Source organism: Achromobacter sp. 46006 (assembly GCF_059761975.1).
Genome location: NZ_JCBANN010000019.1, coordinates 1 through 54,453 on the forward strand (window position 1 = coordinate 1; position 54,453 = coordinate 54,453).

Below are 54,453 nucleotides of genomic sequence, written 5' to 3' on the forward strand. Positions count from 1 at the left end.
GCCGCACACCTTTCGGGTGTGCGGCTTTTTTGTCGAACGCCGAATGGCGCCGGCCAGGCGGCGTGGTGAAGCACGGCGTCGGCGCCCACCGGCGCCGCGGCGCGCGGGCTCAGGCGTGCTGGTGTCGGTATTCCTGCGTTTTGCCGCCGTAGCCATAGGCCGCCGCGCGCGCATCGATGACGTGCACGTATGAGCATTCGTGCAGCTCGCCCAGGATTTCGCCGAAAGACGCGTGGATCTCCTGGATGAAACGAGCCTTCTCGGCCTTGGTATTGGTCTCGTCGGTCACGCTGATGTCCAGGTGGAAGGCGTTCTTGCCCAGTTCCGACAGGGGGCGCGCGCCGATGAACCACTGGTCGTGGGGGATATGCTGCAGCGTGATGGCGATGACCGGCAGCTTCTTGCCGAGCACGGATTGGGTCAGGCTGGCGACCGAATCGACGATGCGGCGGTTGCGGGCGGCGTCGGGCTGGCCGGAAACGTGGACGACGATGTGGGGCATGACGGGATCCTTGGGTGAGGGGAATGGAGCCAGTTTAGGGATCGCGTTGACATCGGAAAAGCGGGAATTTACGATTTCAACCATCGCATAAGCCGTTGGATGGGGCATGTCCGGATTCGATCTCGATCAGTTGCGCACCCTGGTGGCGGTGCTGGACGCGGGCAGCCTGACGGCGGCCGCGCCCAAGGTGTTCCTGTCGCAGTCGTCGGTCAGCGAGCAGATGCGCAAGCTTGAGGATCGGGCTGGCCAGCCGCTGCTGATCCGCGGCAAGGCGGGCGTCATCGCCACCCCCGCCGGCGAGCGACTGCTGGCGCATGCGCGCGCCATCCTGGCTTTGAGCGACGAGGCCTATCGTGACCTGCGCGGCGTGGCGCTGCGCGGCGAGCTGCGCTTGTGCATCACCGATTATTTCCGCCCTGGCGACGTGGCGCGGCTGCTGCGGCGGCTGAACGAGCAGTATCCGCAGGTGCGCATGCACGTCACGATCATGAAGAGCGGCGCGATCGAAGCGGCCTACGAACGCGGCGAGATCGATGTCGGCATTTCGATGGTGATCCAGGAGCGCGGCGCGTCGAAAGGGCGGGCGCAGGGGGCGTTGCTGCGCCGCGAATCGCTGCTGTGGATGACGGCGGACGGTGCGCCGGCGCCGTCGGGACCGCTGCCGTTGCTGGCACTGCCAGAGACCTGCGCGTTGCGGCAGTACGCCGAGCGACTGCTGGCGCGGCGTGCGGTGCCGTACGCGGTGGCGCATGTGGCCTCGGGCGTGGCGGGCCTGCAACTGGCGATCGCGGCCGGGTTGGGCGTGGCCTGCCTGAACGAATCGGCGCTGATGCCCGGTATCGGCCGCCTGCAGGCGCCGGGCCTGCCGCCATTGCCCGATGTCGAATTCCGCCTGTTGCCGCCGCGGACGGGCGAGGACGCCTTCATCGGTCAGGCGCGCGAGGCGATCGAGCGGGCGCTGCGTTGAGCCGGCCTCGGCGCGGCGGCTAGCGGGCCAACTGGTCCGGGGCGCGCATCAGCCAGTGCAGGAATTCGCGGCCCGGGCCGGCTTCGCCGACGATGGCTCCGATGGGCTGGAACGCGCCCGGCGATTCGATCCGCAGGCGCTGGAAATGGCCGTGCCGCAGATACCAGTCGGCCAGCGTCAGGGGCACCATGGCAAGCGCCTGCTGCGCCCGCATGACCGCTATCAGCAGCGGCATGGGCGGCGCGGCGCTGGCCAGGCGGCACAGGCGCGGCACCACGCCGGCGCGCTCGAAGAAGGCAGTGAAGACGGCGTGGATCGCCAGTTCTGGCCGTGGCTGTATCCACAGTTGGGAAGTCACCTGCGCCAGGGTGGGCGCGGCGTTGCTGGACACCAGCGGATGGCCCGGCGTGGCGACGATGACGGCGGCATCCTGTTGCAGCGGCACGAATTCCAGGCCGGCGGGTACCGCTTCCGGACGTCGGCACAGCAGCAGGTCCAGGTTGCCGGCGGCCGCCAGCGGCAGCAGCAACTCGCGGCTGCCCTCCTGAAACTCCACCTGCAGGTCGGGATGGGTGCGCATGTAGGCTGGCAGGCGGTCGGCCAGCAGGCCGCTGCTGGCCGCAGGGATGGCGCCCAGGCGCAGGCTGCCCGAGGCGCCGCCGCGCAGGGCTGCCACCGAATCCGTCGAGGTGCGCAGCGTGGCGAGCATGCCGCGCGCGCAATCGGCCATCAGTTGCCCACTGCGGGTGGCGCGCATGCCGCGCGCGTGGCGCTCGAACAGCGCCACGCCCAGCAGGGATTCGATGTCGGCCAGCGCGTGGGTGGCGGCCGGCTGGCTCATGCCGATCTGGGCGGCGGCCTGCTGCAGGCTGCCCAGTTCGGCCACGCCGGCCAGCAGTTGCAGGTGACGCAGGCGGCCCTTGGCCAGCAGGCGGGCAAGCAGGGTGGCGGGGGCGACGTCCATGGGGAGCGCTTAGATATTCAAAATATGAATATATTGATTGATAAATGTATTTGAAATAAGGATATGCCCTGTCCAGAATGGCGAGAGCAGGCTGCCGGTTTCCACTTGCGCGTTTGTCGTTCCATCGGGTCTGGGGTTGTCGCCTCCGGCGGCCAATCGCAAAATCATTGAAACGGCCGCCATCGAGCTCGACGAATGACGTTTTGCCGCCACGGCCGACTTTAGCGCGGCCGGCGCCTGTAGATCCCTGTAGACCGCCACTGGAGACACGATGGGAGCCATCGACATTCTTGCCCCGTTCATCGACGCGCGCAGCGACCGCTACGCCGAGCTGAGCGATCGCATCTGGAGCCTGGCCGAACTGCGCTATGACGAACACAAGTCGGCCGAACTGCACATCGCCATGCTGGAAGAGGCGGGTTTTCGCGTCACCCGCGACGCCGCCGGCATTCCCACGGCCTTCGTCGCCGAGGCGGGCGCGGGCGGTCCGGTGATCGGCATCCTGGGCGAATATGACGCCCTGTCGGGGCTGAGCCAGGAAAGCGGCGCCTACGCTTGCCAGCCCTCGCCGGAAACTGCCAACGGCAATGGCCACGGCTGCGGCCATCACCTGCTGGGCACGGCGGCGCATTTCGCGGCGGTGGCGGTCAAGGAATTCCTCGAACGCAATGATCTGCCGGGACGCATCCGCTTCTATGGCTGTCCGGCCGAGGAGGGCGGATCGGGCAAGACCTTCATGGCGCGGGCCGGTCTGTTCGACGACCTGGACGCGGCGCTGACCTGGCATCCGGCTTCCCACACCGGCATCTTCCATCAATCGTCGCTGGCCAATATCCAGGCCTATTTCCGCTTTCGCGGCGTGGCCGCGCACGCGGCCAATTCGCCGCATCTGGGGCGCAGCGCGCTGGACGCGGTGGAGCTGATGAACGTGGGCGTGAACTACCTGCGCGAGCACATGGTGCCGGACGCGCGAGTGCACTACGCCGTGACCAACAGCGGCGGCATTTCGCCCAATGTGGTGCAGGCCCGCGCCGAGGTGCTGTACCTGGTGCGCGCGCCGATCAATTCGCAGGCCGCCGAGCTATATGAGCGGGTAAAGAACGTGGCGCGGGGCGCGGCGCTGATGACGGGCTGCGAACTGGAGATCGTGTTCGACAAGGCCTGTTCGAACTACATCCCCAACAGCGTGCTCAACCAGGTCATGTACGCCAACATGCAGGCGCTGCAAGGACCCGCCTATACCGAGGGCGAACAACAGGCCGCGCGCCGCATGTGGGACGCGATTTCGGCCGATGACATCGACAACGCCGGCAAGAACCTGGGCGCGGTGCTGCGCAACCCGACGCCGCTGTTCAGCGGGGTGGCGCCATACGAGCCCGGCAAGCACGAGATCAGCTATGGTTCCACCGACGTCGGCGACGTCAGTTGGGTGACGCCCACGGCGCAGTGCTGGGGCGCCTGCTATGCCTACGGCACGCCGTTTCATTCGTGGCAGATGGTGGCGCAGGGCAAGCTGTCGCTGGCGCACAAGGGCATGGTGCATGCGGCCAAGATCATCGCGGCGACCGCGGCCGATCTGTATGGCCAGCCCGAGGCGCTGGCGCGCGCCAGGCAAGAGCTGCTGGAGATGCGTCGCGGCCAGCCGTACGTCTGCCCGATTCCGGCGGACGTGGTGCCGTCGTTCATGCGCAAGTAGGAGCGGGCGGGGCGGCCGCGATTCGGGGCCGCCCGGCGTATGCCGGTCCACGCCGCGGGTCGGCGTGTGTCATGCCGGCAGGGATGGCGCGTATTGCGCTTCGGTGCTGACTTTCTGGTGGAATTCGACCACCTTGCGCACGACCTTGCGCGGATCATCCTCGATGATGAACAGATCCAGGTCGTGCGCCCCGATCATGCCATTGCCCAACACCTGGCCGCCGAGCCATTCGACCAGGCCGGACCAGTATTCGCTGCCCACCAGCACGATGGGCGCGGGCGGGACCTTGCCGGTCTGGATCAGCGTCAGGGCCTCGAAGAGCTCGTCCAGGGTGCCGAAGCCGCCCGGCATCGCCACGTAGGCGAAGCTGTGCATGAAGAACGTGGCCTTGCGGGAGAAAAAGTACTCGAACGACAGGCTGATGGTTTGATATTCGTTGTTGTGGGCTTCGTGCGGCAGGCTGATGTTCAGCCCGATGCTGGTGCCGCCGGTTTCGAAAGCGCCCTTGTTGGCCGCTTCCATGATGCCCGGGCCGCCGCCCGCGATGACCGCGAACCCCGCCTCGGCCAGGGCGGCCGAGATGGCCACGGTGGTTTCGTAGTGGGGGGAGTTGCGGCTGACGCGCGCGCTGCCGAAGACACTGACCGCGGGCCCGATATGCGCGAGCTTTTCCGCCGCCGTCCGTATCTCTGACATAATCAGCGGAATTTGTTTTTCGGCGGGGGTAGCCGCAGTTGTTGCCGCAGTTGTTGCCATATCTGCCTTTGTAACCATGAAAAAAACCTTATTGCTGGTCGACGGTTCAAGCTACTTGTACCGCGCTTTCCACGCTATGCCTGATTTGCGCAATGCGCAAGGCGAACCTACGGGTGCGCTGTACGGCGTAGTCAATATGTTGCGCAAGCTTGTATCCGACTATAAGGCAGAGTATGCCGCATGTATTTTCGATGCGCGCGGCAAGACCTTCCGGGATGACCTGTACCCGGAATACAAGTCGCACCGCCCGCCCATGCCGGAAGACCTGGCGGCCCAGATCGAGCCCATCCACCGCGCCGTGCGCGCCCTGGGCTGGCCGGTGCTGGCCATCGAGGGCGTCGAGGCCGATGACGTGATCGGCACGCTGGCCCGCCACGCCACCGAGCGCGGCGTGCACACGGTGGTGTCCACCGGCGACAAGGATCTGGCGCAACTGGTCAACAGCCACGTCACGCTGGTCAACACCATGAGCGGCGAGGTGCTGGACGAGGCCGGCGTGGTCAACAAGTTCGGCGTGGCGCCGGATCGCATCGTCGACTACCTGATGCTGGTGGGCGATACCGTCGACAACGTGCCGGGCGTGACCAAGGTCGGGCCCAAGACGGCCGCCAAGTGGATCTCCGAATTCGGTTCGATCGACAAACTGGTCGAGGGCGCCGAGGGCATCAAGGGCGTGGCAGGCAACAACCTGCGTGAAGCCATTCCCAATTTCCCGCTGACGCGCCAGTTGCTGACGGTCAAGTGCGATTGCGACCTGACTGGCCACGTCGACAGCGTCGACGACCTGACGCCGCGCGGCCGCGACGAGGCCACGCTGACCGAGCTATACGAACGCTACGGTTTCCGCACCTGGCTGCGCGACCTGACCGGCGACGCCGAGCGCGTGCCGACGGGCGACGCCCGCGTGGCGGCCGAGGTGCCTGCCGCGCCAGCGGAACACGATTACCGCATCATTGACGACTGGGCTGCGTTCGATGCCTGGATGGAATTGGTGGACAAGGCGTCCCTGGTGGCGCTGGATACCGAGACTACCTCGCTGGACGAGATGCAGGCCAAATTGGTCGGCCTGTCGATGGCGGTGGCGCCGGGCGTGGCCTGCTACATCCCGGTGGCGCACCGTGGCCCCGACGGCGCGACCCAGTTGCCCAAGGCCGAGGTGCTGGAACGCCTGCGTCCGTGGCTGCAGGATGCCTCGCGCGCCAAGTTGCTGCATCACGCCAAGTACGACACGCATGTGTTCGCCAACGAAGGCGTCAGGTTGGCCGGCATTGCCGAAGACACCATGCTGCAGGCCTACGTGCTGGAGTCGCATCGCGGCGTCGGCCTGAACGACCTGGCGCAGCGCTACCTGGGCCGCAGCGGTGTTTCGTACGAAGACCTGTGCGGCAAGGGCGCCAAGCAGATTGGCTTCGACGAAGTGGCGGTGGACAAGGCCGGCCACTATGCCGCCGAGGATGCCGACTTCACGCTGCAACTGCATCACGTGCTGCGCCCGCAGGTGGCGGCCAACGCCGGGCTGGAGCGCATCTACCGGCTGGAAATGCAGGTGTCGGCGGTGTTGACCACGATCGAGCGCAATGGCGTCAAGGTCGATGCCGCCGAACTCGGCCGCCAAAGCCACAAGCTGGGCCAGGAGATGCTGCAACTGGAGCAGAAAGCCTATGAACTGGCCGGGCAGCCGTTCAATCTGAATTCACCCAAGCAGCTCGGCGAGATCCTGTTCGGCCGCATGCAACTGCCGGTGGTGCGCAAGACGGCCGGCGGCGCGCCGTCGACCGACGAGGAAGTGCTGAGCAAGCTGGCGCAGGACTACCCGTTGCCGCAGGTGCTGCTGGAGTACCGCGGGCTGTCCAAACTGAAGTCCACCTACACGGACAAGCTGCCGCGCATGATCAACCCTGATACCGGCCGCGTGCACACGCACTATTCGCAAGCCGCTGTAATCACCGGCCGGCTGGCCTCGTCCGATCCCAACCTGCAGAACATCCCGGTGCGCACCGAAGCCGGACGCCGCGTGCGCGAGGCCTTCATTGCCGAGCAGGGCATGCTGCTGTCAGCCGACTATTCGCAGATCGAGCTGCGCATCATGGCGCACGTGTCGGATGACGCCAACCTGCAGCGCGCCTTCGCGGCCGGCGAGGACATCCACCGCGCCACGGCGTCGGAAGTTTTCGGCGTGGCGCTGGCGGACGTGTCGGCCGAGCAGCGGCGCGCGGCCAAGGCGATCAACTTCGGCCTGATCTATGGCATGGGCGTGTTCGGCCTGGCATCGAACCTGGGCATCACGCGCGACGCGGCGCAGGCGTACATCGACCGCTACTTCGCCCGCTATCCCGGCGTGGCGATGTACATGGAGAACACGCGCCGCTTGGCGCGCGAGCAGGGCTACGTCGAAACCGTGTTCGGGCGCCGGTTGCAATTGCCGGAGATCCGTGGGGCCTCCGGGCCGCGGCGCCAGGGAGCCGAGCGCGCGGCGATCAATGCGCCGATGCAGGGCACCGCGGCCGACCTCATCAAGATGGCGATGGTGGCGGTGCAGGACTGGCTCGAAGCCGAAAAGCTGCAGACCCGCATGATCATGCAGGTGCATGACGAATTGGTGCTGGAGGCGCCGGACGCCGAGCTGGACCTGGTCAAGGAAGCCTTGCCGCGGCTGATGTGCAACGTGGCCGAGTTGCGCGTGCCGCTGGTGGCGGAAGTGGGCATGGGCAAGAACTGGGAACAAGCGCACTGATGCCTCGCCGGCGGGCCGCCGCCATGCCGCGATGGGCCGCTCAGGGGCGGCCCATTTCCGCTTTTGGAGCTGCAACAATATAATGTTGCGCTTCATCCCTCCCAAGAATACGTCCCCAAATGTTGCTGCTCTGGGTTCTGCTCGCCACCGTTACCGGCGGCCTCATCGCCGTGCTTGTCGCCAGTTGGCTGGCCTACAAGGTGTTTGCCCATTACCTGCATCATATGGTCAGCCTGTCAGTGGGGGTGCTGCTGTCGGTGGCACTGCTGCACCTGCTGCCGGAGGCATTCGAGAGCGGGGCGGCCGATGCCCACGTGCTGTTCGGGTTGATGCTGGCGTCGCTGATCGGCTTTTTCGTGCTGGAGAAGATCGCCCTGCTGCGCCACAGCCATCATCACGAGGGCGACGGGCATCATCACCATCATGGCCATGACCGGCATGAAGCGGGGCGCGGGGGCGTGCTGATCCTGATTGGCAGCTCGCTGCACAATCTGTGCGACGGGGTGCTGGTGGCGGCGGCTTTCCTGACCGATCCGCTGCTGGGTGTGCTGACGGCCGCCTCGATCATCGTGCACGAGGTGCCGCACAAGCTGGGCGACTTCGTGGTGCTGCTGAACGCCGGGCTGGCGCGCCGCCGCGCCTTCGCGCTGATCCTGTTCACCAGCTTGTGTTCAGCCGTGGGCGGCATAATAGGATTTTTCGTGCTGCAGCAGGCTCAGGACTGGGTGCCGTACGTATTGGTGGTTGCCGCCAGCAGCTTCCTCTACATCTCGGTGGCCGACCTGATGCCGCAGATGCACGAACGGGTATCGCTGGCCGATGCGGTGCCGCAACTGCTGCTGGTGGGCGTGGGCGTGGCGCTGATCTACAGCGTGACGACGCTGATGCATCATGGGCACGAGCATGACGCGGACGCTGGCCACGGCGCGGTGCGCACGGAGCACGTGCACACGCATTGAAGTGCGCGCCCTCGGTACCCGGCCTGGCTTCGAATCTGGCCGGTCCTGTCGCGGATGCCCTGGTGGCGATTCGGCCGGGCGCCGGTTCCGCATTGGTCCATAAAGGAGTTCGCCATGAGTTTTTCCGCCGCTGCCGGCAACGTCGCCCCCACCGTGATCCACACCGATCCCCAGGGGCTGGTCCACGGGGACTTCCAGCTACCCGTGGCAGATGGGGCCATCAGCGCCTATTACGCCGCCCCCGAAGGCAAGCGTGATCTGCCGGTCGTGCTGGTGATCCAGGAAATCTTCGGCGTGCACGAGCACATCAAGGATCTGTGCCGTCGGATCGCCAAGGCGGGTTATCTGGCCGTGGCCGCCAATCTGTACGAGCGCCAGGGCGATGCCTCGACCTACACCGAGATTCCCAAGCTGATCGCCGAGATCGTCAGCAAGGTGCCCGATGAACAGGTGTTCGCGGACCTGGACGCCAGCGTGGCCTGGGCCGCGCTGCATGGCGGCGATCCCAAGCGGGTGGCGGTGACGGGCTTCTGCTGGGGCGGGCGCCTGACGTGGATGTATGCGGCGCACAATCCGGACGTGAAGGTGGGCGTGGCGTGGTATGGGCGCCTCAGCTCGGGGCACGGGCCGTTGATCAAGCGCGTCGCGTTCGATGTGGTGAATGAACTGCATGCGCCGGTGCTGGGGCTGTATGGCGCCAAGGATGCCAGCATTCCGGTGTCCGATATCGAGATCATGAAGACGAAGCTGGCGGCCGGCAATGAACATGCCCGGCGTTCGGAGTTCGTGGTGTATCCACAGGCCGATCATGCGTTTCTGGCGGATTACCGCATGAGTTACCAGGCTGAGGCTGCGCAGGATGGTTGGGGGCGGATGCTTGAATGGTTCAAGCGCTACCTCTGAGGCGGGGCTTTCCCTTGGCGTGATGAAGCCGCTGCGCGTTTGCGTGGCGGTTTTTTTTGTTCGTTGTTTGTGAGACGTCGTAGGCCGCCCGGCCGCCCGAAGGCGGGCCCGCCCCCTCGGGGGGCAGCAAGCGCGCGGAGGGTGCGCGTGGCGTGGGGGCCGGCCCGCCGCCCGGCCGCCCGAAGGCGGGGCAGCCCCCTCGGGGGGCAGCAAGCGCGCAAAGCGCGCGTGGCGTGGGGGCCGGCCCGCCGCCCGGCCGCCCGAAGGCGGGGCAGCCCCCTCGGGGGGCAGCAAGCGCGAAGCGCGCCGCGTGGGGGCCCTAATTCCCCGCTTCGCGCAGGCGGCTGGGGAGAAGTTCGCCGTGGCGGGCCAGCAGGGGGTAGGCGGCGGCGCCCACCAGGTGGGAGTTGATGCCCTTCATGTCGCGCAGGATGTCGAGATAGAGGGCGCCGACTTCCGCGGCGTCCACCTGGCCGGCCTTGATCTTTTGCAAATGGGTGTCGGCAGCCTGCGCTTCTATGGTGCGGAAACGCGATTTTTCGCCGGCCAGGGCGCGCGCCTGGCGCAGATCATCGTTGACGAACAGGGCGGCGGCCTGGCGTTGGTTGGCGATCAGTTCGCCCAGGGTGTCGTCGAGGCTGGCGCGTTGTTCGGGCGAGAAGACCCAGCCTTGCTTGCGCAGCTTGGCGATATGGCTGAGCAGGCCGTGGTGGGCGATGTCGCCGGCATGGCCGATGTTGCTGATGAAGGCGAGGATGTCGTCCATGCGTTGCAGGTCGTCGCGCGTCATGTTTTCCTGGTCCAGGGTGGCCAGGTAGGTGGTGATGGCGCTTTCGAGCTTGTCCAGGGCGGCGTCGAGCTGGCGCGCCTGCACCATGCGATGGCGGTTGTCGCGCTTGAAGCCGGCCCGGGCATAGAGCAGCAAGGTCTGCAGCATGTCGGCCATGCGCAGCGCTTCGCGGGCGGCGTTGCCCAATGCGACGGCGGGCACATCGTGGGCCCATTCGTCCAGGTATTGGGGGCGGGCCGGATCATTGGGGTCGGCCCGCTTGGGCAGCCAGCGGGTGAGGAGGGCGGCGTAAGGGGCCAGCAGCGGCAGGAACACCAGGGCGATGACAGCGTTGAACAGGGTGTGGAAGTTGGCGACGGCGCGGGCCGGGTCGCTGGACATGTCGCTCATCAGCGGTTGCAGCCAGGGCAGCAGCATCAGGCCGGCCAGCACGCCGATAATGCGGGTCAGCAGGTTGCCCAGGGGCAGGCGGCGGGCGGCGGGATCGTCGCCGGTGACGCCTTCGATCATGGGGTTGATGGCGGTGCCGAGGTTGGCGCCCAGCACCAGCGCGAAGGCGACGTGCGGGGCCACCATGTGATGGCTGGCCAGCGACATGACCAGCACCACCACCGCAACGCTGGAATGGGCCGCCCAGGTGAAGGCGGCCGACAGCAGCACGGCGGCCACCGGCTGGGTGGCCAGCGCGTCCAGAACCATGCCCAGCATGGGCGCGGTCTGGAAGGGTTCGAACAGTTCCACCAGCTGATGCAGGGAAAGCAGCAGCAGGCCCAGGCCGATGAAGACCCGGCCCAGGTCGCGGGTACGGCCCGGCGGGTAGCGGCGGAACATCCAGACGCCTGCCAGGATCAGGATCGGCGCCAGCGAGGTCAGGTCGAACGACAGCAGTTGCACGATCAGCGTGGTGCCGACGTTGGCGCCCAGCATCGCGGCCAGGGCCGGCACCAGGCCAACCACGCCGCCGGCGGCAAAGCCGGTGATCATCAGGCCGGTGGCGGTACTGCTTTGCAATGCGGCGGTGATGCCCAGGCCTGCGGCAAAGGCCCGCAGGCGGGTCCCGAGGGCCCGGCCCAGGGCCGCGCCGAGGGCGGCGCCGAAGGCGCGCTGCACGCCGGTTTGCACCATGTGCACGCCCCAGAGCAACAGGGCGACATAGCCGGCGAAGTCGAGCAGGGTGATGAGTCCGGACATCCTAGGGTCGTTCCGTTCTTTTTATGACAAGAAATAATTCTGTAATGATCGCATGCCGGGACGGGCGGGGAAACCCGTATCTGGCATACAGCATACGCCCCGCGCGGTAGTGTGCGCGGTCTCGGACCTTCCGCGTATCATTGCCGGATATTTCTTGGATGCAGGGGAGTTCCGGTGGCCGTTTCCGTTTTCGATCTATTCAAAATAGGCATAGGTCCGTCGAGTTCCCATACTGTCGGCCCGATGCGGGCCGCGCTGCTGTTTGTCCAGGGCCTGGAGCGCGACGGCCTGTTGCCACGCGTGGCCAACGTGCGCGCCGAGCTGTACGGCTCGCTGGGCGCGACCGGCAAGGGTCACGGCACCGACAAGGGGGTGTTGCTGGGCCTGATGGGGGAGGCGCCGGATTCGGTCGACCCGTCCGCCATCGCCGGCATGATCGCGTCGGTGCGGGCCAGTCGCCAGTTGCCGCTGCTGGGACGCCACGCGGTGCCGTTCGTGGAAAAGGAACACATGTTGTTCTACCGCCGTGAGGCCATGGCCGAGCATCCCAATGGTATGAAATTCCATGCCTTCGATGCCGAGGGCGTGTCACTGCGCGAGGCGCGTTACCTGTCGGTTGGGGGCGGGTTCGTGGTGACGGCGGGGGCCTCCAACAGCCAGGTCATCGCGGCGCACGACCAGTTGCCGTATCCCTTCCGCACCGGTCGCGAACTGCTGGCGATGTGCCGCGAAAGCGGCTTGAGCGTGGCGCAACTGATGTTGAAGAACGAGCTGACATGGCGCGAGGCCGGCGACGTCGCCGCCGGACTGGATCGGATCTGGCAGGTGATGCAGGACTGTGTCTCGCGCGGCTGTGGCATCAACTATCCGGAGGCCGATGGCGAACTGCCGGGGCCGTTACGGGTGCGCCGCCGCGCGCCCGAACTGTACCGCAACCTGACGCAACGTGCCGAGCGCACGCTATCCGATCCGCTGTCGGTGATGGACTGGGTCAATCTTTATGCCATGGCGGTCAACGAGGAAAATGCCGCCGGCGGCCGGGTGGTGACGGCGCCAACCAACGGCGCGGCGGGCATCATTCCGGCCGTGCTGCACTATTACGACCGCTTTGTCCCCGGCTCCAACCGCGAGGGCGTGCGCGATTTCCTGCTGACCGCGGCCGCCGTGGGGCTGCTGTACAAGTACAACGCCTCGCTGTCCGGCGCCGAGGTCGGCTGCCAGGGCGAGGTCGGCGTGGCCTGTTCGATGGCGGCGGGCGGCCTGGCCGCGGCGCTGGGGGGCTCGGTCGAGCAGGTCGAGAACGCCGCCGAAATCGGCATGGAGCACAACCTGGGCCTGACCTGCGATCCGGTCGGCGGATTGGTGCAGATTCCCTGTATCGAGCGCAACGCGATGGCGTCGATCAAGGCCGTCAACGCGGCCCGCATGGCGCTGCGCGGCGACGGCCAGCATTATGTGTCGCTGGATTCGGTGATCAAGACCATGCGCGAGACCGGCGCCGACATGAAGACCAAGTACAAGGAAACGGCGCGCGGCGGCCTGGCGGTGAACATCGTCGAATGCTGAGGTTGTTGGCGGCCGCCAAGCAAAAAGCCCCTTGCGCGATCAAGGGGCTTTTTTGTCCGGGCCAGGCCGGCGTCAGATCATGCGCGCCTGTTGCAGCGCGGCGATGCGGGCCGGGATGGGCGGATGCGAGGCGAACATGGCCGCCAGGCCGCCCTTGCCGGTGATGCCGGAGGCCTCGAACGACTTGGGCAGCTCGCCTGGCTCCAGGCCGCCCAGGCGGGCCAGGGCGCGGATCATGGGTTCGCGGGCGCCCATCAGGTGGGCCGAGCCGGCGTCGGCGCGGTACTCGCGCTGGCGCGAGAACCAGGCCACGATGATCGAGGCCAGGATGCCGAAAATGATCTCACAGACGATCACGGTGACCATGTAGCCCGGGCCCAGGCCGCGTTCGTTCTTGAACACCACGCGGTCGATGAAGTAGCCGACCACGCGCGCCAGGAACACCACGAAGGTGTTGACCACGCCCTGGATCAGGGTCAGCGTGACCATGTCGCCGTTGGCGATGTGGGCCACTTCGTGGGCCAGCACCGCGGCCACTTCCTCTTCGCTCATGCTTTCGAGCAGGCCGGTCGACACCGCCACCAGCGAGTCGTTCTTGAAGGCGCCGGTGGCGAACGCGTTGGGCGCACCGTCGTAGATGGCGACTTCCGGACGGCCGATGCCGGCGCGGTCGGCCAATTGGTGGACGGTGTCCAGCAGCCAGGCTTCGCGCTGGTTGCGCGGCGCGTTGGGATCGATCACCTGGGCGCCGGTGCTCCATTTGGCCATGGGCTTGCTGATCAGCAGCGAGATGATGGCGCCGGTGAAGCCCACCACCACCGAGAAGATCAACAGCGCCTGCAGGTTCAGGCCGTTGGCGGTCAGGTAGCGGTCTACGCCCAGGATGCGCAGCGTGGCCGACAGCACCAGCATGACGGCCAGGTTGGTAATGACGAAAAGGATGATGCGTTTCATGCTTTTTTTGTTCCTCAGCGAGCGGGATTTGTGCGGAATTGGACTGTGCCGCGGCGCCGCAGTTCCCCGACCGCCGCGCCGCTCCCGGTGACGGAGAGTATAGTATCGCTTTCCCTTATTTCCTCCCCCACTTTTACCTGAGCGCAAACCCCCGATGCAGGCACTTTGGATGTTGCTGGCGTCCGCCATGTTCGCCATCATGGGGTCGTTCGTGAAGCTCGGCACCGAGCATGGCGCCACGCTCCCGCAGGTGGTGCTGTTTCGTGGCCTGCCGTCGGTGGTGCTGCTGCTGATCTGGGCCCGCGCCGGGCGCCAGTCGATCGTGCCCACCAGCTGGAAGCTGCATCTGTGGCGCAATCTGTCCGGCGTCACCTCGATGTGGCTGGGTTTCTTCGCCATTTCCCACTTGCCGCTGGCCACCGCCACCAGCCTGAACTACACGGCGCCGCTGTTCATCGCCTGCTGGATGCTGGGGTGGGGCGGAGCCCAGCGCGACCCCGTGCGGATCGCCGCCGTGGCCCTGGGCTTCCTGGGCGTGATCGCGGTGCTGCGTCCCAGCATCAATGAGGACCAGTGGCTGGCCGCCGTGCTGGGCCTGGGCGCCGGCGCCATGTCGGCGATCGCCATGATGCAGATCCGCCAATTGGGCCGTATCGGCGAACCCGAATGGCGCACGGTGCTGTTTTTCTCGGTGGCGGTGTGTGCCTCCAGTTTTGCCGGACTGGGTTTCGAAGGCTGGGGCCGTGCCGACTGGACCGGCTACGGTTCGCTGCTGGGCGTGGGCGTGACCGGCCTGTTCGGGCAACTGGCCATGACGCGGGCGTTCGGCCTGGGCTCGGCGCTGCTGACCGCGGCCCTGCAGTACAGCACGATCATCTTCGCGGCCCTGCTCGGCATGGGCTTCTGGGGCGATACCCTGGATGGCCTGGCCTGGGCCGGCATGGGCCTGATCATCTCGGCGGGCCTGCTGTCGGTCTGGCGCACCATGCGCGATCCCAAGCCGGCCTGATTCCGCGATCCCGATTCCCCCCGAGGAGCCATACCGATGACCATGACCCTGATTTCCGCCGCCGACCTGGCCACCCACCTGGGGGCGGCGGACGTGCGCGTGTTCGACGTGCGCCATGACCTGGTGAACCACGCCGCGGGCCGCGAGGCCTACGCCGCGGGCCACATCCCGGGCGCCCGCTATCTCGACCACGAAACCGAGCTGGCAGCCAGCCGCACAGGCAGGAACGGCCGCCATCCGCTGCCCGAGCGTGGCCAGTTCGGCGCGCTGATGGCCGCCCACGGCGTCACGCCCGACACTCTGGTGGTGGCCTATGATGCCAGCGGCGGCATGTACGCCGCACACCTGTGGTGGATGCTGCGCTGGCTGGGTCATGATCGCGTCGCGGTGCTCGATGGCGGCTGGCAGGCGTGGCAGGCCGCGGGCCTGCCGACCTCCACCGAGGCGGCGGCGCCGGTGCAGGCCGGTGCGCCGGTGATGCCGGCCGCGCCGCGGGCCGGCTGCGTGGATGCGCAGGCGGTGCTGGACAATATCGCCAGTCCCGCCTTCACGGTGATCGATGCGCGCGCGGCCAACCGCTATCGCGGCGAGGTCGAGCCGATGGACCCGGTGGCCGGCCACATTCCGGGCGCGCTGAACCGCCCCAACGGCCAGAACCTGCAGGCCGACGGCCGCTTCAAGGACGCGGCGCTGTTGCGCCAGGAATTCACCGCCTTGCTGGACGGCCGCGACCCGGCGGCCATCGTGCACCAGTGCGGCTCGGGCATCACCGCGTGCCACAACCTGCTGTCGATGGAAATTGCCGGCCTGGCCGGCTCGCGCCTCTATCCCGGCTCGTGGAGCGAGTGGTGCAGCGATCCGTCCCGGCCGGTGGCCAAGGGCGAGTGAGCGCACCGGCCGGCCCAGCCGCAAGCCGGGTCGGAAACCGCGCCGTGGTAGCGCGACGGCGGCGGCAGCCTTACCAGACCGCCGCCAGCTTGACCCGTCCAGAGACGCTTTCGGCGATCTCCAGGAAGTGGTCCAGCGGCGGCGTGGCCAGCCCCGGCACCTTGGCCATGTCGTCCCAGCGCCTCAGGCGGATCGCATCCGGCGCGCCCGGCATACTGGCAAAATCCACCGCCTGGCCCGCATCGAAGCTGCCCCCCTGAAGCGCCAGGCTGCGTTTCGAATCCTCGGAAAGCGACGCTTCATACTGCGGCTCCACATAGCAGAGGTAGCGCTTGGCCTCCACGTGCAGCCGGATCGGATCCAGCACCGCCGAACTGAACAGCCCGCGCAGGAACGGCAGCACGAAATACTGGTGCTTGTCGTCGACGCCGCGCAGTGTGGGCGTGTCCGGGTGGTCGGCGATCAGGTGCCCGAGGTCGTGCAGCAGGCAGGCGGTGATCAACTGGGCATTGGCGCCATGGCGTTCAGCCAGCGTCGCGGTCTGCAGCGCATGCCGCAGGTGGCTGACGGATTCGCCATGATAGGAACGGTGCCCGCGTTCCAGGAAAAGCTGTTCGATGTCCTGCAGGGTCAAGGCCATGGTTGTCTCCTGAGTGGCCGCAAGGGGAAGAGGCGGGGCAGTGATCCCACGGATCAGCCGGCTGCCGGCGCCATCTCCAGAAAGCGCGCAATGAGCTGCACCGGTTGGCGCTCGCGCAGGCAGTACAGGTATTCATGCATCACGACGTCGGCGCCCTCGATGTCCAGGGCCGCCAATTCGGGATGGGACGGGATTTCGCGTGACGGGATCAGGCTGATCCCCAGCTCGCACAGGATCGCCTGGCGGATCGATTCGCGGCTGCCGATTTCCAGCGTGCGGCGGACGGTCACGCCGGCCGCCTGCAACGCCTCTTCGGTCAGTTGGCGCGTCATCGAGCCGGGTTCGCGCAGCAGCAGCGCGTGGTCGGCCAGGTCCGCCAGCGCCACTTTGCCGCGCCGCGCGAGAGGGTGGCCGCGATGGGTCACCACGCGGATCGGATCGGCCGCGATCATGCGGCGGTACAAATGCTTGTCATCCATCAGAAACGAGGACGTGGCAATCTCGATGCGATAGTCATGCAGCGCCTGCAGCATGCTCTGCGAGTTGCCGATGGCCACGGTCAGGTCGATGCCGGGGTAGAGCTGGTTGTAGCGCCGCACCGTGTCCATGATGTAGTACGGGCCGGTGGCGCCGATGCGCAGGTTGCCCTCGCGCAGGTCGCTGGCGTCGCGCAGGCGGAAATCGATCTCGGTTTCCTGCTGCACCAGCTTTTCGACCATCGGCATCAGGCTGTGCCCGGCGTCCGACAGCCGCATGCCGCGGCCCTGGCGGTGGAACAGTTCGACCCCGTAGCGCGATTCCAGCTGGCGCAATTGCCCCGTCACGGTGGGCTGGCTCACGCCCAACTGGGCGGCGGCCTTGGTGACGGTGCCGCAGCGAGCCACGGCATAGAAGGACTTGAGTTCGGCGACGAGCACGGTTCAACGGGCCTGTAAATGGACGCAATGCGCAAGATCGCCAGTACACCAAAATAATTTGATGTTTTTATTACTGCATTTGCGCGAAGTGTCATAAACACTCAATACGCGCCTTCCATACTGCCTCCGTTCCCAGACCGGAGGCCCCATGGCCCATCAGTTCCACCGCGATACCGACACTGCTCCGCTGGGCGCCGCGCCGCTGCCCGGGGCGCCGCGCGGAGGCTTTCTGTCGGTCAGCAATCTCGTCAAGCGCTTCGGCAGCCATACGGCGCTGTCGGATGTGTCGCTGGATATCCGCGCCGGCGAACTGGTGTGCCTGCTGGGCCCCTCGGGCTGCGGCAAGACCACGCTGCTGCGCGCCATCGCCGGGCTGGAGCGCCAGGACAGCGGCACCATCCTACTGTCGGGCCGCGACATCTCCCACGCCGAGCCGCAGGCGCGCGATTACGGCATCCTGTTCCAGTCCTATGCGCTGTTTCCCAACCTGACCGTGGCCGAGAACGTGGCCTACGGCCTGAGCGGCAAGCGCGCCCATCGCAAGCACGTGACCGACCGGGTCGAGGAAATGCTGACGCTGGTGGGCCTGGCCGGTGCTTCCCATAAATATCCGGGACAGATCTCTGGCGGCCAGCAGCAGCGCGTGGCGCTGGCCCGCGCCCTGGCGCCGTCGCCGTCCCTGCTGTTGCTGGACGAGCCGATGTCGGCGCTGGACGCCCGGGTGCGCGAACACCTGCGCATCGAGCTGCGCGCGCTGCAGAAGCGCCTGTCGATCACCACGCTGATGGTGACGCACGACCAGGAAGAGGCGATGGTCATGGCCGACCGCATCGCCGTCATGAACGGCGGCGTCATCGAACAATTCGGCACCCCGCGCGAGCTGTATCGCCAGCCGGGCTCGGCCTTCATCGCCGATTTCGTCGGCGAGGCCAACTGGCTGCCGTTCGAGCGCATCGACGCGCACCGCGCACGCGTCGGCCGCCAGGAGCTGGCGGTGGACGAGGCGCTGGAACGCAATGTCGGCAAGCTGTTCGTGCGGCCCGAGGCGGTGCGCGTGAGCGTGGCGCGTCCGGAGCAGCCCAACAGCATGCTGGCCGACGTGTTGGACGGCGTGTTCCTGGGCCGCGGCTACCGCCTGGCGCTGCGCCTGGAAGGCGTGCCCGGCGCCACCGTGCATTCGATCGTGTCCCCCGAAACCGGAGATGCCCTGCTGGGCCCTCACGCTGCCAGCCGTTGCTGGGTGGAGCTGCCGCGCCATGCGATTCGCGCCTACGCTTGATCCGGCCGCGAGCCCCGTTCCCGCCGCCATGTCCGCGCCCGCCGACACGTCTGTCGCCCCCGTCGCTGCGTCATTGGGCCGCCGGCCGCTGCCCGCCTGGGTCGGCGCCTTCGGGCTGACGCTGGGGCAGGGCGTCCTGGCGCTGGGCCTGGCGCTGTTCCTGGCCCTGCCGCTGGTGGCCATTCTGGCCAAGTCGGTCACCGACGCCAACGGCGACTGGGCCGGCCTGTCGGTGGTGCTGGGCATCATCGGTGGCGACGGCTTCCTCGGCATGGTCGGGCGCAGCCTGACGGTGGGCGCGGTCACCATGATGCTGGTGGTGCCGTGCGCCTACGCCTTCGCCTATGCCCTGACGCGCAGCCGCATTCCCGGCAAGGGCCTGCTGCGCACCATCGCGCTGCTGCCGCTGCTGGCGCCGTCGCTGCTGCCGGGGATCGCGCTGGTCTACCTGCTGGGCAACCAGGGCCTGCTGAAAGGCCTGTTCGGCGGCGCCACCATCTATGGTTTCTGGGGCATCGTGGTGGGCGAGGCGTTCTACACCTTCCCGCACGCGCTGATGATCCTGCTGACCGGCCTGACGCTGGCCGACGGCCGCCTCTATGACGCGGCGCGCGCCATGGGCGCCGGGCCGTTGCGCACCTTCATGACGGTGACCCTCCCCGGCACGCGCTATGCGGTGTTCTCGGCCTGCTGCGTGGTGTTCACGCTGACGGTGACCGACTTCGGCGTGCCCAAGGTGGTGGGCGGCGACTACAACGTGTTGGCGATGGAAGCCTACAAGGCCGTGGTCGGCCAGCAGAACTTCCCGAAAGGCGCCGCCATCGGCATCCTGCTGTTGCTGCCGGCGCTGCTGACCTTCGTGCTGGACCGCCGCCTGCGGGCCCGCCAGGGCGCCCAGCTGAGCGGCCGCGCCCAGCCCTACGCGGCCGGCGCCAACCGCCGGCGCGACACGGCCTTCCTGCTGCTGGCAGGCGCCATGGCCGGGTTCCTGCTGCTGATCATCGGCGTGGCGGTGTGGGCCTCGTTCGTGAAGATGTGGCCCTACAACCTGTCGCTGTCGCTGCGTTCTTACGACTTCGACAACATGGATGGCGGCGGCTGGCTGGCCTGGCGCAACAGCCTGGAACTGGCCTTCTGCACCGCGCTGATCGGCACGGTGGTGGTGTTCCTGGGCGCCTGGATGATGGAAAAGGTGCCGGCCCGCAGCGCGTCGTCGCGCGGCCTGCGCGGCGTGCTGGGGATGCTGGCGCTGATGCCGATGGCCGTGCCCGGCCTGGTGCTGGGCCTGGGCTACATCTTCTTCTTCAACGGCGCCGCCAATCCGCTCAACGTGCTGTACGGCACCATGCCGTTGCTGGTGCTGTGCACGGTGGTGCATTTCTACACCAGCGCGCACCTGACGGCGGCCACCGCGCTGAACGCACTGGACCCGGAATTCGAGGCTGCCTCGGCCTCGCTCAAGGTGCCGCGCCTGACCACCTTCCTGCGCGTGACGCTGCCGATGTGCCTGCCGGCCGCGCTCGACGTCGCCCGCTACCTGTTCGTTTCCGCCATGACCACCGTGTCGGCCGTGGTGTTCCTGTACAGCCCGTCCACGGTACTGGCCGCCGTCGCGGTGCTGAACATGGATGACGCCGGCTTCATCGGCCCGGCCGCCGCCATGTGCACCGTGATCATGGCCAGCTCGGCGGTGGCGGCGCTGCTGCTGCACCTGGCCAGCCGCGCCCTGGTGGCGCGCAGCCAGGCCTGGCGCCGGCCCGCCGCCCTTTGATTGAATATTCTGCAAGGAAGACCCTCATGACTGTTTCGCCTCTGCCCGTCCGCCTGGAAGCGGTGATTTTCGATTGGGCCGGCACGCTGGTCGACTTCGGTTCCTTCGCGCCGACCAAGGTGTTCGTCGACGCCTTTGCCGAGTTCGGCATGGAAGTCACGCTGGAACAGGCTCGCGGTCCGATGGGGGTGGGCAAGTGGGACCACATCCGCGCGCTGTGCGACGAACCCGCCATCGCCAACCAGTACCAGGCCCGGTTCGGCCGTCTGCCGACCGACGACGACGTCACCGCCATCTACGAGCGCTTTCTGCCGATGCAGCTGGACAAGGTGGCGCAGTACTCGGCGGCCATCCCCGGCGCGGCCGAGCTGCTGCGCGCGTTGCGCCAGCGCGGCCTGAAGATCGGCTCGTGCTCCGGCTACCCCGGCAGCGTGATGCGCCGCGTGGTGGAACGCGCCGCCGGCGAAGGCCTGGAACCCGATTGCATCGTTGCCAGCGACGACGTGCCGCGCGCCCGCCCGGCGCCGGCCATGGCGCTCAAGAACGTGGTGGAGCTGGCCCTGGCGGACGTGGCCGGTTGCATCAAGGTCGATGACACCGCCCCCGGCATCGAGGAAGGCCGCCGCGCCGGCATGTGGACCGTCGGCCTGCTGCTGTCGGGCAACGCCGCCGGCCTGACGCTGGACGAATACCTGAGCCTGGACGACAACGGCCGCCAGGCGGCCCGCGAACGCGCCGGCCGCGAACTGTCGAGCGCCGCGCCGCATTACCTGATCGACACCGTGGCCGATCTGCCCGGCGTCATCGCCGATATCGAATCCCGCCTGGCGGCGGGACAGCGACCCTGAGGCCGCGACCGCCGACCCCGACCAACCTTTTTTCGCAACGCACCGCGGCGGGCATCCGCCGGCCGCGGGGACCTGACTCACCCTTTTTCCGCTCACCCACGGAGTTCCTTCATGAAACGCTTCACGCTGCTTGCCCTGGCCGCCGCCTTCGCCGGCCTTACCGGCGCCGCTTCCGCCGAAACCACGCTGACCGTCTACACGGCGCTGGAAGCCGACCAGATCAAGGCCTACCAGGCCGCCTTCGAGAAGGCCAACCCCGACATCAAGATCCAGTGGGTGCGCGACTCCACCGGCATCATCACCGCCAAGCTGCTGGCCGAAAAGAGCAACCCCAAGGCCGACGTGATCTGGGGCCTGGCCGGCACCTCGTTGGGCCTGATGGACAAGGAAGGCATGCTGCAGCCCTACGCCCCCAAGGGCCTGGACCAGATCGCCGCCAACATGCGCGATGCCAAGGCCGAGCCCACCTGGGTCGGCATGGACGGCTTCGCCGCCGCCATCTGCTTTAACACTGTCGAAGCCGAAAAGCAGAAGCTGCCCAAGCCCGAATCGTGGCAGGACCTGACCAAGCCGGTCTACGCCGGCAAGATCGTCATGCCGAACCCGGCCTCGTCCGGCACCGGCTTCCTGGACGTCAGCGCCTGGCTGCAGATCTTTGGCGAAGAGAAGGGCTGGGCCTATATGGACGCCCTGCACAAGAACATCGGTTCGTACACGCACTCGGGCTCCAAGCCATGCAACCTGGCCGCCGCCGGGGAATTCCCGATCGGCGTGTCGTTCGACTACCGCGCCGCCAAGCTCAAGGCCGACGGCGCGCCGGTCGAGGCCGTGTTCCCGTCCGAAGGCCTGGGCTGGGAAGTCGAAGCCACCGCCATCGTCAAGGGCACCAAGAACCTGGAAGCCGCGCGCAAGCTGGCCGACTTCTCGGCCAGCCGTGAGGCCAACGAGCTGTACAAGGCCAACTTCGCGGTGCTGGCGATTCCCTCGATCGCCACGTCCAACCCCAACCTGCCGGCCGACCTGACCAAGCGCATGATCAAGAACGACTTCGTCTGGGCCGCCACCAACCGCGATCGCATCATCGCCGAGTGGACCCGCCGCTACGACGGCAAGTCCGAGTCCAAGAAGAAGTAATCGGGCCGACGCGGCAGGGGAGGCGCCCGGGCGGGCGCTTCCCGCGCAACCTCTCTGTCTTGTTCTCCAAATGAAAAAATTCGACGTAGTCGTGGTCGGCGCCGGCATGCTGGGCGTCGCCCACGCCTGGGCCGCCGCCAAGCGCGGCCTGTCGGTGGCCGTGATCGAACGCAGCCGCCAGGCGCATGGCGCGACCATCCGCAATTTCGGCCAGGTGATCGTCACCGGCCAGGCCCCCGGCATGATGCTGTCGCACGCCCAGCAGGCGCGCGAGCTGTGGCTGGACCTGGCATCCAAGGCGGGCTTCCATGTGCGCGCCAACGGCGCGCTGGTGCTGGCGCGCGATGACGGCGAAGCCGATGTGTTGGACGAATTCGCCCGGACCCGCCTGCAACAGGAAGGCTATCGCGCCGAGCTGCTGTCGGGCCGTGAGGTGGCGAAGCTGTATGACGGCCAGTTGGCGCACCACCGCGCCGCGCTGCGCGGGCTGGACGACCTGCAGATCTATTCGCGCGAGGCCTTGCCGGCCATCACGCGCTACCTGGCCGAATCGCTGGGCGTCGAATTCGTCACCGGCACCCTGGCGCGCGCCGTCGAGCAGGGGCAGGTCGCGACCACCGCGGGCGACTTCACTGGTGCGCACGTCTTCGTCTGCCCCGGCCACGACTACCTGACGCTGCTGCCCGAACAGTTCGCGCCGCTGAACCTGGAGGTGACGCGCCTGCAGATGCTGCGCGCGGCCTTCGAGACGCGTCCCATGGCGCTGGACCGCCCGCTGCTCACGGGCCTGTCCTGCGTGCACTACGGCGCCTTCTCGGACCTGCCGTCGGCGCTGGCGCTGCGCGAGCAGATCCAGGCGCGCACGCCGATGCTGCTGGAAAACGGCATCCATCTGCTGATCAGCCCCACGCCCTATGGCGAGCTGATCATCGGCGACTCGCACCGCTACGGCCAGGATGCCTTCCCGTTCAACGACGAGGTCGTCGACAACGCCATGCTGGACCTGGCATCGCAGGCGCTGGGCGCGCGGCTGCGGGTGCTGGAGCGCTGGCAGGGCGTCTACGGCACGCATGGCCCGGCGCCGTTCTCGGTGATGCCGGTGGATGCCGCCACCACGGTGGCGGTGATGCATTCGGGCGTGGGCATGACGGTCGGACTGGCAATCGGGGAGCGCACCGTCGCCGCCGCCCTCGGCCGCTGAGCAGCCGCCCCGGCAAAAAGAAAGGGCTCGCGATCGCGAGCCCTTTTGCGTTGGCGGAGCGTGTCTTCAGAGCCGCTCCTGCATGATGCGGCGGTACCACTCATGGAAGTGCTGCATGCCGTCTTCCATCGGCGACTGGTAAGGACCGGTCTCGTTCACGCCGCGCAGCATCAGCGCCTTGCGGCCGGCGTCCATGCGCTCGGCGATCTCGTCGTCCTCGATCGCCGTTTCCATGTAGGCCGCGCGCTGCGCCTCGACGAATTCGCGCTCGAAGGCGGCGATTTCCTCGGGGTAGTAGAACTCGACCACGTTGACCGTTTCCTGCGGGCTCTTCGGGTACAGCGTCGACAGCACCAGCACGTGCGGATACAGCTCGATCATGTGAGTCGGGAAATACGTGACCCAGACCGCGCCGAAATCCGGCGCATCGCCGTCGCGGAACGACAGCAGGCGATCATGCCATTGCTTGTATACGTCCGAACCCGGCTGGGCCAGCGCGTTGTGCACGCCGACCTTCTGCAGGCTGTACCAGTCGTTGAACTCCCAGGTCAGGTCGTCGCAGGTGACGAAGCGGCCCAGGCCGGGGTGGAACGGGCCGACGTGGTAGTCCTCCAGATACACCTCGATGAAGGTCTTCCAGTTGTAGTTGCACTGGTGCACTTCGACGTGGTCCAGCACGTAGTCGCCGAAGTCGAACTCGGGCCGCGCGAACAGCGGCGCCATGTCGGCGGCCGGGTCGCGCGGGCCTTCGAACAGCAGGCCGTGGCAATCGCGCAGGCGGAACTTCTGCAGGTTCATGCACGGCGTGGTGTCGAACTGCGGCGCGCCCAGCAGCTCACCCTGGTTGTTGTAGGTCCAGCGGTGCAGCGGGCAGACGATGTTGCCGCCGGTGGCCTTGAGGCTGCCGTGCGAATTGCAATGGCCGGTGACGTCGCCGGCCTGGCCGCCCAGCATCAATGCCTGGCGGTGGCGGCAGACATTTGAGATGAGTTCAACGCCCTGCTGGTTGCGAACCAGCACGCGCCCTCCATTTTCCTGGGCCAAGGTGCGCCAATCCCCGACTTCGGGCACCAGCTTCTGGTGGCCGACGTACAGCGAGGATTGCTTGAAAATGAGTTCTTGCTCGCGGGCAAAGAGGGCTTCGTCAAAGTAAGCACTGACGGGTAGCTGGGTGCGAGCTGGCACAACATGTGCCATCCGACCGATGTCGGTCATGATTCCCTCCGCTCGGATGAATATTTCCCCCAACGCCGCGCCCACTGTGTACTACGTACCAGTTGGGCTGACTGCCCTCAAATGGGGGCCTCTTTCTGGGGCGGCCCGGCGTTAAAAAGCCAGGACGGCTTGAACATTGCCACGTCCCCCGGCCGCTTTCGCGGTTTTGCAAACACGGTTTGCAAGGGGCGGTGGCCAAATCCGCAAATCCGTTCTGGCGCGAAGAAAAATCGGTGTCTGGCCGATCAAGTAAGCCGTCAATTGTACCCCAACCCTTTTCCCCACGCCCGTGAAGATCGGTGAAGCTTAGTGAGGATCCGGCCGCGGTGGTTTGACTTCGCGCAAAGCCTGAATAACCTTGTGCGCCGTAGGTTTTTCAGACCAGCTTGCGGGTGGCGGGATGGCGCCGCAACAGCCAACTGCTGGCGGCTGACAAGGCGAACACCGCCAGGGTCAGCAGGGGCACGACCCAGGCGTCGCGGCGCGCGCCGCTGATGGCGCCGGCCCGGTGCGCCACATCCAGGAATACCGGATGAATCAGGTAGACACCGAAGGTCAGCGGGGCTAGTGACGCCAGGCGCGGCAGGCGCGGCGACGAGACGATGCACTGGAACGCCGCCAGCGACATGAACGGCACGGTCAGGCTGAAGTAGTCGTAGAAATAGGTGTCCAACGTCCGGTTGCTGGACAGGGTGTACACACCCAGCGCGGTGGCCCCCACGCTCGCTGCCAGCACCAGGGCCGGGCGCGGCACGCGCAATTCGCCATCGAAGATCTGGCGTCCCGCGACGAAATAGCCCAGGTAGGGCAGGAACCAGGTCAGGAAGAAGCCGGGTTGCGCGCCCAGGGCGCGCCGATACAACGCATCGAGGATGGCCAGGCCCAGGATGCCCATCACCCAAAGCGAACGCGAGCGCGGCGTGCTGCGCGCATACAGCAACCGGACCAGGGGGGCGAACAGGTACAGCCCCACGATCATGTATAGGTACCAGAGGTGGTAGTAGGGTTCGCCCTGCGCGACCTTGCGCGGCCAGAAAGAAAAATCGACGTGGCCGTCGTCCCACCAGTCCAGGCCGGTGCGCCAGGCCAGGTAGAACAGGCTCCAGAACACCAGCGGCGTCAGGATCCGCGCAGCCCGCTTGCTGTAGAAGCGCCGCGCGTCCTCGGGCCTGGCCGGGTCGAGCAACAGGGCGCCGCTGACCATCACGAATACCGGCACGCACCAGCGCGCCGCAGAATCGTACAGATTTGCGGCCAGCCAGGCGCCGTTGCCGTACGCCGCCGGTTCGCTGACGATCAGGGCGGCGCTGTGCAGCAGCACCACCGCCGCGGCGGCGAGCCAGCGGGCGGCGTCCAGGCGGGCATAGCGGTCATCGGTCTGTGGCATCGGGCTCCCGGGTTCGGCGATCACGCACGGCGCCCTCACGGCGCCTGTCCTCGCGTTCACCTTAGCAGCCGGGCGCGCGCGGGGACTGTATCCAGGGGTTAGGGGGCGCATGAAAAACCGACAGGGCCCCGCGGGACCCTGTCGGCCTGAGGCGCCATGCGGCACCGGTATGGGCGCGGCCGCGGTCCAGTGAACGTTTTGTCACGAAACCGCGCCTGCCGTCATTGCAGAACGATATTGGCTTGCTTGATCAACTGCGACACGATGGGTTGTTCGTTCTTGATCTGCTGCGCCAATTCGGTGGCGCTGCCAGTACGCGGGTCGATGCCCATGTCCAGCATGCGCTTTTTCACCGTCTCGTCCTTTAGCGTTTCGGCCAGGGCCGCTTGCAGCTTGTCCAGCACTGGTGCGGGCGTGCCCTTGGGGGCGACAAAGCTGAACCAGGCCGTCATGTCAAAGCCTGCATAACCTTGCTCGGCCAGCGTCGGCAGCGTCGATTCGGTGGCCAGGCGCGTCGGGCTGGTGATGCCGAACACCTTGACCTTGCCGGCCTTCGCTTGCGGCATTCCGGTGGCGACCATGTCGAAGAACAGGTCCACGTCGCCGCTGATCAGGGCCGGCAGAGCCTGGGTTGCGCCCTTGAAGGGCACATGCAGGATGTCGATGCCGGCGCGCTCCTTGAACAATTCTCCGGCCAGGTGCGACGAGGTGCCGGCGCCGAAGGTGGCGAAGGTCAGCTTGCCGGGGTGCTGTTTGGCGTAGGCGACCACGTCGGCGGTGCTGTTGAAGGATTGCCTGGGACTGGACAGCAGCACCAGCGGCCCCACGCCCACCATGCCGATCGGCGCGAAGCCATCGGGGTCATAGGGCAGTTCCTTGTACAGGTAGCGGTTGGTCACCAGGGTGGAGTTGGTGGCCATAAGGATGGTGTAGCCGTCGGGCGCCTCGCGGGCGACAAAGGCGGCGCCGATCGAGGTGCCGGCGCCGGCCTTGTTTTCGACAATCATCGGCTGGCCCAGCGTCTTGGCCATGCGTTCCGCCAGCAGGCGGGTCAGCACGTCGGTGGCGCCGCCGGCCGGGAATGGCGACACGACCTTGATCGGGCGCGACGGGTAGGTGTCGGCCTGGGCGGCGCCCAGAGCGGCGATGCCGAGCAACAGGCCAGCCAGGAATTTATAGCGTTTGCGAATCATGTTTTCCCCTTGGAATCGCGTGCATGAGTGGAACCGTCGGGCCTGGCTTGGCCCTGGCCGGTGCCCGCGAGGCGGGGTGGCGTGGGGCTTGCCAGGTCTCCTTGGATGTTTTAAATTCCGTTAAATGGAATTTAGTTTTGTTATTCGAAATAAACTATAAAAACGAAGCGAATAGAAATGCAATCTTTTTCTGACGCCAAGCGCATTGCGCACCCCGCCGCCAAGCCCGACCAGAAACTGGCGCTGAGCGCCCCTGCGCGCCGCAAGCGGGCCGGGGCGGTGGGCGAGGGGCCGGTATCTCCCGACTTCATCACGTCGCTGGCGCGCGGCCTGGAAGTGCTGCGCTGCTTTCGGCCGGGAGTGGCCGCGCTGGGCAACCTGGACCTGGCGCGCCTGACCGGCCTGCCCAAGCCCACCATCAGCCGCATTACCTATACCCTGACCGAGCTGGGCTACCTGCGCTACCACCCGGACACCGGCAAGTACTCGCCGGGATACGGCGTGCTGGCGCTGGGCTTCGGCCTGCTGGCAGGGCTAGAGGTACGCGAGTTGGCCAAGGCATCGATGAGCGACCTGGCGCGCGAGACCGGCGGCGCGGTGGCGTTGGGCGCGTTCGACGGCGACGCCATGACCTACGTCGAGGCCATCCACGGTTCGTCCGCCCTGTATCTGAGGTTGCCGGTCGGCTATCGCGCCAGCCTCGACAGCGCCATGGGCCGCGCCTATCTCGCCAGCCTGCCGGCGGCGGCCTGCGCCGATGTGCTGGAACGGCTGGGGCCGGCCGCGCCGGCGGCGGCGGCGATCGAGCGCGCCCGCGCCGAGTTGCGCGACACCGGCTGCTGCTTTGCCATCGGCGAGTGGCAGTCGGGCATCAATGCGGTGGCGGTGCCCTTCACTTCCGTGACCGGGGAGGGCGTGTTCGTCATGAGTTGCGGCGGCCCCGAAGGCCTGCTGCCCGAGGCCGGGTTGCGGACCCAGGTGGCGCCCGCGTTGCGGGCCACCATCGCGGGCCTGGCGGGGGCGCCGGCCTGAGCGCGGCGGCAGGTCGAGGCGGGGCTGTGGTATCTCGTACAATTCACGGATTGATCCACCCCTAGTGCCCCCGGAGGCCCGTTTGGCCAAACCTTCCCAAGCCGATCCGCAGACCGACGACCGTCCCTTGCCCCAGGATTTCGAAACGGCCCTGGCCGAACTGGAATCGCTGGTCGCGGCCATGGAAGACGGCTCGCTGCCGCTGGAGCAGTCGCTGGCCGCCTATCGCCGCGGCGTGGCGTTGACGCGCGTCTGCCAGGAACGCTTGGCGCAGGCCGAACAGCAGGTCAAGGTCCTCGAGGGCGACTTGCTGCGTCCGCTGGATCCGGCGGCGCTGGATGACGAATAAGAATCGGATGAAGCAAATTCAACTCGCTTTCCCGGAGTGGCTGCAGGGGCGCGTGCGGCACGTCGAAGACGTGCTTGACGACCTCCTGCCGCCCGCCGACGCCGTGCCCGCCCGCCTGCATGAAGCCATGCGCTATGCCGTGCTCGGTGGCGGCAAGCGGGTGCGGGCCGCGATGGTCTATGCCGCCGGCCAGGCCTGCCCGGTCAGTGGCAGCGTGCTGGCCGTCGAGGCCTCGCTGGACCGCGCCGCGGCGGCGGTGGAACTGATCCACGCCTACTCGCTGGTGCACGACGACCTGCCCTGCATGGACGACGACGTTCTGCGCCGCGGCCGCCCCACCACCCATGTGCAGTTCGATGAAGCCACCGCCATGCTGGCCGGCGATGCGCTGCAGCCGCTGGCTTTCGAGCTGCTGGCCTCCATGCCCATCGCTCCAGCCCTGATCGTGCAGGCGACGCAGTCGCTGGCGCGCGCGGCGGGCAGCCAGGGCATGGCCGGCGGCCAGGCCATCGACCTGCTCAGCGTCGGCCACCGGTTGTCGCGCGACGAACTGCAGCAGATGCACAGCATGAAGACCGGCGCCATGCTGGCCTGCAGCGTGGCGCTGGGCGGCATTGTCGCCGGCGCCAGCTCGGCCTCGCGCCAGGCCCTGGATGTCTACGCCCAGGCCATGGGCCTGGCGTTCCAGGTGGTGGACGACATTCTCGACGTGACCGCCGATTCCGCCAGCCTCGGCAAGACCCCGGGCAAGGACGCGGCCGAAAACAAACCGACCTACGTTTCGCTGCTGGGCCTGGACGAGGCCCGTGCGTTCGCGAGCGAACTGCGCGAAGCCGCACTGGCCGCGCTCGAGCCGCTGGGCGACGCCGGCAAGCGCCTGGCCGAACTGGCTGATTTCATCGTCCTCCGAGACCGCTGACCGTGACCCGTCCGGGCTGGCCGCAGGCCGGGCATACGAACCCCATACAAGCATGACGACTGAATTACTGGACCGCATCCAATCCCCGGCAGACCTCAAGCGCCTGGATCGTCGCGAGCTCAAGCGGCTGGCCGACGAATTGCGCGGCTTCGTGCTGGAGTCGGTCTCCAAGACCGGCGGCCACCTGTCGTCCAACCTGGGCACGGTGGAACTGACGCTGGCGCTGCATCAGGTCTTCGACACGCCGCACGACCGCATCGTCTGGGACGTGGGCCACCAGTCCTACCCGCACAAGATCCTGACCGGTCGCCGCGCCGGCATGGCCAAGCTGCGCCAGCAGGGCGGCATCTCGGGCTTTCCCAAGCGCAGCGAGTCCGAATACGACGCTTTCGGCACCGCGCATTCGTCGACCTCGATTTCGGCCGCGCTGGGCATGGCGGTGGCCTCGCGCAATGCCGGCGTGCAGCGCCAGCACATCGCCGTGATCGGCGACGGCGCGATGTCCGCCGGCATGGCCTTCGAGGCCATGAACAACGCTGGCGTCACGCCCAACATCAACCTGCTGGTGATCCTGAACGACAACGACATGTCGATCTCGCCGCCGGTGGGGGCGCTGAACCGCTACCTGGCGCGCCTGATGTCGGGCCGCTTCTACGCCGCCGCCAAGAACGTCGGCCGCGCCGTGTTGCAGCACGTGCCGCCGGTGCTGGAACTGGCGCGCCGCTTCGAGGAACACGCCAAGGGCATGGTCACGCCGGCCACGCTGTTCGAGGAATTCGGCTTCAACTACGTCGGCCCGATCGACGGCCACGACCTCGACGCGCTGGTGCCGACGCTGCAGAACCTGAAGGCGTTGCAAGGCCTGCAGTTCCTGCATGTGGTCACCAAGAAGGGGCAGGGCTACAAGCTGGCCGAGGCCGATCCGGTGCTGTACCACGGCCCCGGCAAGTTCGATCCCGCCGTTGGCATCCAGCAATCGAAGGGGCCGGGCAAGCGCACCTTCACCCAGGTGTTCAGCGACTGGCTGTGCGACATGGGCGAGCAGGATTCGCGCCTGGTCGCCGTCACCCCCGCGATGCGCGAGGGCAGCGGCCTGGTCGAATTCGAGAAGCGCTTCCCGCAGCGTTACTTCGATGTCGGCATCGCCGAGCAGCACGCCGTGACGTTCGCCGGCGGCATCGCCTGCGAAGCGCAGAAGCCGGTGCTGGCGATCTACTCGACCTTCCTGCAGCGCGGCTACGACCAACTGATCCACGACGTCGCGCTGCAGAACCTGGACGTCACGTTCGCGCTGGACCGCGCCGGCATCGTCGGCGCCGATGGCGCGACCCACGCCGGCAACTACGACACGGCGTTCTTGCGTTGCGTGCCCAACATGGTCGTGGCAACCCCGTCGGACGAGAACGAAACCCGCCTGCTGCTGTCCACCTGTTATCAGTATCCCGGCCCGGCCTCGGTGCGCTATCCGCGCGGCGCGGGCTGCGGCGCGGCGGAAACGGCCGGCCTGGATACGGTCGAGCTGGGCCGCGGCGTGGTGCGGCGCGAAGGCCGCAAGATCGCCGTGCTGGCCTTCGGCACGCTGCTGCAGCCGGCGCTGGCGGCGGCCGAGAAGCTGGACGCCACCGTGGCCGACATGCGCTTCGTCAAGCCGATCGACCGCGCCCTGATTCTCGAGCTGGCCAGCCGCCACGACGCGCTGGTGACGATCGAGGACGCTGCCGTCATGGGCGGCGCCGGCAGCGCCGTGCTGGAAGTGCTGGCCGCCGAAGGGGTCGCGATCCCGGTGCTGCAACTGGGCTTCCCCGACGCGTTCATCGACCACGGCGACCAATTGGCGCTGCTGGCCGGGATCGGCCTGGATGCCGCCGGCATCGAGCAATCGATCCGGGCGCGCTACGCGGTGTTGCTGGCCTGATTGCGCGCAGCCACGGACCGGCCCGCCGGTTTGGTCCGTGTGGCGAAACAGTGTGTTCCGGCCCCGCCGTCCTACGAATGAAAGGGTTTTCCCTGGCGCTGGCGGGACTTTGGGCGATAATGGCCCCCTCCTAAAGATTCCTGGGTCTGCGTGTTCACGCCACGCTCGTCGCCCAGACTGGTAAGCCGAAATGAATTCTCCGATCGACCCCGCCATCGTGATGCCCGACGTCCAGAGCTCGACGGACACGCGGCACATCCCGATCCAGCGCGTGGGCATCCGTGGCGTGCGCCACCCCATGCTCATCGAAAATGCCGACGGTTCGCCCCAGGGCACCGTGGCCAACTGGACCCTGACGGTGGCGCTGCCCCCCGAAGAAAAGGGGACGCACATGTCCCGCTTCGTGGCGCTGCTGGAAAAGTACCGCAGCACCCCCATGACGCCGACGCTGTTCCGCGCCATGGCGGCCGATATGCTGCCGCTGCTGCACGCCGAGCGCGGCGACATCACCGCGGCTTTTCCGTACTTCATCAACAAGTCGGCGCCGATCTCCGGCGTGCAGAGCCTGCTGGACTACGAAGTGCAGTGGATCGCCCGCGCCCAGGGTGACCAGGTCGAGTTCGAACTGGTCGTGCAGGTGCCGGTGACCAGCCTGTGCCCGTGTTCCAAGGCCATCTCCGAATACGGCGCGCACAACCAGCGCTCGCACGTGACGGTCTCGGCCATCCTGGAATCCGACATCGGCATGGACGGCGTCATCCGCCTGATCGAAGACGAAGGTTCATGTGAACTCTGGGGGCTGCTCAAGCGCCCCGACGAGAAATTCGTCACGGAACGCGCCTACGACAACCCCAAGTTCGTCGAGGACCTGGTGCGCGACGTGGCGGCCCGCCTGAACGCGCATCCCGGCATCGCCCGCTATCGCGTCGAGGCCGAGAACTTCGAATCGATCCACAACCACTCGGCCTACGCCGTGGTGGAAGGCTGAGCCCTCCGTGCGCCATCCGGCGGCCAATGACTGGCCGCTCATCGCGAGACTGCAAGGGTGGGAAGCGCGGCTGGCCAATCAACTGGCCGGCCGCGGCCGTTTGGGCGTCGCGCTCTACGAGTTCTTCCGCTTCGGCGTGAAGCAGGCCTGGGCCTGCCTGTTCGGCGGCCTGATGTGCGCGCTGCTGCTGGGTACGCACTGGTGGTATCCGCAAGACGCCTGGCTGGCGCGCTACGATTTCCTGACGCTGGCGGCGCTCGCGATCCAGGCTGCGCTGCTGGCCCTGCGCATGGAAACCTGGGACGAGGCCAAGGTCATCCTGATGTTCCATGTGGTCGGCACCGGCATGGAGCTGTTCAAGACGGCGGCCGGCTCCTGGATCTACCCCGAGGCCAGCGTGCTGCGCATTGGCGGCGTGCCGCTCTTCACCGGTTTCATGTATGCGGCGGTCGGCAGCTATCTGGCGCGGGTCTGGCGCCTGTTCGACTTCCGCTTTCGCGCTCATCCGCCGCTGGCCGCGACCGTGGCGCTGTCGGTGCTGATCTACGTGAATTTCTTCGCGCACCATTTCATCGCCGACTTCCGGATGGCGCTGTTCGGCCTGACGGCGCTGCTGTTCGCCCGCACCTGGGTCTATTTCCGCATCTGGCGCGATTACCGCCGCATGCCGCTGTTGTTGGGCTTCGTCCTGGTGGCGCTGTTCATCTGGTTCGCCGAAAACATCGGCACCTTCGCCAACGCCTGGCGCTATCCCAATCAGGCGCACGGCTGGGAATTGGTGTCGATCAACAAGCTGGGTTCTTGGTTCCTGCTGATGATCATCAGCTACGTGATGGTCAGCGTGGTGAGCCGGCCGCAGCCGATCTGTGTGGCGGATGCGCCGCGTCCGCTGGGTGCAAATAACGCGTCCCCGATTTCTTGACATCCGCTCGGCTTGCGTCAGGCTGTGCGATCGGCGATAATCGAGAGCTTTCTTGCTCGACCGCCCATGTTTTTTGGGTAGCGGGCTGCCCCTTGCAAGCCATACGCCTCGAAGAAAAAGACCAGTGATAGAGAAAGCACTGGAAAGCCGAAACGTCCCGTGAAAATGGGCCGATGACGGTGTCAGGCGAGCGGCAGGCAAGACATCCTCAAGGAGTTTTACTCATGCGTCACTACGAAGTGGTGTTTATCGTTCACCCCGACCAAAGCGAGCAAGTGCCCGCCATGGTCGAGCGTTACCAAGCGCTGGTCACGGGCCAAGGCGGCTCGGTGCACCGCCTGGAAGACTGGGGCCGCCGTCAACTGGCCTACCCGATCCAGAAGCTCGTCAAGGCTCACTACGTCTGCCTGAACATCGAGTGCGGCCAAGCCACGCTGGATGAGCTGGAACACTCGTTCCGCTACAACGACGCCGTGCTGCGCCACCTGGTCATCAAGACCAAGAAGGCCCAGACCGCTCCCTCGATCATGATGAAGTCGGTCGAGCGCGAAGAAGCCCGCAAGGCTTCGGCCGAAGCTGTCGCGGCTCAGGCCGAGTAAGCAGGGCTCACGCGAGCAGCCCATCCCATGAAGTCCCCTCGGTGCCTGGCAGGATGAACACGCTGGAACTCAGCGCCCGCGTTCTCGAATGCGAGCCTTTGCGCCACACGCCCGCCGGTCTGCCAGCCCTGGAAATGGTGCTGGCGCACGAATCTGAGGTCATCGAAGCCGGCCATCCGCGCCGTGTCGAACTGACGATCTCGGCCGTGGCACTGGGCGATCTGGCGTTGCTGTTGCAAGGAACGGCGCTAGGGTCCGAATTGCAGGTGCGAGGGTTTCTGGCCCCCGTGCGCAAGGACTCCGTGAAGTTCAAGTTGCATCTGCAGCAGGTGCGGCGGGTCAGCGGCAGCGCAGGACGCGATCCGCTGGTGGCTTGACGGGAAAAGGGCAATAGGGGCGCGCAAGCGCCGTCTGAATACGGATAGGTTACGGGGAGTCGGGCCCGAACAAGGCAGACCCGGTCCCCTCAAACATAGAGGCACATATCATGGCTTTCTTCGGAAAACGCAAGGAAAAACGCAAATTCACGCAGCAGAACCCGCTCTTCAAGCGTCGTAAGTTCTGCCGCTTCACCGCCGCCGGCGTCGAAGAGATCGACTACAAGGATCTGGACACCCTGCGCGACTTCGTGCAAGAAAACGGCAAGATCATCCCGGCTCGCCTGACCGGCACCAAGGCAATCTACCAGCGCCAGCTGGACACCGCCATCAAGCGCGCGCGCTTCCTGGCCCTGTTGCCTTACACCGACAACCACAACTAATCCGGGGCACTGAAATGCAAGTTATTCTGCTCGAAAAAGTCGTCAACCTGGGTAACCTCGGCGAAGTCGTCCGCGTGCGTGATGGTTACGCCCGCAACTTCCTGATTCCCCAGAAGAAGGCCCGTCGTGCCACCGACGCCGCCCTGAAGGAATTCGAAGCCCGCCGCGCCGAACTGGAAAAGGCCCAGGCCGAGAAGCTGGCTGCCGCCCAGGCCCTGGGCGAACGCGTCAACGGCTACCAACTGAAGATCGTCCAGAAGGCCGGCGTCGACGGCCGTCTGTTCGGCTCGGTCACCAATGCCGACATCGCCGAAGCCCTGAAGAAGGCCGGTTTCGAAGGCATCGAGAAGGCCCAGGTGCGCATGGCCAATGGTCAACTGAAGGCCATCGGCGAATACCCGGTGCAAGTCGCCCTGCACGCCGACGTCCTCGTCGACGTCACCGTGCTGGTCGAAGGCGAACTGTCGTAAGCCTGGCCCCGCGGTAGGAAAAAGCCGGCCCGCGTGCCGGCTTTTTTTCTTTGCGCCTGACTCTCTGCGCGTTGCCCGCCGCCAATTGCGTGTAGTCTTGCGGGCTGCGCGCCCGTACCACACGCTGTTTCCTCCGAGGACCTCTTGACCCAGCCGCCCGTCCACCACAACGCCCCCGCCGGATTGCGCGCCTGGCTCGACAGCCGGGACGCCGAGCGCGAGCCGTCGGTGCGCGATGCGACCATCGATGGCGTGCGCTGCATCATCAAGCGCCGGCGCCCGGGCCTGGCCAGCGGTGTGAGCTACGTGTTGCGCTATGCGCGCGCGTTGTTCCTGGGACTGGGCTGCAAGCTGTTCCTGGGGGAGTTCCCACGTCCGGGCATTCTGCTGCGCAATGGCCTCGAACACGAGGCCCGGCGCCTGCGGCAATTGCTGCAGGCCGGTTGCCGCGTGCCCGAGGTCTGGTGGCAGGAGGACGGATTGCTGGTGCTGGAGTTCGTCGGCGAAGACCTGGCCGACCTGATCCGCAACGAAGACGACGCCACGCGCCTGTGGCTGACGCGCGCCGCCGCGGCCGACCTCGCCGATTTCCATGGCCGCGGGCTTTGGCATGGCGGCGCCCAGATCCGTAACATCACCCTGCAAGATGGCGAACTGTGGCGCATCGACTTCGAGGAAAACATCGGCTCGACCCTGTCGCGCCCCCTGGCCCAGGCCTATGACCTGTTCCAGATGTTGGCCTCGCTGGTGTCCTTGCGCAAGTTGCCCGATGATGTCGGACGTACCTTGGGTAAACTGGCCCTGGACGTCTATTTCGAGTGCAATCCCGATCCCGAGGTCCAGGCCCGCCTGCGCCGCCTGGCGCGGCTATTGTCCTTCGCCGCCACGCCGCTGCGGCCCCTGCTGGGCCGCCTGCCGTCACGCGACGTGCAGGGTTTCTTCCGCGTTGCGGACATCCTGCAGCCGTTACTATTGAAGCCATGAACACACCTGCCGATTCCCAGCTCGAATACCTGCGCGTTCCTCCTCATTCCATCGAGGCGGAGCAATCAGTGCTGGGGGGCCTGCTGCTCGACAACGCGGCCTGGGACCGCATCGCCGACGTGCTGGTCGAAGAAGACTTCTACCGTCACGACCACCGGCTGATCTGGCACCACATCGCCCGCCTGATCGGTCTGGCGCGTCCGGCCGACGTCATCACCGTGCATGAATCGCTGGTCAGCGCCGGCAAGGCCGATGACGCCGGCGGCCTGGCCTACCTGAACGCGCTGGCGCACAACACGCCATCGGCCGCCAACATCCGCCGTTACGGCGAGATCGTGCGCGAGCGCGCCATGCTGCGCAAGCTGGTGTCGATTGCCGACGAGATCTCCTCGGCCGCCATGAATCCGCAGGGCAAGGAAGCCCGCCAACTGCTGGACGAGGCCGAGTCCAAGGTGTTCCAGATTGCCCAGGAAGGCGCGCGCGGCGCCGCCGGCTTCCAGGAAATCCAGCCGCTGCTGACGCAGGTGGTGGAACGCATCGACGAGCTCTATCACCGCGAAAGCACCTCCGACGTGACCGGCGTTCCCACCGGCTTCACCGACCTGGACAAGATGACCTCGGGCATGCAGGGCGGCGACCTGATCATCGTGGCCGGCCGCCCGTCCATGGGCAAGACCTCGTTCTCGATGAACATTGGCGAACACGTCGCCATCGAAGAGGGCCTGCCGGTGGCGGTGTTCTCGATGGAAATGGGCGCGGTGCAGTTGGCCATGCGTATGCTCGGCTCGGTCGGCCTGCTCGACCAGCACCGCATGCGTACCGGCAAGCTGATCGCCGAGGACTGGCCGCGCGTGACCCACGCGGTGCAATTGATGCAGGACGCGCAGGTCTACATCGACGAATCGCCCGCGCTCAGCCCGATGGAAGTGCGCGCCCGCGCGCGCCGCCTGGCGCGCCAGTGCGGCCAGCTCGGCCTGATCATCATCGACTACCTGCAACTGATGTCGGGCAACGGCTCGGGCGAGAACCGTGCCACCGAAGTGTCGGAAATCAGCCGTTCGCTCAAAGGCCTGGCCAAGGAGCTGAACTGTCCGCTGATCGCGCTGTCGCAGTTGAACCGAAGCCTGGAGCAACGCCCCAACAAACGTCCCGTGATGAGCGACCTGCGCGAATCGGGCGCCATCGAACAGGACGCCGACGTGATCCTGTTCATCTATCGCGACGAGGTCTACAACCCCGATTCGCCGGACAAGGGCACCGCCGAGATCATCATCGGCAAGCAGCGTAACGGCCCCATCGGCACGGTGCGCCTGACCTTCCAGGGCTCGAGCACGCGCTTCCTGAACTTCTCCGGTGCACAGCCTCGCGACATGTATTGAGCGTGCGCAGCCGCCTGGCCCGAAAAAAAGCCGCGCCCTCGGGCGCGGCTTTTTCATGAGGGTGCGGTGGATTCACTCTTGCGTTTCGGGCCGCTTGCCATAGCGCGCGGCCAGCACGCCGCAGACCATCAGTTGGATCTGGTGGAACAGCATCAGCGGCAGCACGATGGCGCCCACGGCATGGCCTGCGAACAGCACCTGGGCCATGGGGATGCCGCTGGCCAGGCTCTTCTTGGAGCCGCAGAACAGCAGCGTGATGCGGTCGGGCAGGTTGAAGCCGAACACCTTGCCGGCCAGCGCCGACAAGCCCAACGCCAGCGCCAGGATGACGGCGCAGCACACCACCAGGCCCAGCAGCGCCGGGATCGGCGTGGAGCTCCACAGGCCCTCGTTGATGGCTTCCGAGAACGCGGTGTAGACCACTAGCAGGATCGAGCCCTGGTCGACGAACTTCAGCATGGCCTTGCGCTTGTGCACCCAGGCGCCGATCCAGCGGCGGGCGAACTGGCCCAGCACGAACGGCAGCAGCAGTTGCAGCATGATCTTGCCGACGGCGTCGAACGAGATCGGCGCGCTGCCGGCGTTGGCGACCACCGTGCCGACCAGTAGCGGTGTCAGGAAAATGCCCAGCAGGCTGGAGGCCGAGGCGCTGCACACCGCCGCCGGCACGTTGCCGCGCGCCATCGAGGTGAAGGCGATGGCCGACTGCACCGTGGCCGGCAGGCAGCACAGGAACAGGATGCCGAGGTACAGCTCGGGCGTGACCAGCGGTTCCAGCAGCGGCTTGAGCGCCAGTCCCAGCAACGGGAACATCAGGAAGGTGGCCGAGAAGATCGTGAGGTGCAGCTTCCAGTGGGTGAGGCCGGCAATGATGGCTTCGCGCGACAGGCGCGCGCCATGCAGGAAGAACAGCAGGCCCACCGCGATGTTGGTGATCCAGCCGAACACCACCACGCCCTGGCCGTGGGCGGGCGCGATGCTGGCGATGATGACGGTGCAGATCAGGTAGAGGGTGAAGCGGTCGGGCAGGAGACGGACAAGGCGTGACATGGAGGGGGGCAGGGGGAATGACGAAAAGCGGCGGCGCGCCGAGCGCGCCGGAATCGGGCCGTATTGTAGACGCCGGGGCCGGCGGGGCGCCGGCAGTGCCAGGGCCGCTGTCCACTGGTTGGGTTCAGGGAGTCATGGCCAGCGCCAGGTCGAAGGCGGCGATCAGCGAAGCCTGGTCGGCCACGCCCTTGCCGGCGATATCGAACGCGGTGCCGTGGTCGACGCTGGTGCGCACGAACGGCAGGCCGACGGTGACGTTGACGCCGTGGTCCACTCCCAGGTACTTCACGGGAATCAGTCCCTGGTCGTGGTATTGGGCCACCACGATGTCGAACTCGCCGCGGCGGGCGCGCATGAAGACCGTGTCGCCGGGCCAGGGGCCGCTGGCGTCGATGCCCTCGGCGCGCGCGCGGTCGATGGCCGGCGCAATGATGTCTAGGTCTTCGCGGCCGAATTTGCCGCCTTCGCCTGCATGAGGATTCAGGCCCGCCACCGCTACGCGGGGACGGGCGATGCCCATCTGGCGGCAGGCTTGGTCGGCCAGCCGCATGGCGGTCAGCTCGGCCTCGGGCGTGACGCGCGCCATGACATCGGCCAGGGCGACGTGAATCGTTACCAGGAGCACGCGCAGTTCATCGTTGGCTAGCATCATGGCGAAGTTGCGGGTGCCCGAACGCTCGGCCAGGATCTCGGTATGGCCGGGATAGTCGATGCCGCCGGCGTGCATGGATTGCTTGTTCAGCGGCGCGGTGACTATGGCGCGGATGCGGCCGGCCCTGGCATCGTCGATGGCAGCGCAGACGTAGTCATAGGCGGCGCGCCCGGCGGCGGCGCTGACCTTGCCATGGGGCAGGTCGGTCGGCAGGGCGGGGCCGCAGGCCACCACCTCGATGTGGCCGGCATCGCCGTTGGCCTGGCCGACATGGGCGATCTCGCGGATTGTCAGGCGCGCGCCCAGCGCAGCGGCCGCGCGGCGTAGCGCACCGGCATCGCCATACACCACGCATGGAGCATTCAGGCCCTGGGCACAGGCCTTGACGACGATTTCGGGGCCGATGCCAGCGGCATCCCCCATGGTGATGCCCACGGGTGGGGGAGTGTTCACGATGTGTTCCCGGTCTAGGGCCTGCGGTGTTTACGGCTGCGCATTCTTCGGCGGTTCGATCTCGCCGCACTCGAATGTGACGGTGGCGCGCTTGGAGCCCAGGCCGGTGGCATGGTTGGACGTGATGGCCGGCTTTTGCAGCTTGCGCCCGATGGATTGGCAGTACTGGTCGGCGCGCTGCAGGGCCTGGTTCTTGATTTCGACCCAGGTCAGCAACTGCGTGCCCGAACTGTACGTGACGCTATAGGTGTTCTTGCCGGTGGACGTCACTTCGCTCATGCTGGAACAGGCGGCCAGCAGGGCGAGCAAGGCGGAGGCGAGGGCAAGGCGTGCGAGCATATTGGATCCGTGAGAGGCGACAAATCACATTACAACATTATGCCGCCCGGATCGGGCCGGCGTCACGAGGCCGGGAAGGCGTCCGCCGGTCCCCCCCGGCCGCGTGGCGGATGCTTCAGGGCGTGCCGACGGCGCTGCGGCGGTCGACCTTGCGGCTGAGCACGATGGAGGTCTGCGTCTGCTTCACGCCGTCGATCAGGCCGATGCGGTCGAGCAGTTCGTCCAGTTGTTCATGGGTCTCGCAGCGCAGGAAGATCAGGTAGTCATAGGGGCCGCTGACCGACGAGACTTCCTCGACCTCGGGCATTTTTTCCAGTTCGCGCATGACGGCCGCCGGGGTCTTGGGCAGCACGCTGATGAAACAATAGGCGCGCACCGCGGCTTCTTCGAGCTGGCGGCCCAGTCGCACGCCGTAGCCCGCCACGATGTGTTCGCGTTCGAGGCGGGCGATACGCGCCACCACCGTGGTGCGTGCCAGGCCAAGCTTGCGCGCCAGGATGGCAGCGGGCTCGCGGGCATTGGCCTGCAGCAGGCTGAGCAGTTGCCGGTCGATGGTATCTAGGCGTTGGTTCATGCGCCCGACCATACAGGGGCGGCGCGGCGCGCGTCAATGCGCGTCAGCCGTCGGATTCGGGCGGCAGGCCACCGCGGTAGATCCGGCCGTCGAAGGCAAAGCGCGTGATGGTCCTGGAGGCCGCGTCGAATACCCTGTCGCGGCGCGTGGCATCTCCTGGCCGCTGGGGGGCCAGCGTGAGGCGGCACAGGTCGGCGGCGCTGTCATAGCGAGCCGCCAGCACCAGATCGCTGGCGCCGAACTCGTGGACGTGGTGGGCGAATTCGCGCAATTGCTCCATTTCGTGGAACGCGCCGCGATCGCTTATCAGCCGCATGCCGAACTTGGTTTCTTGCTCTGGCGCCGGCTCGGGCGCCAGAGGGGGTGCAGGCGTGTCGGGCGCGCCGTAGTCGAACCGCGCGCCGGCCTCGCGCATCGCTGCCAGCACCCGCAGCCAGGCCGGTTCGTCCAGGGTCAGGCGGGCGGCCATCGCCACCAGCCGCTGCCGCCCCAGGGCGTGGGGCCGCGGGCCGCCGACGTAGCTGGACCACGGCACCGCCTCGTCGAGCCCGGCCAGCTCGGCCATCTGCGTGTCGTTGTAGCCCAGTCGCTCCTGCAGGCGCCGCAGCGAGGCTGCGTCGGGAGGCACATAATTGTCGATCGTCTTCATGGGCGCGCTCCGGTTGCGCCGCACGCCGTGGGCGCGCCGCGCTACGCTTCATGCTAGCGCGGCCGGCCGGGCTTGCCCAGCACCCCGGCGCGCCCGTGCTAGGATTCGCGCCGACTTCATCGCCAGGAGACTTACCCGTGGACACCCAGGAACAAATCGCCGTCATCGTGCACACCATTTCGCACCAGGGCGGCCGTATCGACGCGCTCAATGCGGCGCTGCTGACCATGATGCATCTGGCCAAAGGCTCGCCCGGCCTGCGCGAAGCGATCGAAGCGCAGCTCGAGCAAAACTATTCCAGCCTGTTGGCCCGTTCCGAGAATCCGCAATACGTGGCGGGCTTCGAGAGCGTGCGCGATCTGATCGTCGCGGCGTTGAAATAAGCCGCGCGACCGCGGGAGTTACCCACAACTTCTGTGGACAAGCCTTGGGATAGCACGGGCATAGAAAGCCTTTTTCCTTTGTTTACAACGGCTTGCAAAATTCGATCAAAGGCGACGCCAACAGCGCCCGTGGGCGCCCCGCAACAGGGGCGGGCGGAGGTCACGCAAGCCGGGTAATATGCCGCCCCATGCGGAATCAGTATCCATTGCAAGACCGGGGCCGTGGCCTCGCGGCCCGGGTCTCGGAAGCGGCAAAGCTGGCGGCCTTCGACCCCGGCAAGCTTTCCCCCGAGGCGCGTCAGAGCTGGGAGCGCCTGGGCCATGGCTTCAAGGCCTGGCATGACTTCGACCAGCGCCATCCGGTCCTGCGGCGCCTTGCCCTGCTGCCGCTCATCGGCCGGTGGTATCGCAGGGCGCGCCGCCGCCACGTGCTGCGGGCCAGCGGCGCACTGGTGTTTTGAGCGGCGGCTTCAATGCGGGCGCCGCCGCGCATACAGGCGGTAGGCCAGCCAGATAGCCACCCCGATGGCGACAGCCACCGCCAGCTTGGTCTCGACGCCACGCAGACGGCCGAGCAGCGACTCGATGGTCTGCCCGAATAGATAGCCCACCAGGCTGAAGCACACTGCCCAGATAGCGGCGGCGACGGCGTTGAGAACCAGGAAACGGACGGGCGAGACCTGGGATACGCCCAGCGCCACCGGGCCCACCGTGCGCAGCCCATACAAGAAGCGCAGCGCCAGGATGAAGCCATGGGGATAGCGGTCGACGGCCGCCAGCGCCTTGCCGAACGCGGGCTGGGCGCGGATCCGCCGCACATAGCGGTGTTCGCGGTAACGCCGGCCCAGGAAGAACAGGGCCTGGTCGGCCAGGAACGAGCCGGCGAACGCGCACAGGACGACATAGGGCAGGTGCAGCAGTCGCTGGTGCGACAGGAAGCCAGCCAGCACTACCACGCTTTCGCCCTCGAGCAGCGTGCCTCCCAGCACGGCCCACAGGCCGTAGTCGACGATGAACTGGTGCAACTGAGGGTTCATGGCTGGCGTTCGCCCACGATGCGCGCCAGCGTGGCCAGGGCCCGCGCCACCTCGGGCGTATGGCGCTGGCCGCAACTGATGCGCAGGAAATGGTTGTAGCGCGCGCTGTTGGAGAACATGGCGCCAGGCGCCACCCGGATACCCTGGCGCAGGGCAGCCTCGAACACTTCCAGCCCCGAGCGGCCATCCGGCATTTCCACCCATAGCAGCATGCCGCCGCGGGGCATGCTCAGACGCGTGCCCTGCGGAAAATGTGCGGCGATGACCTCGGCGGTCTGGTCGCGCTGCGTTTTCAATTGCCGGCGCAAACGCGCCAGGTGGCGGTCATAGGCGCGCGAGCCCAGGTAGTCGGCCACCGCCATCTGCGCCAGCGGTTCATTGGGCCGGCTCTGCGCAAATTTCAACATGGCGATACGGGCTTTCCAGCGGCCTCCCAGCAGCCAACCCAGCCGCATGCCCGGCGCCAGCGTCTTGTGCAGAGACGAGCAATAGATGACGTTGCCGGTCGGATCCCAGGACTTGGCTGCCGCCAACGGCGTGTCGTCGTCGTTCAAGGCGCCGTAGGTGTCGTCTTCGATCAGCGGCACCTGCTGACGCTCGCACAGGGCCACCAGGCGGGCCTTTTCGGCGTCGGGCATGACGCAGCCGAGTGGATTCTGGAAATTAGGCACGACCACCACGGCGCGGATGTTGCCGTGGGTCTGGAAGGCCAGGTCCAGCGCCTCGATGGACAGGCCATGCTGCGGGCTGGTGGGAATCTCCAGGGCTCGCATGCCCAGGCTTTCCAGAATCTGCAGCAGCCCGAAGTAAGTGGGTGATTCGACCGCGATGGTGTCGCCCGGGCGCGCCACCGCGCGCAACGCCAGGTTGAGGGCCTCGATGCAGCCATGCGTGATGATCACGTCATCCGGGGTGGCGTTGATGCCGTTGGCCAGGGCGCGCCGCGCCAGCACCGTGCGCAGTTGCGGATGGCCCTGCGGCGGGACCGGGCTGACCAGCACCTGGGGCGAATGCCGCAGCGCGCGGATCATGGCCTGCTTCAGGTCCTCCATCGGGTAGGCGTCGGGCACCGCAGCGGCCAGCGCGAAATTGGCGCTGACCGGGTGGGCTTCGCACTTGGCGATGAAATCCGAGACGCGGTCATGGATGCCGACGTATTGGGCGCTGCCCAGGGCCTGGCGGATATCGGGCTCGTTGACAGGGGGGATGCTGTTACGGCGCGGCTTGAGGACGAAATAACCGGAACGCGGGCGGGCCTCGATCAGTCCGTCGTCCTCGAGCAGGCGGCAAGCCTGCAGCGCGGTGGAGAGGCTGACGTGGTGCGTGCGCACCAGGGTGCGCACCGATGGCATGCGCTGCGCCGGGGCCAGGACCCCGGTCTGGATGGCGCGCCGGTAATGGTTCGCCAAGCGTAGATATAGCGGTTGCGGGTCCATGCGCCGATGATGCTCCCCGAGGGTGGGTTGAGGGTAGGCACAGATTCCCGCAAAGTACACCATAACAGTGCCCAAATCCATAGGCTGCATCGGTACAGAAAGGGGAATTGTGTGGCTGTTGCGCAAAGCAGGGGCGGCGCAGACTGTGGGGGTCTGTTTGGAGATGCCCATGGCCTTTTTTCATACTCCCGAGCCGCACTCGCAACGTTTCGAGCTGCTCTGCGGAGCCAGCCGCGCGCTGCGCCTGCGAGGCGGCACCACCGTGGTCTGCGTCAGCGGCAGCCTGATGGTGGTCGAACCGCCGTATCGTTCGGAACTGCCGCCCGGCACGTATTTGCCGTCTCCCGCGCGCCTGCATGCGGGCGAGCGCTACTACCTGGCCGAGCGCGCGCCGCTGGTTCTGACCGCGCTGGCCCGGGCCGAAGTCATCTGCCTGCAACCGCCGGGGGTGATGGCCTGGATTTCGGCGTTCGCCGGACGCCTGGCGGGCCTGGCGGGCAAAAATAATCGACCCGGCGGGGTCGGTGCGCTGCACAAGATTTCAAAATGATGTATGATTCACACATCAGACGCGGGGTGGAGCAGTCTGGCAGCTCGTCGGGCTCATAACCCGAAGGTCGTAGGTTCAAATCCTGCCCCCGCAACCAGTTTCAAGCAGTACCGGCGCCCGGCGCGGCCCGCATCAAGGTCCGCCGCCCGCCCAGCAAAAAGCCGCGACGTCCGTCGCGGTTTTTTTTCGTCCGCCGCTTGCCTTGCATCAAGCCATCATTCCAGTCCGGAGTTTCCCTGGGGTGGTTGGCCGCACAGGGGCGGGGCGCTGCGCTACCATGGCTCAAGCGCGCGATTGCGCGACCTGTGAGGAGGGTCCATGGGCACGGCAAAATACGATCATCCCGGTTATGTCGCCGATACCGGCGTCGACGGCAAGTACCACGTGGGCCTCTGGTGCCCGCATGGCTATCCGGCGCATGTCCATATCGGCCGCCCAGCCGAGCGTGGAGATCCCCAGGCGCTGTTGCGGCTGCGCATTCCCGATGGGGTGTTCCAGTCCCTGTCCGATGATCCCGAAACCCTGTGCCGCCGCGCCCTGGGACAGGCCTTGGGGGCGGGGTTGCTGCGCTCGGTGGCGGTCGACGGCGAATACCAGGAATTGCGCCTGCAGCTCGATGCCGAGCCCTGGCCGGGGCCGATGCTGGCCGCCGGCAACGCCTAGCGCCCGCGCGGCCCGGGGGGCGTTGCCGGCGCGGGAGCGCGGGGAACACGCCCTGGGTTACCCACAGCGACTGTGGACAAGTCTTGGGATAGGCGCTGCGCATGTGGCGATATCGCCGCATTATCAATGGCTTGGCGGCGGCGATGAAAAAATGCCCTGTGCGGGGCATTGACCCTTCCGGTTGCCGGGAGGGAGGCGGCGGCCGCGTGCGACAATCGCAGCCCCGCCGATCCACCTCGTCCCGGCTTTGCTGAATCCTGTTCCCATGCCCATGCCCATGCATCCGCATCTTCCCGCTGGCGCCATTGATCTGTCCGGCAGGCGCGTCGCTGTCATTGGCGGCGGGCCTGCGGGCCTGATGGCCGCCGAGGGCCTGGCCGCACGGGGCGCGCAGGTCGATGTCTACGATGCCATGCCGTCGGTCGGCCGGAAATTCCTGATGGCCGGCCGCGGCGGCCTGAACCTGACGCACAGCGAAGCTGCCGCGCCTTTCCTGGCGCGCTATGGCGAGCGCGCCGCTCAGGTTGAACCCTGGTTGCGCGCACTAGATGCCGATGGCCTGCGTGAATGGGCGCGACAACTCGGCATCGAAACCTTCGTGGGGTCGTCAGGCCGCGTCTTCCCTGCCGAGATGAAAGCCGCGCCGCTGCTGCGCGCCTGGCTGGCGCGGCTGCGCGGCGCGGGCGTGCGATTCCACATGCGCCATCGCTGGCTCGGCTGGCCGCCAGAACAAGCGCCCAGCGCGGCCGGATTGCGCTTCCAGGCGCCGGACGGGGTCCAGGCGCGGGCCGCCGACGCCGTCGTGCTGGCGCTCGGCGGGGGCAGTTGGGCCAAGCTCGGGTCGGACGGCGCCTGGTTGCCGGCGTTGGCCGCGCACGGTGTCGCCATGGCCCCGCTGCGTGCCGCCAATTGCGGTTTCGAGGTAGCTTGGTCGGAACATTTCCGTCAGCGCCATGCCGGCCAGCCGGTCAAGTCGGTCACGCTGTGCTGTGTCGGCGCGGAGGGGGCCGGCATGGCGCGCCAGGGAGAATTCGTGATCACGGAAAGCGGCATCGAGGGCAGCCTGGTGTATGCCTTGTCGGCCTCTTTGCGCGACCGGATCGAAGCCACCGGGCACGCCATCGTCCTGCTTGACCTGGCGCCCGGCTGGAGCCGCGAAAAAGTCGTGGCGGCGGTGACCCACCCGCGCGGCGCGCGTTCGATGTCGAGCCACCTGCAGAGCCGCCTGGGGCTGACGGGAGTCAAGGCGGGATTGTTGCGTGAATGCGTGGGGGCCGAGGCTTTTCGCGACCCGGCGCGGCTGGGGGAGGTGATCAAGGCGCTGCCGCTGCGGCTCGAGCGGCCGCGGCCGATCGATGAAGCCATCAGCACCGCCGGCGGCGTCAGCTTCGAGGCGCTGGCGCCGGGTCTGATGCTACGGTCCGCGCCAGGGATATTCTGCGCCGGCGAAATGCTGGACTGGGAGGCGCCCACCGGTGGCTATCTGCTGACCGCGTGCATGGCCAGCGGGGTGGTCGCCGCGGCGGGGGTGGCGGATTTCCTGGCGGCGGGCTGAGCGGACTCAGGAGCCGCGGGGGTACGAAGAGGAGCCCATTGGCGGGCGTGGCGCGAGGTCGTTGACCACATGGCCGACCACTGCGGGCCCATCTGCCTGCGTGGCAATGCCGAGCACGCGGGTGATGGCACTGGCGGGCATGCCGGTGCCCTGGCCCGGATCCTGCACCAATTGCCAGATCCTGGCTTCGCCGGGCAGGTCGGCGGCGGGAGCGCTGTCGGACGCGTCGAGGCAATCGCGAGCGAATATCGACCAGTCAGCGGCGCTGCAGGGCAGGCCGTGCGCGGTGGCCAGGCGTGCCAGGGCCAGGGGCGCATCGGCCTGGCTGGCGGCATGCTGGGCGGCGGCGCCGAGCGAAACGTCCAGCGACAGCAGGCGGAGGAACTCTACGACATTGTCTGTATTCATTCTGCGGTCTCCTGTCTGGTGGAGCTGTTCTGGCGGCGTATGCCGGGTGCCGGTCAACCGGGGCCTTGTCCCAGCATCGCGACCAGCGATTGCTTCAGACGCGGCGAAAAAATGGGTACCGTGTGCGAGACGCCGTCGCGGTCGACCCCTTCCTTGAGCTGCACGGATTGGCCAAGGAATATCTCGGGCGCGGCGGCAATTCCGTTGTATCGGGCCAGCAGGTCGTCGACCTGCTGCTGGGCATCGGCCAGGGTGCTGCTGGCGGCAAGCCGGCCGGCCGCGTGAGCCTGGAGGACGCGGTGCAGGTCGTCGATGAAGAGGGCCAATGCCGCCTGCCCACGGCATTGGGGCTGCTCCCAGCCCCAGGGCTGAGGGGTGCCGCCGGTGTTTTCCGATACGTGTTTCTTGGTCATCTCCGCATCCTAATCCATTGCCGCCAAATACGCGACAGGCGCGCGCGGCGGGGTGGGGCGGCCGCGCGGACGGTTCGCGGACACCTGCGCAAATGGCGGCCTTTGCGGTATGCTGGCTCCGGTTTCCACGCCTCGATAGGAGATGCCCATGAAGAACAAAGTGATTCTTGTGATGCTGCTTTCGATTGCCGCCCTGTCGGCGGGATGCAATACCGTCGCGGGGGCTGGCAAGGACATCCAGCGCGGCGGTGAGAAGATCGAGGGCGCCGCGACCAAATAAGGGGCTGGATGTCCCGCGCGCCAAGGGCGCGACCAGGGCCACGCGGGAATGTTGCGGCATTTCGGGCGTGGCCTTTTTGCGGCCGCTGGCATAATCGCGGGAGTCTGAATCCGATGGCGGGAAGAATCATGCGCAAGTCTGTATGGGTGGGTGTCACGTTGATGGCGGTGCTGGGCGGTTGCGCCAGCACCGGTGTCTATGAGTCAGACACCGTGGTGAAAGACACCTTCATCGTGGATACCAATTACCAGGCGGCGTTCCGCCGTGCCGGCGAATACGTGCGCACCTGCCATGTCGACGTCCAGCATCCGTACCACGTGGCCTATGCCTGGAAGCACGTCCTGGGCGAGAAGGGCGCGCCCGATGAGGTGCAGGTCTACAAGGTGGGTGAAACCGCCAAGATTCTCGAATTGATCTCGGCCGAATCCGATGGCCCGGCCAAGGCCAAGGTGACCGTCACGGTGCTGGGCGAAGGCCGCTGGGACGCGGCCGAGATCGCCGCGGCGCGCGCCTCGATCCAGAGTGCCACGCCGGTCTGCCGCAAGGGCGGGTAGGCATGGATCCACGCGCCCAGCAGATGCGTGCCGCCGGCCTGCCCTTCGCGCTGTTGGCGGGCGCCTTTCGCTTCCTGGGCTGGCTCAACGGCGTCGCGGCGCTGGGGTTGGCTGCGTTTGCGCTGGGCATGGTGGGCGGCGATATCGCCGCCCCCGACTTGCAACTGCCTCTTTTGCTGCTGCTGGCGGGCTTGCTGGCGGCCTGCCTGGGCGCCGGCTTTGCCTACGTGGCGCAGGTCAGCCTGTTGCGCCAGGGCTACAGCGGTCGTTTGACGCGCGCTCACCTGCCGGCGCAATGCCTGGCCCTGCTGTGCTATCTGGCCAGCGCGCTGGCGTTCTGCGCCGGTTGCTGGCTGGCGGCTGGCCAAGCCACGACGGACGCCACGCAACAGATGACGGCCTACGCTCGAGCCTGATATTCAAGGGTAAACCCGTGTGCGCAAAAGTGTTGGACATGCACTTGCGTTGAGAATAATATGCGCAGTGCGTATATAAACCCCTCTCTCCGGGACCTGTCATGACCATTTCCCAGCAAGCCTTCCTGCGCGACGCCATGCGCCGCCTGAATCTCACGCGTGACGTGTTCGCGACCCGGATAGGCGTCAAGCGCCGTGCCCTGGATACCTGGCTGCTGCCGGAGGGTTCGCAGGAATTCCGGGCGATGCCGGAAGTGGTGCAGCGTTTCGTCAGTGAAATCGTGCAGAACGGTGTCCTGCTTGAAAAATATACGCAAAGCGTACAAGAAGGGCCGCTACGCGACCGTATTGCCGTCGAAGGCAAGCACCAGTTGCTGTCGGTGGACCAGTTCACCCGCGAGTCGGTCGAAGACCTGTTCCGCGTGGCCGACATGATGCAGCCCATCGCGCGCCGCCAGAAGGTATCGCGCGTGCTGGAAGGCGCGGTGCTCGGCAACCTGTTCTTCGAGGCCAGCACCCGTACCCGTGTCAGCTTCGGTTCGGCCTTCTGCCGCCTGGGCGGCTCGGTCTGCGACACCACTGGCTTCACGTTCTCGTCGATGGCCAAGGGCGAATCGATCTACGACACCAGCCGCGTCATGAGCGGCTATGTCGATGCAATGGTGATCCGCCACCCCGACCAGGGTTCAGTGGCCGAATTCGCGCGCGCCACCAACATTCCCGTGGTCAACGGCGGCGATGGACCCGGCGAGCATCCCAGCCAGGCGCTGCTGGACCTGTACACCATCCTCACCGAGTTCTCGCGCCTGGGCAAGCTGCTGGACGGCGCGCACATCGCCATGGTTGGCGACCTGAAGTACGGCCGCACCGTCCATTCGCTGATCAAGCTGATGGCGCTGTACAAGAACGTCAAGTTCTCGCTGGTGTCGCCCAAGGGCCTGGAGATGCCGTCCTACATCATCGAGCAGGCCAGTCGCAACGGCAACATCATCGAGCAGAAGACCTCGCTGGCCGAGGGCCTGGCGGGCGCCGACGTGATCTATGCAACCCGCGTGCAGAAAGAGCGCTTCGCCAATGAAGAGAACGAAGGCTATACGCCCGACTTTCAGATCAATCGCGCCATCATCGATGCCTATTGCGGTCCGGACACCATCGTCATGCACCCGTTGCCGCGCGACAGCCGGCCGGGCGCGAACGACCTGAGCGTGGACCTGAATCACGACCCGCGTCTGGCGATCTTCCGCCAGACCGACAACGGCATTCCCATCCGCATGGCCATCTTCGCCGTGCTGCTGGGGGTGGAAGGGTTGGTGCAGCATTCTTTGCGTGACGTGACGTGGCAGCATCCGTCGCATATCGGTCCCGATGATTCGGTGTTCCACGGCCTGGAATAAGACGTTCGCGGGGCTGTGCGGCACGGCCGCCATGGCGGCCGTCACCGGTAATTTCAAGCATAATCCGCGCTGGTTTTTCCTGTCGCGTGTCGCTCCGAGACACGTCGCGGAATCTTCGGTCGGATGGTCTTATGTCTTCGAGCAGTCGCGCAGTCCCGTCGTCTCCTGATCCCGCCGGGCAGGCGTGTTATCTGAGCGCGTCCAACGCCCAGGCCTGGCAGGCGGTCTATTCCTCGGTCGACGCCTACACCCGCGGCCAGGTGGCGGCGGTGGTGTCCGACAGCGCCGACGCGCTGGTAGGCGCTTTCTATTCCACCCTGCTGGCCGACGCCGAGGCCGGCCCGCGCCTGTCGCACGAGATCGTCGCCACCCGCCTGCACAAAGGCATGAAGGGCTGGCTCAAGGGCCTGCTGTGCGTGCGCGACCAGGGCGATATCGCCGCACTGATGGCGACCCAGAAGAAGGTCGGCGAGGTGCATGCGCGCGTGCACATCCCCATCCACCTGGTGATGGCCGGCGCCCGCATCCTGAAAAACGAGATCGCCCAGCGCCTGCGCGCCAGCGACCTGGATGGCGTGGCGGCCTCGATCGCGACCCAATACGTCTGTAACCTGTTCGACCTGGCGATCGAGCAGATGAGCCGCGCCTTCATGCGCGACGTCAACCGTGGCGCCCGCAACGACGAGGCCTACCGCCTGTTCGCGCTGGGCCAGAATATTGCCACCGAGCGCGAGCGCCAGCGCGCCGCGTTGCTCGAGTGGAGCCAGGCGGTACTGATCGGCCTGCACTACCGCGCGCCCGAGCAAGTGTTGCCGCGGCTGGCTGCCTCCGAGTTCGGTCTGTGGTTGCAGCACAAGGGCGGGGTGCTGTTCGAGAGCGCGCCTGCGCTGCATCAAATCACCGATGCAGTGGCGCGGCTCGACGATGTCGTGCTGCCCAGTCTGCTGCAAGGCGGTCCGCAAGCCTTGCCGGAGCAGGTGCGCGAACTGCAGGAGCTGGTGGCGCGCATCAAGCATCTGCTCAATGGACTGTTCGACATGGTGGCCGAGATCGAGAGTGGCAGCGATCCGTTGACCCATGTATTGAACCGGCGCTTCCTGCCATCGGTGGTCGGGCGCGAAATTCTGATCGCCACGCGCGAGCACTCGTCGTTCTCGGTGTTGCTGCTGGATATCGATCACTTCAAGGCCATCAACGACCAGCATGGCCATGCGGGCGGAGACCAGGTCTTGCGTCAGTTCGCCGAGGTGGTGCACCAGGCCTGTCGTTCTAGCGATTTCGTGTTCCGCTATGGCGGCGAGGAATTCCTGGTGGTGCTGGTCGATACGGGGCGCGAGGCCGCGCTGGCGGTGGCCGAAAAGCTGGGCGCCGAGATCCGCCGCCATACTTTCGTGATTCCCGAGGCGGGCAGCCTGCGCATTACCGCCAGCATCGGCGTGGCGACCTTCGATGGGCATCCGGACTATGCCTACCTGATCGAACGCGCCGACAAGGCGCTGTACCAGGCCAAGCAGTCCGGCCGCGACCGCAGCGTGGCCGCCTGAAGCCGGGCTGCCTCGCGAGGGGGGCTGCCTCGCGAGGGGGGCGGAGCGCTGGCACGGCGTCCGGGTCGCAATGAAAAGGGCCGCTCCGGTCAGGAGCGGCCCCGTCGCGGCCAGGCTCTGGTGGGTCGCTCAGATCTTCTTTTCGCCGCCCAGGGCCTCGACCAGCTCGGCCAGCATCTTGGCCAGTTCGCCGGTCATGAGCATCATGTCGGAGTCGAATTTCTCGTCGTCGTTGGCGGCGACGGTATCGTTGCCTTCCTTGAGTACGTCCAGCGGCGCGACGCGCTTGACGTCCAGGCCTTCGGTCAGCACGAACGAGATGCGGTCGGCCCAGGTCATGGCCAGGCGGGTGCACTGCTTGCCGGCCTGGATGTGACGGCGCACGTCGTCGGCGTCGATCGAGTGCTTGACGTAGCGGATGGCCGCGCCGCTTTCACCGGACGAACGCAGCTCGGTGTCCTGGTCGATGCTGAAGTTTGAGGGCGCTTCGTCCTCGGCCAGCCAGCCGGTCATGGCGGAGGCGGGCGATTGCGCCACGTACAGGTTTTCGAGCGGGAACGGATCCACGCACTTGGCCAGCAGGCCGATGACTTCGTCGGCCTTGGCCGAGGCGGCCGCATCGATCACCAGCCAGTGGTTCTGCGGGTCGATCCAGACGCGGGTGTCGCGGTACACGCTGAAGGCGCGTGGCAGCAGCTCGTCGGTGACGCGCTCCTTGATTTCCTTCATCTGCTTGCGGCCCGGCTTGTAGCCTTGCTGCTCTTCGATCTCCTGGGCGCGCGCCTTGGCGACCTGGTTGATGACGGTGCTGGGCAGCAGTTTTTTCTCGGCGCGCAGGTTCAGCAGGATCTGCCCGCCCACGACATGGGCAAGCCCGCCATTTTCGCGCGGCGGGACCCAGCCCAGGCTTTGCATTTCGAGGTTGTTGCCGGCTTGGTAGGCATGCCGCGCAAGCGTTTCTTCAAGCTGCTCGCCGGTCAGCGTCCACGGCGAGGAAAGACGGTAAATCTTGAGATTCTTGAACCACATGAGCGTCGGCCAAAAGGGTTGATTCTATACGACGCGGACCGCTTTGCCGTAGCGGTGCAATACGATGGGGCCAGGCGACACGTTCTGTCACTGACAGGGGGGCGGCCTTGCGTTAATGTCCGCGGCATCCCTGTGCAATAAGGAGAACTCGCATGAAGATCGTCGGCGCCATTCTGATCGTGCTGGGCATTGCCGCCCTGGCCTACAAGGGCTTCAGCTACAAGTCCGAGGAAACCGTGCTGCAGGTCGGTTCGGTCAAGGCCACGGCCGAAACCGAGAAGTCCGTGCCGATTCCGATGTGGGCCGGGATCGCCGCGATCGTGGCGGGCGTGCTGGTCATCGGAGTCGGCATGCGCCGTTGAGGCGTCTCGCCCCGAAATCGGGAGGCGGCCGGATTCCCGGCCGCTTTTTTTTGCGTCGGCACTTCCGGCCGAGCAAAAAAAGCGGCCCGGCTCAATAGAGGCCGGGCCGGTACGGGAGCACACAATACCGCGTCATAAAAGGCTCGCGGGGAACGCGGTATCGGTGTCAGAACACTAGCCCTGCAACCGCCTGGCAGGGGGATCAATCGCCGGACGATAAGGCGCAAGGCCGTAATCTGAGGCGCCAGTCTAACGGTGGGGGTCTGACAGGGTCCTGAATCCGCGTCACTCGCTTCCAGGACAAAAAAAAAGCTCCCAAGGGAGCTTTTGAAAGGCCGGGCAGGCGCAGCAGTCCCGCCCGGCGGGGGATGGCTTGTCAGGCGTTGATGTCGTTGTCCTTGGATTCGCGCACGAACAGCGTGCCGATGACCAGGGTCATGACAGCGATGATGATCGGATACCACAGGCCGTCGTAGATGTTGCCGGTGGCGGCCACCACGGCGAAGGCCACGGGGGGCAGGAAGCCGCCGAACCATCCGTTGCCGATGTGATAGGGCAGGCTCATCGAGGTGTAGCGGATGCGGGTCGGGAACATTTCGACCAGCATCGCTGCGATCGGGCCGTACACCATGGTCACGTAGATCACCAGAATGGTCAGCAGGACGACGACCATGACGTTGTTGGTCTGGGCCGGGTCGGCCTTGGCCGGGTAGCCGTGGTTGCGGATCGCGGCGGTCAGGGCGGTGTTCAGCTCGGCGGTCTTGGCCTTGAAGTCGGCTGGCGCCATGCCCTTGCCCTCGAACGACGGGAATTCGTCATTGCCGATCTTGACCTTGGCGACCGAACCTGCCGGGGCAGCTTCGTTCTTGTAGTTCACCGAATTGCGCGCCATGAACGACTTGACCACGTCGCAGGAGCTGGTGAACGAGGC

58 protein-coding genes and 1 tRNA gene (1 of these 59 only partly in view) are annotated in these 54,453 nt (G+C 66.7%); 37 read left to right on the forward strand and 22 right to left on the reverse strand.

What is annotated here, in order from left to right; all coding sequences use genetic code 11:
• Positions 1-109: 109 nt before the first annotated feature.
• A complete protein-coding gene (locus tag AC6LKG_RS11835; RefSeq protein ID WP_498164615.1) occupies positions 110-502 on the reverse strand; it encodes a tautomerase family protein in 393 nt (130 codons plus the stop codon).
• A 106-nt stretch (positions 503-608) separates the two neighbouring features.
• Here AC6LKG_RS11835 and AC6LKG_RS11840 point away from each other — a divergent pair, with 106 nt between their 5' ends.
• Positions 609-1,469, forward strand: a complete 861-nt coding sequence (locus tag AC6LKG_RS11840; protein ID WP_498164617.1) for a LysR family transcriptional regulator — start codon at positions 609-611, stop codon at positions 1,467-1,469.
• Positions 1,470-1,488: 19 nt separating this feature from the next.
• Here AC6LKG_RS11840 and AC6LKG_RS11845 read toward each other — a convergent pair whose 3' ends face one another.
• Positions 1,489-2,433 carry a LysR family transcriptional regulator gene (locus tag AC6LKG_RS11845; protein ID WP_498164618.1) on the reverse strand — a complete coding sequence of 315 codons (945 nt, stop codon included), beginning with the start codon at positions 2,431-2,433 and terminating at the stop codon, positions 1,489-1,491.
• A 9-nt stretch (positions 2,434-2,442) separates the two neighbouring features.
• Positions 2,443-2,715, reverse strand: a complete 273-nt coding sequence (locus AC6LKG_RS11850; protein WP_498164620.1) for a hypothetical protein — start codon at positions 2,713-2,715, stop codon at positions 2,443-2,445.
• Between AC6LKG_RS11850 and AC6LKG_RS11855 the strand changes: the two genes are divergently transcribed.
• A complete protein-coding gene (locus tag AC6LKG_RS11855; RefSeq protein ID WP_498164621.1) occupies positions 2,705-4,129 on the forward strand; it encodes a M20 family metallopeptidase in 1,425 nt (474 codons plus the stop codon). The genes AC6LKG_RS11850 and AC6LKG_RS11855 overlap by 11 nt on opposite strands.
• A 69-nt stretch (positions 4,130-4,198) precedes the next feature.
• Here the strand turns inward: AC6LKG_RS11855 and AC6LKG_RS11860 are convergent, their stop codons facing one another.
• Complete coding sequence (locus AC6LKG_RS11860) at positions 4,199-4,903, reverse strand: LOG family protein (protein WP_463604249.1); 705 nt, start codon at positions 4,901-4,903, stop codon at positions 4,199-4,201.
• On the opposite strand from AC6LKG_RS11860, the gene polA reads away from it, so the two are divergent.
• From polA to AC6LKG_RS11875, 3 genes are all read left to right on the forward strand, one after another.
• Entirely contained in the window at positions 4,902-7,619 is a 2,718-nt protein-coding gene (gene polA / locus AC6LKG_RS11865) for a DNA polymerase I (protein WP_498164624.1), read from the forward strand. The genes AC6LKG_RS11860 and polA overlap by 2 nt on opposite strands.
• A gap of 119 nt (positions 7,620-7,738) precedes the next feature.
• Positions 7,739-8,578 carry a ZIP family metal transporter gene (locus tag AC6LKG_RS11870; protein WP_498164625.1) on the forward strand — a complete coding sequence of 280 codons (840 nt, stop codon included), beginning with the start codon at positions 7,739-7,741 and terminating at the stop codon, positions 8,576-8,578.
• A 114-nt stretch (positions 8,579-8,692) separates the two neighbouring features.
• Positions 8,693-9,481 carry a dienelactone hydrolase family protein gene (locus tag AC6LKG_RS11875; RefSeq protein ID WP_498164627.1) on the forward strand — a complete coding sequence of 263 codons (789 nt, stop codon included), beginning with the start codon at positions 8,693-8,695 and terminating at the stop codon, positions 9,479-9,481.
• Positions 9,482-9,800: 319 nt separating this feature from the next.
• On the opposite strand, the gene AC6LKG_RS11880 is transcribed toward AC6LKG_RS11875, so the two are convergent.
• On the reverse strand, positions 9,801-11,462 hold the full coding sequence (locus AC6LKG_RS11880; protein WP_498164629.1) for a Na/Pi cotransporter family protein: 1,662 nt from the start codon (positions 11,460-11,462) through the stop codon (positions 9,801-9,803).
• A gap of 174 nt (positions 11,463-11,636) precedes the next feature.
• Here AC6LKG_RS11880 and AC6LKG_RS11885 point away from each other — a divergent pair, with 174 nt between their 5' ends.
• The gene (locus AC6LKG_RS11885) at positions 11,637-13,028 is read left to right on the forward strand and encodes an L-serine ammonia-lyase (RefSeq protein ID WP_498164631.1); all 1,392 of its coding nucleotides are present in this window, start codon (positions 11,637-11,639) and stop codon (positions 13,026-13,028) included.
• 72 nt (positions 13,029-13,100) lie between these two features.
• Here AC6LKG_RS11885 and htpX read toward each other — a convergent pair whose 3' ends face one another.
• The gene (gene htpX, locus AC6LKG_RS11890; protein ID WP_498164633.1) at positions 13,101-13,982 is read right to left on the reverse strand and encodes a protease HtpX; all 882 of its coding nucleotides are present in this window, start codon (positions 13,980-13,982) and stop codon (positions 13,101-13,103) included.
• Positions 13,983-14,136: 154 nt separating this feature from the next.
• Between htpX and AC6LKG_RS11895 the strand changes: the two genes are divergently transcribed.
• Positions 14,137-14,991: a DMT family transporter gene (locus AC6LKG_RS11895; RefSeq protein WP_498164635.1), complete on the forward strand. Its 855-nt coding sequence runs from the start codon at positions 14,137-14,139 to the stop codon at positions 14,989-14,991.
• A 36-nt stretch (positions 14,992-15,027) separates the two neighbouring features.
• Entirely contained in the window at positions 15,028-15,879 is an 852-nt protein-coding gene (locus tag AC6LKG_RS11900) for a sulfurtransferase (RefSeq protein ID WP_498164636.1), read from the forward strand.
• Between the two features lie 70 nt (positions 15,880-15,949).
• Here AC6LKG_RS11900 and AC6LKG_RS11905 read toward each other — a convergent pair whose 3' ends face one another.
• Together AC6LKG_RS11905 and AC6LKG_RS11910 are read right to left on the reverse strand one after the other, a co-directional pair.
• On the reverse strand, positions 15,950-16,519 hold the full coding sequence (locus AC6LKG_RS11905; RefSeq protein ID WP_498164638.1) for a phosphonate degradation HD-domain oxygenase: 570 nt from the start codon (positions 16,517-16,519) through the stop codon (positions 15,950-15,952).
• A 53-nt stretch (positions 16,520-16,572) separates the two neighbouring features.
• Positions 16,573-17,436, reverse strand: a complete 864-nt coding sequence (locus tag AC6LKG_RS11910; protein WP_498164640.1) for a LysR family transcriptional regulator — start codon at positions 17,434-17,436, stop codon at positions 16,573-16,575.
• A 148-nt stretch (positions 17,437-17,584) separates the two neighbouring features.
• Here AC6LKG_RS11910 and AC6LKG_RS11915 point away from each other — a divergent pair, with 148 nt between their 5' ends.
• From AC6LKG_RS11915 to AC6LKG_RS11935, 5 genes are all read left to right on the forward strand, one after another.
• Positions 17,585-18,715 (forward strand): putative 2-aminoethylphosphonate ABC transporter ATP-binding protein, encoded by a 1,131-nt coding sequence (locus tag AC6LKG_RS11915; protein WP_498164641.1) that lies wholly within the window; start codon positions 17,585-17,587, stop codon positions 18,713-18,715.
• A 28-nt stretch (positions 18,716-18,743) separates the two neighbouring features.
• Complete coding sequence (locus tag AC6LKG_RS11920; protein ID WP_498164703.1) at positions 18,744-20,486, forward strand: putative 2-aminoethylphosphonate ABC transporter permease subunit; 1,743 nt, start codon at positions 18,744-18,746, stop codon at positions 20,484-20,486.
• Positions 20,487-20,512: 26 nt separating this feature from the next.
• Positions 20,513-21,334: a phosphonoacetaldehyde hydrolase gene (phnX, locus tag AC6LKG_RS11925; RefSeq protein WP_063581877.1), complete on the forward strand. Its 822-nt coding sequence runs from the start codon at positions 20,513-20,515 to the stop codon at positions 21,332-21,334.
• Positions 21,335-21,445: 111 nt separating this feature from the next.
• Positions 21,446-22,468 carry a putative 2-aminoethylphosphonate ABC transporter substrate-binding protein gene (locus tag AC6LKG_RS11930; RefSeq protein WP_498164643.1) on the forward strand — a complete coding sequence of 341 codons (1,023 nt, stop codon included), beginning with the start codon at positions 21,446-21,448 and terminating at the stop codon, positions 22,466-22,468.
• Positions 22,469-22,538: 70 nt separating this feature from the next.
• Positions 22,539-23,669, forward strand: a complete 1,131-nt coding sequence (locus AC6LKG_RS11935; RefSeq protein ID WP_498164645.1) for a TIGR03364 family FAD-dependent oxidoreductase — start codon at positions 22,539-22,541, stop codon at positions 23,667-23,669.
• Positions 23,670-23,735: 66 nt separating this feature from the next.
• Here AC6LKG_RS11935 and AC6LKG_RS11940 read toward each other — a convergent pair whose 3' ends face one another.
• From AC6LKG_RS11940 to AC6LKG_RS11950, 3 genes are all read right to left on the reverse strand, one after another.
• Positions 23,736-24,884 carry an aromatic ring-hydroxylating oxygenase subunit alpha gene (locus AC6LKG_RS11940; RefSeq protein WP_498164647.1) on the reverse strand — a complete coding sequence of 383 codons (1,149 nt, stop codon included), beginning with the start codon at positions 24,882-24,884 and terminating at the stop codon, positions 23,736-23,738.
• Positions 24,885-25,260: 376 nt separating this feature from the next.
• Positions 25,261-26,271: an acyltransferase gene (locus AC6LKG_RS11945; protein ID WP_498164648.1), complete on the reverse strand. Its 1,011-nt coding sequence runs from the start codon at positions 26,269-26,271 to the stop codon at positions 25,261-25,263.
• A 221-nt stretch (positions 26,272-26,492) separates the two neighbouring features.
• Positions 26,493-27,464, reverse strand: coding sequence for a Bug family tripartite tricarboxylate transporter substrate binding protein (locus AC6LKG_RS11950; RefSeq protein ID WP_498164649.1), 972 nt, complete (start codon positions 27,462-27,464; stop codon positions 26,493-26,495).
• A gap of 177 nt (positions 27,465-27,641) precedes the next feature.
• Here AC6LKG_RS11950 and AC6LKG_RS11955 point away from each other — a divergent pair, with 177 nt between their 5' ends.
• The 12 genes from AC6LKG_RS11955 (at position 27,642) to AC6LKG_RS12010 (ending at position 37,781) form a co-directional block, all read left to right on the forward strand.
• Positions 27,642-28,496: an IclR family transcriptional regulator gene (locus tag AC6LKG_RS11955; RefSeq protein WP_498164651.1), complete on the forward strand. Its 855-nt coding sequence runs from the start codon at positions 27,642-27,644 to the stop codon at positions 28,494-28,496.
• An 82-nt stretch (positions 28,497-28,578) separates the two neighbouring features.
• A complete protein-coding gene (locus tag AC6LKG_RS11960) occupies positions 28,579-28,845 on the forward strand; it encodes an exodeoxyribonuclease VII small subunit (protein ID WP_049072439.1) in 267 nt (88 codons plus the stop codon).
• Positions 28,846-28,852: 7 nt separating this feature from the next.
• Positions 28,853-29,764, forward strand: coding sequence for a polyprenyl synthetase family protein (locus AC6LKG_RS11965; protein ID WP_498164652.1), 912 nt, complete (start codon positions 28,853-28,855; stop codon positions 29,762-29,764).
• Between the two features lie 52 nt (positions 29,765-29,816).
• Positions 29,817-31,679 (forward strand): 1-deoxy-D-xylulose-5-phosphate synthase, encoded by a 1,863-nt coding sequence (dxs, locus tag AC6LKG_RS11970; protein WP_498164654.1) that lies wholly within the window; start codon positions 29,817-29,819, stop codon positions 31,677-31,679.
• A 190-nt stretch (positions 31,680-31,869) separates the two neighbouring features.
• On the forward strand, positions 31,870-32,667 hold the full coding sequence (folE2, locus tag AC6LKG_RS11975; RefSeq protein ID WP_498164655.1) for a GTP cyclohydrolase FolE2: 798 nt from the start codon (positions 31,870-31,872) through the stop codon (positions 32,665-32,667).
• A 7-nt stretch (positions 32,668-32,674) separates the two neighbouring features.
• A complete protein-coding gene (locus AC6LKG_RS11980; protein ID WP_498164656.1) occupies positions 32,675-33,589 on the forward strand; it encodes a DUF817 domain-containing protein in 915 nt (304 codons plus the stop codon).
• 224 nt (positions 33,590-33,813) lie between these two features.
• Positions 33,814-34,188, forward strand: coding sequence for a 30S ribosomal protein S6 (rpsF, locus tag AC6LKG_RS11985; protein ID WP_020924524.1), 375 nt, complete (start codon positions 33,814-33,816; stop codon positions 34,186-34,188).
• A 53-nt stretch (positions 34,189-34,241) separates the two neighbouring features.
• Entirely contained in the window at positions 34,242-34,565 is a 324-nt protein-coding gene (priB, locus tag AC6LKG_RS11990) for a primosomal replication protein N (protein ID WP_498164658.1), read from the forward strand.
• A 110-nt stretch (positions 34,566-34,675) separates the two neighbouring features.
• Positions 34,676-34,948, forward strand: a complete 273-nt coding sequence (gene rpsR / locus AC6LKG_RS11995) for a 30S ribosomal protein S18 (RefSeq protein ID WP_006218308.1) — start codon at positions 34,676-34,678, stop codon at positions 34,946-34,948.
• Between the two features lie 14 nt (positions 34,949-34,962).
• The gene (rplI, locus tag AC6LKG_RS12000; RefSeq protein WP_498164660.1) at positions 34,963-35,418 is read left to right on the forward strand and encodes a 50S ribosomal protein L9; all 456 of its coding nucleotides are present in this window, start codon (positions 34,963-34,965) and stop codon (positions 35,416-35,418) included.
• A 144-nt stretch (positions 35,419-35,562) separates the two neighbouring features.
• The gene (locus AC6LKG_RS12005) at positions 35,563-36,402 is read left to right on the forward strand and encodes an RIO1 family regulatory kinase/ATPase domain-containing protein (protein WP_498164661.1); all 840 of its coding nucleotides are present in this window, start codon (positions 35,563-35,565) and stop codon (positions 36,400-36,402) included.
• Positions 36,399-37,781 carry a replicative DNA helicase gene (locus AC6LKG_RS12010; protein WP_054419764.1) on the forward strand — a complete coding sequence of 461 codons (1,383 nt, stop codon included), beginning with the start codon at positions 36,399-36,401 and terminating at the stop codon, positions 37,779-37,781. Before AC6LKG_RS12005 ends, AC6LKG_RS12010 begins: the two co-directional genes overlap by 4 nt.
• A 72-nt stretch (positions 37,782-37,853) precedes the next feature.
• Here AC6LKG_RS12010 and AC6LKG_RS12015 read toward each other — a convergent pair whose 3' ends face one another.
• The 5 genes from AC6LKG_RS12015 to AC6LKG_RS12035 form a co-directional block, all read right to left on the reverse strand.
• Positions 37,854-38,831, reverse strand: coding sequence for a bile acid:sodium symporter family protein (locus AC6LKG_RS12015; RefSeq protein WP_498164663.1), 978 nt, complete (start codon positions 38,829-38,831; stop codon positions 37,854-37,856).
• A 124-nt stretch (positions 38,832-38,955) separates the two neighbouring features.
• The gene (pdxA, locus tag AC6LKG_RS12020) at positions 38,956-39,936 is read right to left on the reverse strand and encodes a 4-hydroxythreonine-4-phosphate dehydrogenase PdxA (RefSeq protein WP_498164665.1); all 981 of its coding nucleotides are present in this window, start codon (positions 39,934-39,936) and stop codon (positions 38,956-38,958) included.
• A 30-nt stretch (positions 39,937-39,966) separates the two neighbouring features.
• Positions 39,967-40,275, reverse strand: coding sequence for a hypothetical protein (locus AC6LKG_RS12025; RefSeq protein WP_498164666.1), 309 nt, complete (start codon positions 40,273-40,275; stop codon positions 39,967-39,969).
• Between the two features lie 115 nt (positions 40,276-40,390).
• Positions 40,391-40,849 (reverse strand): Lrp/AsnC family transcriptional regulator, encoded by a 459-nt coding sequence (locus AC6LKG_RS12030; protein ID WP_498164667.1) that lies wholly within the window; start codon positions 40,847-40,849, stop codon positions 40,391-40,393.
• A 43-nt stretch (positions 40,850-40,892) separates the two neighbouring features.
• Positions 40,893-41,498, reverse strand: a complete 606-nt coding sequence (locus AC6LKG_RS12035) for a hypothetical protein (protein ID WP_498164668.1) — start codon at positions 41,496-41,498, stop codon at positions 40,893-40,895.
• A 137-nt stretch (positions 41,499-41,635) separates the two neighbouring features.
• On the opposite strand from AC6LKG_RS12035, the gene AC6LKG_RS12040 reads away from it, so the two are divergent.
• Both AC6LKG_RS12040 and AC6LKG_RS12045 read left to right on the forward strand, forming a co-directional pair.
• Positions 41,636-41,881: a hypothetical protein gene (locus AC6LKG_RS12040; RefSeq protein ID WP_498164670.1), complete on the forward strand. Its 246-nt coding sequence runs from the start codon at positions 41,636-41,638 to the stop codon at positions 41,879-41,881.
• A 206-nt stretch (positions 41,882-42,087) separates the two neighbouring features.
• Positions 42,088-42,342, forward strand: coding sequence for a hypothetical protein (locus AC6LKG_RS12045; RefSeq protein WP_498164671.1), 255 nt, complete (start codon positions 42,088-42,090; stop codon positions 42,340-42,342).
• A 9-nt stretch (positions 42,343-42,351) separates the two neighbouring features.
• Here AC6LKG_RS12045 and AC6LKG_RS12050 read toward each other — a convergent pair whose 3' ends face one another.
• Both AC6LKG_RS12050 and AC6LKG_RS12055 read right to left on the reverse strand, forming a co-directional pair.
• On the reverse strand, positions 42,352-42,918 hold the full coding sequence (locus AC6LKG_RS12050; RefSeq protein ID WP_498164672.1) for a DedA family protein: 567 nt from the start codon (positions 42,916-42,918) through the stop codon (positions 42,352-42,354).
• Positions 42,915-44,354: an aminotransferase-like domain-containing protein gene (locus AC6LKG_RS12055; protein ID WP_498164674.1), complete on the reverse strand. Its 1,440-nt coding sequence runs from the start codon at positions 44,352-44,354 to the stop codon at positions 42,915-42,917. The genes AC6LKG_RS12050 and AC6LKG_RS12055 overlap by 4 nt, the downstream gene beginning before the upstream one ends.
• A gap of 169 nt (positions 44,355-44,523) precedes the next feature.
• Between AC6LKG_RS12055 and AC6LKG_RS12060 the strand changes: the two genes are divergently transcribed.
• The 4 genes from AC6LKG_RS12060 to AC6LKG_RS12075 all read left to right on the forward strand — a co-directional run bounded on the left by AC6LKG_RS12060 (position 44,524) and on the right by AC6LKG_RS12075 (position 47,122).
• Entirely contained in the window at positions 44,524-44,904 is a 381-nt protein-coding gene (locus tag AC6LKG_RS12060) for a hypothetical protein (protein WP_498164676.1), read from the forward strand.
• A gap of 20 nt (positions 44,905-44,924) precedes the next feature.
• A tRNA-Met gene (locus AC6LKG_RS12065) sits at positions 44,925-45,001 on the forward strand.
• A 221-nt stretch (positions 45,002-45,222) separates the two neighbouring features.
• Positions 45,223-45,567, forward strand: a complete 345-nt coding sequence (locus AC6LKG_RS12070) for a hypothetical protein (protein ID WP_498164677.1) — start codon at positions 45,223-45,225, stop codon at positions 45,565-45,567.
• A 271-nt stretch (positions 45,568-45,838) separates the two neighbouring features.
• Positions 45,839-47,122, forward strand: a complete 1,284-nt coding sequence (locus AC6LKG_RS12075; protein ID WP_498164705.1) for a TIGR03862 family flavoprotein — start codon at positions 45,839-45,841, stop codon at positions 47,120-47,122.
• Between the two features lie 6 nt (positions 47,123-47,128).
• Here the strand turns inward: AC6LKG_RS12075 and AC6LKG_RS12080 are convergent, their stop codons facing one another.
• Together AC6LKG_RS12080 and AC6LKG_RS12085 are read right to left on the reverse strand one after the other, a co-directional pair.
• Positions 47,129-47,530 carry a hypothetical protein gene (locus tag AC6LKG_RS12080; protein WP_498164679.1) on the reverse strand — a complete coding sequence of 134 codons (402 nt, stop codon included), beginning with the start codon at positions 47,528-47,530 and terminating at the stop codon, positions 47,129-47,131.
• Positions 47,531-47,583: 53 nt separating this feature from the next.
• Positions 47,584-47,943, reverse strand: coding sequence for a hypothetical protein (locus AC6LKG_RS12085; RefSeq protein ID WP_498164680.1), 360 nt, complete (start codon positions 47,941-47,943; stop codon positions 47,584-47,586).
• A 148-nt stretch (positions 47,944-48,091) separates the two neighbouring features.
• Between AC6LKG_RS12085 and AC6LKG_RS12090 the strand changes: the two genes are divergently transcribed.
• From AC6LKG_RS12090 to AC6LKG_RS12110, 5 genes are all read left to right on the forward strand, one after another.
• Complete coding sequence (locus AC6LKG_RS12090) at positions 48,092-48,223, forward strand: entericidin A/B family lipoprotein (protein ID WP_183003995.1); 132 nt, start codon at positions 48,092-48,094, stop codon at positions 48,221-48,223.
• Positions 48,224-48,351: 128 nt separating this feature from the next.
• Positions 48,352-48,777 carry a BPTD_2524 family lipoprotein gene (locus tag AC6LKG_RS12095; protein WP_498164681.1) on the forward strand — a complete coding sequence of 142 codons (426 nt, stop codon included), beginning with the start codon at positions 48,352-48,354 and terminating at the stop codon, positions 48,775-48,777.
• Between the two features lie 2 nt (positions 48,778-48,779).
• Positions 48,780-49,193 (forward strand): hypothetical protein, encoded by a 414-nt coding sequence (locus AC6LKG_RS12100; RefSeq protein WP_498164683.1) that lies wholly within the window; start codon positions 48,780-48,782, stop codon positions 49,191-49,193.
• A gap of 101 nt (positions 49,194-49,294) precedes the next feature.
• Positions 49,295-50,587 (forward strand): aspartate carbamoyltransferase, encoded by a 1,293-nt coding sequence (locus AC6LKG_RS12105; RefSeq protein ID WP_498164684.1) that lies wholly within the window; start codon positions 49,295-49,297, stop codon positions 50,585-50,587.
• 131 nt (positions 50,588-50,718) lie between these two features.
• On the forward strand, positions 50,719-52,131 hold the full coding sequence (locus tag AC6LKG_RS12110) for a diguanylate cyclase (protein ID WP_498164685.1): 1,413 nt from the start codon (positions 50,719-50,721) through the stop codon (positions 52,129-52,131).
• 129 nt (positions 52,132-52,260) lie between these two features.
• Here the strand turns inward: AC6LKG_RS12110 and AC6LKG_RS12115 are convergent, their stop codons facing one another.
• Positions 52,261-53,160, reverse strand: a complete 900-nt coding sequence (locus AC6LKG_RS12115) for a recombination-associated protein RdgC (protein ID WP_175132518.1) — start codon at positions 53,158-53,160, stop codon at positions 52,261-52,263.
• Positions 53,161-53,312: 152 nt separating this feature from the next.
• Between AC6LKG_RS12115 and AC6LKG_RS12120 the strand changes: the two genes are divergently transcribed.
• Positions 53,313-53,522, forward strand: a complete 210-nt coding sequence (locus AC6LKG_RS12120) for a hypothetical protein (protein WP_006388393.1) — start codon at positions 53,313-53,315, stop codon at positions 53,520-53,522.
• A gap of 376 nt (positions 53,523-53,898) precedes the next feature.
• Here the strand turns inward: AC6LKG_RS12120 and AC6LKG_RS12125 are convergent, their stop codons facing one another.
• Positions 53,899-54,453: the 3' end of an MFS transporter gene (locus AC6LKG_RS12125; protein WP_498164707.1), read on the reverse strand. 1,107 nt of this gene lie beyond the right edge of the window; 555 of the gene's 1,662 nt are visible here — the last part of the coding sequence; its start codon lies off the right edge, out of view; it ends in the stop codon at positions 53,899-53,901.

Bases quoted from the DNA above. Each gene is read 5' to 3' on its own strand.
- AC6LKG_RS12080 (WP_498164679.1), bottom strand. From the start codon at position 47,530: ATGAATACAGACAATGTCGTAGAGTTCCTCCGCCTGCTGTCGCTGGAC.
- AC6LKG_RS12085 (WP_498164680.1), bottom strand. From the start codon at position 47,943: ATGACCAAGAAACACGTATCGGAAAACACCGGCGGCACCCCTCAGCCC.
- AC6LKG_RS12070 (WP_498164677.1), top strand. From the start codon at position 45,223: ATGGGCACGGCAAAATACGATCATCCCGGTTATGTCGCCGATACCGGC.
- AC6LKG_RS11930 (WP_498164643.1), top strand. From the start codon at position 21,446: ATGAAACGCTTCACGCTGCTTGCCCTGGCCGCCGCCTTCGCCGGCCTT.
- AC6LKG_RS12115 (WP_175132518.1), bottom strand. From the start codon at position 53,160: ATGTGGTTCAAGAATCTCAAGATTTACCGTCTTTCCTCGCCGTGGACG.
- rpsR (WP_006218308.1), top strand. From the start codon at position 34,676: ATGGCTTTCTTCGGAAAACGCAAGGAAAAACGCAAATTCACGCAGCAG.
- AC6LKG_RS12120 (WP_006388393.1), top strand. From the start codon at position 53,313: ATGAAGATCGTCGGCGCCATTCTGATCGTGCTGGGCATTGCCGCCCTG.
- AC6LKG_RS11835 (WP_498164615.1), bottom strand. From the start codon at position 502: ATGCCCCACATCGTCGTCCACGTTTCCGGCCAGCCCGACGCCGCCCGC.
- AC6LKG_RS12075 (WP_498164705.1), top strand. From the start codon at position 45,839: ATGCCCATGCATCCGCATCTTCCCGCTGGCGCCATTGATCTGTCCGGC.
- AC6LKG_RS12095 (WP_498164681.1), top strand. From the start codon at position 48,352: ATGCGCAAGTCTGTATGGGTGGGTGTCACGTTGATGGCGGTGCTGGGC.
- AC6LKG_RS11845 (WP_498164618.1), bottom strand. From the start codon at position 2,433: ATGGACGTCGCCCCCGCCACCCTGCTTGCCCGCCTGCTGGCCAAGGGC.
- priB (WP_498164658.1), top strand. From the start codon at position 34,242: ATGAACACGCTGGAACTCAGCGCCCGCGTTCTCGAATGCGAGCCTTTG.
- AC6LKG_RS11870 (WP_498164625.1), top strand. From the start codon at position 7,739: ATGTTGCTGCTCTGGGTTCTGCTCGCCACCGTTACCGGCGGCCTCATC.
- polA (WP_498164624.1), top strand. From the start codon at position 4,902: ATGAAAAAAACCTTATTGCTGGTCGACGGTTCAAGCTACTTGTACCGC.
- AC6LKG_RS12025 (WP_498164666.1), bottom strand. From the start codon at position 40,275: ATGCTCGCACGCCTTGCCCTCGCCTCCGCCTTGCTCGCCCTGCTGGCC.
- AC6LKG_RS11860 (WP_463604249.1), bottom strand. From the start codon at position 4,903: ATGGTTACAAAGGCAGATATGGCAACAACTGCGGCAACAACTGCGGCT.
- AC6LKG_RS11965 (WP_498164652.1), top strand. From the start codon at position 28,853: ATGAAGCAAATTCAACTCGCTTTCCCGGAGTGGCTGCAGGGGCGCGTG.
- AC6LKG_RS11840 (WP_498164617.1), top strand. From the start codon at position 609: ATGTCCGGATTCGATCTCGATCAGTTGCGCACCCTGGTGGCGGTGCTG.
- AC6LKG_RS12030 (WP_498164667.1), bottom strand. From the start codon at position 40,849: ATGAACCAACGCCTAGATACCATCGACCGGCAACTGCTCAGCCTGCTG.
- AC6LKG_RS11950 (WP_498164649.1), bottom strand. From the start codon at position 27,464: ATGATTCGCAAACGCTATAAATTCCTGGCTGGCCTGTTGCTCGGCATC.
- AC6LKG_RS12100 (WP_498164683.1), top strand. From the start codon at position 48,780: ATGGATCCACGCGCCCAGCAGATGCGTGCCGCCGGCCTGCCCTTCGCG.
- dxs (WP_498164654.1), top strand. From the start codon at position 29,817: ATGACGACTGAATTACTGGACCGCATCCAATCCCCGGCAGACCTCAAG.
- AC6LKG_RS12060 (WP_498164676.1), top strand. From the start codon at position 44,524: ATGGCCTTTTTTCATACTCCCGAGCCGCACTCGCAACGTTTCGAGCTG.
- AC6LKG_RS11855 (WP_498164621.1), top strand. From the start codon at position 2,705: ATGGGAGCCATCGACATTCTTGCCCCGTTCATCGACGCGCGCAGCGAC.
- AC6LKG_RS12010 (WP_054419764.1), top strand. From the start codon at position 36,399: ATGAACACACCTGCCGATTCCCAGCTCGAATACCTGCGCGTTCCTCCT.
- AC6LKG_RS11955 (WP_498164651.1), top strand. From the start codon at position 27,642: ATGCAATCTTTTTCTGACGCCAAGCGCATTGCGCACCCCGCCGCCAAG.
- AC6LKG_RS11875 (WP_498164627.1), top strand. From the start codon at position 8,693: ATGAGTTTTTCCGCCGCTGCCGGCAACGTCGCCCCCACCGTGATCCAC.
- AC6LKG_RS11905 (WP_498164638.1), bottom strand. From the start codon at position 16,519: ATGGCCTTGACCCTGCAGGACATCGAACAGCTTTTCCTGGAACGCGGG.
- AC6LKG_RS12090 (WP_183003995.1), top strand. From the start codon at position 48,092: ATGAAGAACAAAGTGATTCTTGTGATGCTGCTTTCGATTGCCGCCCTG.
- AC6LKG_RS11900 (WP_498164636.1), top strand. From the start codon at position 15,028: ATGACCATGACCCTGATTTCCGCCGCCGACCTGGCCACCCACCTGGGG.
- folE2 (WP_498164655.1), top strand. From the start codon at position 31,870: ATGAATTCTCCGATCGACCCCGCCATCGTGATGCCCGACGTCCAGAGC.
- AC6LKG_RS12035 (WP_498164668.1), bottom strand. From the start codon at position 41,498: ATGAAGACGATCGACAATTATGTGCCTCCCGACGCAGCCTCGCTGCGG.
- AC6LKG_RS11920 (WP_498164703.1), top strand. From the start codon at position 18,744: ATGTCCGCGCCCGCCGACACGTCTGTCGCCCCCGTCGCTGCGTCATTG.
- AC6LKG_RS12055 (WP_498164674.1), bottom strand. From the start codon at position 44,354: ATGGACCCGCAACCGCTATATCTACGCTTGGCGAACCATTACCGGCGC.
- htpX (WP_498164633.1), bottom strand. From the start codon at position 13,982: ATGAAACGCATCATCCTTTTCGTCATTACCAACCTGGCCGTCATGCTG.
- AC6LKG_RS11940 (WP_498164647.1), bottom strand. From the start codon at position 24,884: ATGACCGACATCGGTCGGATGGCACATGTTGTGCCAGCTCGCACCCAG.
- AC6LKG_RS11895 (WP_498164635.1), top strand. From the start codon at position 14,137: ATGCAGGCACTTTGGATGTTGCTGGCGTCCGCCATGTTCGCCATCATG.
- AC6LKG_RS12110 (WP_498164685.1), top strand. From the start codon at position 50,719: ATGTCTTCGAGCAGTCGCGCAGTCCCGTCGTCTCCTGATCCCGCCGGG.
- AC6LKG_RS12050 (WP_498164672.1), bottom strand. From the start codon at position 42,918: ATGAACCCTCAGTTGCACCAGTTCATCGTCGACTACGGCCTGTGGGCC.
- rplI (WP_498164660.1), top strand. From the start codon at position 34,963: ATGCAAGTTATTCTGCTCGAAAAAGTCGTCAACCTGGGTAACCTCGGC.
- AC6LKG_RS11945 (WP_498164648.1), bottom strand. From the start codon at position 26,271: ATGCCACAGACCGATGACCGCTATGCCCGCCTGGACGCCGCCCGCTGG.
- rpsF (WP_020924524.1), top strand. From the start codon at position 33,814: ATGCGTCACTACGAAGTGGTGTTTATCGTTCACCCCGACCAAAGCGAG.
- AC6LKG_RS11850 (WP_498164620.1), bottom strand. From the start codon at position 2,715: ATGGCTCCCATCGTGTCTCCAGTGGCGGTCTACAGGGATCTACAGGCG.
- AC6LKG_RS11880 (WP_498164629.1), bottom strand. From the start codon at position 11,462: ATGTCCGGACTCATCACCCTGCTCGACTTCGCCGGCTATGTCGCCCTG.
- AC6LKG_RS12015 (WP_498164663.1), bottom strand. From the start codon at position 38,831: ATGTCACGCCTTGTCCGTCTCCTGCCCGACCGCTTCACCCTCTACCTG.
- phnX (WP_063581877.1), top strand. From the start codon at position 20,513: ATGACTGTTTCGCCTCTGCCCGTCCGCCTGGAAGCGGTGATTTTCGAT.
- AC6LKG_RS11915 (WP_498164641.1), top strand. From the start codon at position 17,585: ATGGCCCATCAGTTCCACCGCGATACCGACACTGCTCCGCTGGGCGCC.
- AC6LKG_RS11935 (WP_498164645.1), top strand. From the start codon at position 22,539: ATGAAAAAATTCGACGTAGTCGTGGTCGGCGCCGGCATGCTGGGCGTC.
- AC6LKG_RS12105 (WP_498164684.1), top strand. From the start codon at position 49,295: ATGACCATTTCCCAGCAAGCCTTCCTGCGCGACGCCATGCGCCGCCTG.